This window comes from Rahnella sp. NRRL B-41462 (assembly GCF_003263525.1).
In the GTDB taxonomy this organism is placed as follows: domain Bacteria; phylum Pseudomonadota; class Gammaproteobacteria; order Enterobacterales; family Enterobacteriaceae; genus Rahnella; species Rahnella aceris.
The window spans coordinates 1-51,421 of the sequence record NZ_JYDF01000109.1; the positions used below are offsets into that span (position 1 = coordinate 1).

General features: G+C 51.7%; 46 protein-coding genes and 1 pseudogene. 14 read left to right on the top strand and 33 right to left on the bottom strand.

The window, feature by feature from the left end; genetic code table 11:
* Nucleotides 1-187: 187 nt before the first annotated feature.
* The 3 genes from phoP (at nucleotide 188) to UC14_RS22085 (ending at nucleotide 3,628) form a co-directional block, all read left to right on the top strand.
* Complete coding sequence (phoP, locus tag UC14_RS22075; RefSeq protein ID WP_013576218.1) at nucleotides 188-862, top strand: two-component system response regulator PhoP; 675 nt, start codon at nucleotides 188-190, stop codon at nucleotides 860-862.
* A gap of 26 nt (nucleotides 863-888) precedes the next feature.
* Complete coding sequence (gene phoQ / locus UC14_RS22080) at nucleotides 889-2,346, top strand: two-component system sensor histidine kinase PhoQ (RefSeq protein WP_013576219.1); 1,458 nt, start codon at nucleotides 889-891, stop codon at nucleotides 2,344-2,346.
* Between the two features lie 160 nt (nucleotides 2,347-2,506).
* Nucleotides 2,507-3,628, top strand: a complete 1,122-nt coding sequence (locus UC14_RS22085; protein WP_112198435.1) for a cupin domain-containing protein — start codon at nucleotides 2,507-2,509, stop codon at nucleotides 3,626-3,628.
* A 73-nt stretch (nucleotides 3,629-3,701) separates the two neighbouring features.
* On the opposite strand, the gene pepT is transcribed toward UC14_RS22085, so the two are convergent.
* The 5 genes from pepT to lolC all read right to left on the bottom strand — a co-directional run bounded on the left by pepT (nucleotide 3,702) and on the right by lolC (nucleotide 9,111).
* Nucleotides 3,702-4,937, bottom strand: coding sequence for a peptidase T (gene pepT / locus UC14_RS22090; protein WP_037037369.1), 1,236 nt, complete (start codon nucleotides 4,935-4,937; stop codon nucleotides 3,702-3,704).
* 146 nt (nucleotides 4,938-5,083) lie between these two features.
* Nucleotides 5,084-5,911 carry a Sir2 family NAD+-dependent deacetylase gene (gene cobB / locus UC14_RS22095; RefSeq protein WP_112198436.1) on the bottom strand — a complete coding sequence of 276 codons (828 nt, stop codon included), beginning with the start codon at nucleotides 5,909-5,911 and terminating at the stop codon, nucleotides 5,084-5,086.
* Between the two features lie 50 nt (nucleotides 5,912-5,961).
* Entirely contained in the window at nucleotides 5,962-7,212 is a 1,251-nt protein-coding gene (gene lolE, locus UC14_RS22100) for a lipoprotein-releasing ABC transporter permease subunit LolE (protein ID WP_037037364.1), read from the bottom strand.
* The gene (lolD, locus tag UC14_RS22105) at nucleotides 7,212-7,916 is read right to left on the bottom strand and encodes a lipoprotein-releasing ABC transporter ATP-binding protein LolD (RefSeq protein ID WP_013576226.1); all 705 of its coding nucleotides are present in this window, start codon (nucleotides 7,914-7,916) and stop codon (nucleotides 7,212-7,214) included. Before lolD ends, lolE begins: the two co-directional genes overlap by 1 nt.
* Entirely contained in the window at nucleotides 7,909-9,111 is a 1,203-nt protein-coding gene (gene lolC, locus UC14_RS22110; protein WP_013576227.1) for a lipoprotein-releasing ABC transporter permease subunit LolC, read from the bottom strand. Before lolC ends, lolD begins: the two co-directional genes overlap by 8 nt.
* 238 nt (nucleotides 9,112-9,349) lie before the next feature.
* On the opposite strand from lolC, the gene mfd reads away from it, so the two are divergent.
* Nucleotides 9,350-12,793 (top strand): transcription-repair coupling factor, encoded by a 3,444-nt coding sequence (gene mfd / locus UC14_RS22115; protein ID WP_112198437.1) that lies wholly within the window; start codon nucleotides 9,350-9,352, stop codon nucleotides 12,791-12,793.
* A 74-nt stretch (nucleotides 12,794-12,867) separates the two neighbouring features.
* On the opposite strand, the gene UC14_RS22120 is transcribed toward mfd, so the two are convergent.
* From UC14_RS22120 to yceD, 22 genes are all read right to left on the bottom strand, one after another.
* Nucleotides 12,868-13,404 (bottom strand): glycine zipper 2TM domain-containing protein, encoded by a 537-nt coding sequence (locus tag UC14_RS22120; RefSeq protein WP_013576229.1) that lies wholly within the window; start codon nucleotides 13,402-13,404, stop codon nucleotides 12,868-12,870.
* Nucleotides 13,405-13,760: 356 nt separating this feature from the next.
* Nucleotides 13,761-15,065, bottom strand: coding sequence for an NAD(P)/FAD-dependent oxidoreductase (locus UC14_RS22125; RefSeq protein WP_112198438.1), 1,305 nt, complete (start codon nucleotides 15,063-15,065; stop codon nucleotides 13,761-13,763).
* A gap of 322 nt (nucleotides 15,066-15,387) precedes the next feature.
* Entirely contained in the window at nucleotides 15,388-15,930 is a 543-nt protein-coding gene (gene ycfP / locus UC14_RS22130; protein WP_013576231.1) for an alpha/beta hydrolase YcfP, read from the bottom strand.
* Between the two features lie 52 nt (nucleotides 15,931-15,982).
* Nucleotides 15,983-17,011: a beta-N-acetylhexosaminidase gene (nagZ, locus tag UC14_RS22135; RefSeq protein WP_013576232.1), complete on the bottom strand. Its 1,029-nt coding sequence runs from the start codon at nucleotides 17,009-17,011 to the stop codon at nucleotides 15,983-15,985.
* 48 nt (nucleotides 17,012-17,059) lie between these two features.
* Complete coding sequence (locus tag UC14_RS22140; RefSeq protein WP_112198439.1) at nucleotides 17,060-17,917, bottom strand: phosphotransferase; 858 nt, start codon at nucleotides 17,915-17,917, stop codon at nucleotides 17,060-17,062.
* A complete protein-coding gene (lpoB, locus tag UC14_RS22145; protein ID WP_013576234.1) occupies nucleotides 17,901-18,503 on the bottom strand; it encodes a penicillin-binding protein activator LpoB in 603 nt (200 codons plus the stop codon). The genes UC14_RS22140 and lpoB overlap by 17 nt, the downstream gene beginning before the upstream one ends.
* 21 nt (nucleotides 18,504-18,524) lie before the next feature.
* Nucleotides 18,525-18,893: a YcfL family protein gene (locus UC14_RS22150; protein WP_013576235.1), complete on the bottom strand. Its 369-nt coding sequence runs from the start codon at nucleotides 18,891-18,893 to the stop codon at nucleotides 18,525-18,527.
* Nucleotides 18,894-18,901: 8 nt separating this feature from the next.
* Nucleotides 18,902-19,255, bottom strand: a complete 354-nt coding sequence (gene hinT, locus UC14_RS22155; protein WP_013576236.1) for a purine nucleoside phosphoramidase — start codon at nucleotides 19,253-19,255, stop codon at nucleotides 18,902-18,904.
* 187 nt (nucleotides 19,256-19,442) lie between these two features.
* Entirely contained in the window at nucleotides 19,443-20,876 is a 1,434-nt protein-coding gene (gene ptsG / locus UC14_RS22160; RefSeq protein WP_013576238.1) for a PTS glucose transporter subunit IIBC, read from the bottom strand.
* 332 nt (nucleotides 20,877-21,208) lie between these two features.
* Nucleotides 21,209-22,009: a metal-dependent hydrolase gene (locus tag UC14_RS22165; RefSeq protein ID WP_015690189.1), complete on the bottom strand. Its 801-nt coding sequence runs from the start codon at nucleotides 22,007-22,009 to the stop codon at nucleotides 21,209-21,211.
* Between the two features lie 41 nt (nucleotides 22,010-22,050).
* Nucleotides 22,051-23,070 (bottom strand): DNA polymerase III subunit delta', encoded by a 1,020-nt coding sequence (gene holB / locus UC14_RS22170; RefSeq protein ID WP_112198440.1) that lies wholly within the window; start codon nucleotides 23,068-23,070, stop codon nucleotides 22,051-22,053.
* Complete coding sequence (gene tmk / locus UC14_RS22175; RefSeq protein ID WP_013576241.1) at nucleotides 23,067-23,717, bottom strand: dTMP kinase; 651 nt, start codon at nucleotides 23,715-23,717, stop codon at nucleotides 23,067-23,069. Before tmk ends, holB begins: the two co-directional genes overlap by 4 nt.
* A complete protein-coding gene (gene mltG, locus UC14_RS22180) occupies nucleotides 23,707-24,732 on the bottom strand; it encodes an endolytic transglycosylase MltG (RefSeq protein ID WP_013576242.1) in 1,026 nt (341 codons plus the stop codon). Before mltG ends, tmk begins: the two co-directional genes overlap by 11 nt.
* A 17-nt stretch (nucleotides 24,733-24,749) precedes the next feature.
* On the bottom strand, nucleotides 24,750-25,547 hold the full coding sequence (pabC, locus tag UC14_RS22185; RefSeq protein WP_112151609.1) for an aminodeoxychorismate lyase: 798 nt from the start codon (nucleotides 25,545-25,547) through the stop codon (nucleotides 24,750-24,752).
* A 226-nt stretch (nucleotides 25,548-25,773) separates the two neighbouring features.
* Nucleotides 25,774-27,015, bottom strand: coding sequence for a beta-ketoacyl-ACP synthase II (gene fabF, locus UC14_RS22190; RefSeq protein ID WP_013576244.1), 1,242 nt, complete (start codon nucleotides 27,013-27,015; stop codon nucleotides 25,774-25,776).
* A 101-nt stretch (nucleotides 27,016-27,116) separates the two neighbouring features.
* Nucleotides 27,117-27,353 (bottom strand): acyl carrier protein, encoded by a 237-nt coding sequence (gene acpP / locus UC14_RS22195; RefSeq protein ID WP_015690190.1) that lies wholly within the window; start codon nucleotides 27,351-27,353, stop codon nucleotides 27,117-27,119.
* Nucleotides 27,354-27,506: 153 nt separating this feature from the next.
* The gene (gene fabG, locus UC14_RS22200) at nucleotides 27,507-28,241 is read right to left on the bottom strand and encodes a 3-oxoacyl-ACP reductase FabG (RefSeq protein ID WP_013576245.1); all 735 of its coding nucleotides are present in this window, start codon (nucleotides 28,239-28,241) and stop codon (nucleotides 27,507-27,509) included.
* A 13-nt stretch (nucleotides 28,242-28,254) separates the two neighbouring features.
* On the bottom strand, nucleotides 28,255-29,184 hold the full coding sequence (gene fabD, locus UC14_RS22205; RefSeq protein WP_013576246.1) for an ACP S-malonyltransferase: 930 nt from the start codon (nucleotides 29,182-29,184) through the stop codon (nucleotides 28,255-28,257).
* An 18-nt stretch (nucleotides 29,185-29,202) separates the two neighbouring features.
* A complete protein-coding gene (locus UC14_RS22210) occupies nucleotides 29,203-30,156 on the bottom strand; it encodes a beta-ketoacyl-ACP synthase III (protein ID WP_013576247.1) in 954 nt (317 codons plus the stop codon).
* A 6-nt stretch (nucleotides 30,157-30,162) separates the two neighbouring features.
* Entirely contained in the window at nucleotides 30,163-31,197 is a 1,035-nt protein-coding gene (plsX, locus tag UC14_RS22215; protein ID WP_013576248.1) for a phosphate acyltransferase PlsX, read from the bottom strand.
* Between the two features lie 48 nt (nucleotides 31,198-31,245).
* Entirely contained in the window at nucleotides 31,246-31,413 is a 168-nt protein-coding gene (gene rpmF / locus UC14_RS22220; RefSeq protein ID WP_013576249.1) for a 50S ribosomal protein L32, read from the bottom strand.
* Between the two features lie 12 nt (nucleotides 31,414-31,425).
* On the bottom strand, nucleotides 31,426-31,950 hold the full coding sequence (gene yceD, locus UC14_RS22225) for a 23S rRNA accumulation protein YceD (protein WP_013576250.1): 525 nt from the start codon (nucleotides 31,948-31,950) through the stop codon (nucleotides 31,426-31,428).
* Nucleotides 31,951-32,092: 142 nt separating this feature from the next.
* Here yceD and UC14_RS22230 point away from each other — a divergent pair, with 142 nt between their 5' ends.
* Entirely contained in the window at nucleotides 32,093-32,686 is a 594-nt protein-coding gene (locus tag UC14_RS22230; RefSeq protein ID WP_013576251.1) for a nucleoside triphosphate pyrophosphatase, read from the top strand.
* 49 nt (nucleotides 32,687-32,735) lie between these two features.
* Here UC14_RS22230 and rluC read toward each other — a convergent pair whose 3' ends face one another.
* Nucleotides 32,736-33,698, bottom strand: a complete 963-nt coding sequence (gene rluC / locus UC14_RS22235) for a 23S rRNA pseudouridine(955/2504/2580) synthase RluC (RefSeq protein WP_112198441.1) — start codon at nucleotides 33,696-33,698, stop codon at nucleotides 32,736-32,738.
* Between the two features lie 600 nt (nucleotides 33,699-34,298).
* Between rluC and rne the strand changes: the two genes are divergently transcribed.
* On the top strand, nucleotides 34,299-37,583 hold the full coding sequence (rne, locus tag UC14_RS22245; protein WP_112198442.1) for a ribonuclease E: 3,285 nt from the start codon (nucleotides 34,299-34,301) through the stop codon (nucleotides 37,581-37,583).
* Between the two features lie 73 nt (nucleotides 37,584-37,656).
* Here the strand turns inward: rne and UC14_RS22250 are convergent, their stop codons facing one another.
* Complete coding sequence (locus UC14_RS22250; protein WP_013576254.1) at nucleotides 37,657-37,944, bottom strand: putative quinol monooxygenase; 288 nt, start codon at nucleotides 37,942-37,944, stop codon at nucleotides 37,657-37,659.
* A 223-nt stretch (nucleotides 37,945-38,167) separates the two neighbouring features.
* On the opposite strand from UC14_RS22250, the gene pyrC reads away from it, so the two are divergent.
* The 5 genes from pyrC to UC14_RS22275 all read left to right on the top strand — a co-directional run bounded on the left by pyrC (nucleotide 38,168) and on the right by UC14_RS22275 (nucleotide 42,283).
* Entirely contained in the window at nucleotides 38,168-39,217 is a 1,050-nt protein-coding gene (gene pyrC / locus UC14_RS22255; RefSeq protein ID WP_112198443.1) for a dihydroorotase, read from the top strand.
* Nucleotides 39,218-39,298: 81 nt separating this feature from the next.
* Nucleotides 39,299-39,553, top strand: a complete 255-nt coding sequence (dinI, locus tag UC14_RS22260) for a DNA damage-inducible protein I (RefSeq protein WP_013576257.1) — start codon at nucleotides 39,299-39,301, stop codon at nucleotides 39,551-39,553.
* 346 nt (nucleotides 39,554-39,899) lie between these two features.
* Nucleotides 39,900-40,154: a biofilm formation regulator BssS gene (gene bssS, locus UC14_RS22265; RefSeq protein ID WP_013576258.1), complete on the top strand. Its 255-nt coding sequence runs from the start codon at nucleotides 39,900-39,902 to the stop codon at nucleotides 40,152-40,154.
* 144 nt (nucleotides 40,155-40,298) lie between these two features.
* Nucleotides 40,299-41,414 carry an N-methyl-L-tryptophan oxidase gene (gene solA, locus UC14_RS22270; RefSeq protein ID WP_112198444.1) on the top strand — a complete coding sequence of 372 codons (1,116 nt, stop codon included), beginning with the start codon at nucleotides 40,299-40,301 and terminating at the stop codon, nucleotides 41,412-41,414.
* 200 nt (nucleotides 41,415-41,614) lie between these two features.
* Nucleotides 41,615-42,283: a LuxR C-terminal-related transcriptional regulator gene (locus UC14_RS22275; RefSeq protein ID WP_013576260.1), complete on the top strand. Its 669-nt coding sequence runs from the start codon at nucleotides 41,615-41,617 to the stop codon at nucleotides 42,281-42,283.
* A gap of 294 nt (nucleotides 42,284-42,577) precedes the next feature.
* Here UC14_RS22275 and UC14_RS22280 read toward each other — a convergent pair whose 3' ends face one another.
* Genes UC14_RS22280 through UC14_RS22290 form a run of 3 tightly spaced genes read right to left on the bottom strand, consistent with a single transcriptional unit; the run spans nucleotide 42,578 to nucleotide 47,898 of the window.
* Nucleotides 42,578-43,621, bottom strand: coding sequence for an AI-2E family transporter (locus UC14_RS22280; protein ID WP_112198445.1), 1,044 nt, complete (start codon nucleotides 43,619-43,621; stop codon nucleotides 42,578-42,580).
* Between the two features lie 29 nt (nucleotides 43,622-43,650).
* Nucleotides 43,651-46,746, bottom strand: a complete 3,096-nt coding sequence (locus UC14_RS22285) for an efflux RND transporter permease subunit (RefSeq protein ID WP_112198446.1) — start codon at nucleotides 46,744-46,746, stop codon at nucleotides 43,651-43,653.
* Between the two features lie 9 nt (nucleotides 46,747-46,755).
* Nucleotides 46,756-47,898 (bottom strand): efflux RND transporter periplasmic adaptor subunit, encoded by a 1,143-nt coding sequence (locus tag UC14_RS22290; protein WP_112198447.1) that lies wholly within the window; start codon nucleotides 47,896-47,898, stop codon nucleotides 46,756-46,758.
* A gap of 555 nt (nucleotides 47,899-48,453) precedes the next feature.
* On the opposite strand from UC14_RS22290, the gene UC14_RS22295 reads away from it, so the two are divergent.
* Complete coding sequence (locus UC14_RS22295; RefSeq protein WP_037037309.1) at nucleotides 48,454-48,999, top strand: cytochrome b; 546 nt, start codon at nucleotides 48,454-48,456, stop codon at nucleotides 48,997-48,999.
* Nucleotides 49,000-49,063: 64 nt separating this feature from the next.
* On the top strand, nucleotides 49,064-49,639 hold the full coding sequence (locus UC14_RS22300) for a YceI family protein (protein WP_015690191.1): 576 nt from the start codon (nucleotides 49,064-49,066) through the stop codon (nucleotides 49,637-49,639).
* 67 nt (nucleotides 49,640-49,706) lie between these two features.
* Here UC14_RS22300 and UC14_RS22305 read toward each other — a convergent pair whose 3' ends face one another.
* The gene (locus UC14_RS22305) at nucleotides 49,707-50,762 is read right to left on the bottom strand and encodes a rhodanese-related sulfurtransferase (protein WP_013576267.1); all 1,056 of its coding nucleotides are present in this window, start codon (nucleotides 50,760-50,762) and stop codon (nucleotides 49,707-49,709) included.
* Nucleotides 50,763-50,990: 228 nt separating this feature from the next.
* On the opposite strand from UC14_RS22305, the pseudogene UC14_RS22310 reads away from it, so the two are divergent.
* Nucleotides 50,991-51,421 (top strand): annotated as a pseudogene (locus tag UC14_RS22310) (oxidoreductase); the annotation flags it as partial.

Sequence of the window (51,421 nt, forward strand, 5' to 3'; positions counted from 1 at the left end):
CGGCATTAACCTTCGGGTCGCCTTTTTTATGCCACGCCTGGCGGAAGCCGCTTATAATTCGTTTAGGTTCTGTTGATGTTCGGCACACCTGCGTTGACCTGAGGTTGATTAAAATGTTTCTGAATCATTTACAATCGCACTCAGAATGTTTAATCCATTTTTCGCGCTGTCAGGATAAGGAATCACCATGCGAATTTTAGTCATTGAAGATAACGCACTGTTACGTCATCACCTCTCAGTACAGTTGCGGGAAATGGGCCATCAGGTCGATGCGGCAGAAGACGCCAAAGAAGCAGACTATTTTCTGCATGAGCATGCGCCTGATATCGCCATTGTTGACCTCGGCTTGCCTGGTGAAGATGGCCTGAGCCTGATCCGCCGCTGGCGAAGTCATCAGAACAATCTGCCGATTCTGGTGCTGACCGCCCGCGAAAGCTGGCAGGATAAAGTCGCAGTGCTGGAAGCCGGTGCGGATGATTACGTCACTAAGCCATTCCATCTGGAAGAAGTGCTGGCGCGCATGCAGGCGCTGATGCGCCGTAACAGCGGTCTCGCCTCACAGGTGATCACGCTGCAACCTTTCCAGATTGATCTGTCACGTCGTGAACTGACCGTCAATGAGCAGCCGATTAAACTGACCGCTTTCGAATACACGATTATCGAGACACTGATCCGCAATGCGGGAAAGGTGGTCAGCAAGGACTCTCTGATGCTTCAGCTCTATCCGGATGCCGAGCTGCGTGAAAGTCACACCGTCGATGTTCTGATGGGCCGTCTGCGCAAAAAACTGCAGGCAGAACACCCGGTTGATGTGATAACGACCGTACGTGGTCAGGGTTACCGTTTCGACATCAGGCCATAATCATCGTCATGTTCAAAGGACGCTTCATGAAAGGACGTCGTACCCGGAACCCCTTCTCCCTTCGCGTCCGCTTTATGATGGCGACCGCTGCGGTGGTACTTACCCTGTCGCTGGCCTACGGGCTGGTGGCCGTGGTGGGTTACATGGTGAGTTTCGACAAAACCGCCTACCGGCTCCTGCGCGGCGAAAGTAACCTCTTCTTCAGCCTTGCACAATGGCGCGACGGCAAGCTGACTATCAACGTTCCACCTGATCTCGACCTCAACACGCCGACGCTGGTGTTCATTTACGACGCAGACGGAAAACTGTTATGGGCCGAGCGCCGCATCCCTGAGCTCGAAGCGCATATCGATAAAGCGTGGATGAACAAACCCGGCTTCTATGAGCTGGATACCGACACGCAAATCAGCAGCGAAGTACTGGGCAACAACCCGCAAGCGCAGGATAAGTTGAAGGATTACGACGATACCGACGCCAACGCGATGACCCATTCCATTGCGGTCAATACCTATAATGCAACCTCGCGCCTGCCGGCGCTGAACATTGTGGTGGTCGATACCATTCCGCAGGAATTACAGCGCTCTGACCTTGTCTGGGAGTGGTTCAGCTATGTCTTACTGGCGAACCTGCTGCTGGTGGTGCCTTTGTTATGGCTGGCAGCTTACTGGAGCCTGAGGCCAATCAAAGAACTGATCCATCAGGTCGCCGAACTGGAAACCCACGAGCGGGAATCACTGGATGAAAACCCGCCACGTGAACTGCGCGGTCTGGTGCGTAACCTGAATATTTTGCTGCACGGGGAGCGTGGCCGTTATGATCGTTACCGCACCACGCTGGCTGACCTGACGCACAGCCTGAAAACGCCGCTGGCTGTCTTGCAGTCCACCCTGCGTGCACTGCGCAATGGTAAACAGATGACCATTGAAGATGCCGAGCCGGTGATGCTTGAGCAAATCAGCCGCATCTCACAGCAGATTGGCTATTACCTGCATCGCGCGACATTGCGCTCCGAACAAAACCTGCTGATCCGTGAAGTTCACTCCGTCCCGGCGATCCTCGACGGATTATGTTCGGCGTTGAATAAGGTTTATCAGCGTAAAGGCGTGGTGATCACGGTGGATATTTCACCGGAAATCACCTTTGTGGGCGAAAAAAATGACTTCATGGAAGTGATGGGTAACGTGATAGACAACGCCTGCAAATACTGTCTGGAGTTTGTCGAAATCAGTGCTGTCCATACTGAGAATCAGTTGGTGATCCTGATTGAAGACGATGGCCCGGGTATTCCGGTAAGTAAGCGCGAGGTGATTTTCCAGCGCGGGCAGCGGGCAGATACCTTGCGTCCGGGACAAGGGCTGGGGTTATCGCTCGCCAACGACATCATTGAACAGTACGACGGCAAAATTATCATTGGTGACAGCCCGCTTGGCGGCGCCAGCATGCGCGTTTGTTTTGGTCTGCAACAAGGCATTGAACTGGAATAACGTTCTCCCCCGATTATTTTGCCAGCAAATTTCGGCGCAATCTTAAGCATAGTGCGAAATTTGCTGGCAATTGCCCAACTCAGCCGCAACACCTTCCGTTATAATCATTTACAGACTCTCCTCTTCCTTATCACCCTCCATTTAATGCAAGGGAAATACTATGGATTACCAACTCGACCTAGACTGGAATGATTTCCTGCAGCGTTACTGGCAAAAGCGTCCTGTGGTGTTAAAACGCGGCTTTAAAAATTTCGTCGATCCGATTTCTCCGGACGAACTGGCTGGTCTGGCGATGGAAAATGAGGTGGACAGCCGTCTGGTGAGCAATGAGGACGGCAAGTGGAATGTCAGCCACGGGCCGTTTGAAAGTTACGATCATCTGGGTGAAACGGGCTGGTCAGTTCTGGTTCAGGCGGTCGACCACTGGCATGAACCCTCTTCCCATCTGATGACGCCATTTCGCCACATTCCTGACTGGCGCATGGACGATTTGATGATTTCCTTCTCGGTGCCCGGCGGTGGTGTTGGCCCGCATCTGGATCAGTACGACGTATTTATTATTCAGGGCACTGGCCGCCGCCGCTGGCGTGTGGGCGAGAAAGTCGCCATGAAACAACATTGCCCGCATCCTGATTTGCTGCAGGTCGAGCCGTTCGAGGCGATTATTGATGAAGAACTGGAACCGGGCGACATCGTCTACATTCCGCCGGGCTTCCCGCACGACGGCTATTCGCTGGAAAACTCCCTCAACTATTCCGTCGGTTTCCGTGCGCCAAACGCCCGTGAGATGGTCAGTGGTTTTGCAGATTTCGTGCTTTCCCGCGAGCTGGGCAGCCACCGTTACAGCGATCCGGAACTGGTTGAACGTGAACATCCGGCCGAAGTGCAACCGGCTGAGCTGGATAAACTGCGCGGCATGATGCTGGATCTGATTGGTAATCCGGCGCATTTCAACAGCTGGTTTGGCGAGTTTATTTCCCAGTCGCGTCATGAGCTGGATCTGGCACCGCCGGAACCGCCTTATCAGCCGGGTGAAATTTATGAACTGCTGGAGTCGGGTGAAACGCTGGAACGTCTGGGCGGTCTTCGCGTGCTGCGCGTGGGTGATACCTGTTATGTCAATGGCGAAGCCATGACCACGGAACATATCGGCGCAGTAGATGCGATTGCCCGCCATAAAACCGTAACCAAAGACATGCTTGGCGATGCGCTGGACGATCCTTCATTCCTTGCGTTGCTGTCTGCGCTGGTAAACAGCGGTTACTGGTACTTTAACGACTGACCGGTGTTGCGCTAATAAAATAAAAGGGACGATGTTTTCAGACATCGCCCCTTTTTTGTCGCCACCCGCACCGTCAGTGCTTCACGGCTTCTTTTGCTGTCAGCTCAGCAATACGCATAATCACTGCAACCGCTTTTTCCATTCCTTCGAGCGTCACGAATTCGTGTTTTCCATGGAAGTTATAACCGCCGGTGAAGATATTCGGGCATGGCAAACCGCGAAACGAAAGCTGCGCGCCATCAGTGCCGCCACGAATGGGCTTCATGATTGGCTCGATATCGCAATCTTTCATCGCCTGCTGCGCCAGCGCAATAATGTGCGGATGCTGAGCCACTTTGTCGCGCATGTTGTAATAGTGATCGTCGAGCGTCACTTCGATATAACAATCACGGTGCAGGCCTTTGCCGACCACGTGTGCGACATCAATAATTTTTTGCTTACGGGCTTCGAACTGCGTTTTGTCGAAATCACGGATGATGTAATGCATTTCCGCACGCTCAACGTTGCCCTTGATGGTCGTCAGATGGTAGAAACCTTCGTAACCTTCTGTATGCTCGGGCGTTTCATCTGCAGGCAGCTCGTTGTGAAAACGCGTCGCCAGTGACAGCGCATTCACCATCACCCCTTTGGCACTGCCCGGATGCACATTATTACCGACAATTTTAATCGTGGCCGACGCAGCGTTGAAGTTCTCAAACTCCAGCTCCCCCACTCCGCCACCGTCGACGGTGTAGGCCCACTGCGCGCCGAATGCAGGAATATCAAAACTCTGCGCGCCTTTGCCGATTTCCTCGTCTGGCGTGAAGGCGATACGCACCGGTCCGTGCGGAATATTGCTGTTTTTCAGTCGCACCATCGCGGTAATAATTTCTGCGATACCAGATTTATCATCAGACCCGAGCAAGGTTTTGCCGTCGGTGGTGATAATCGTGTGCCCGAGAAGCTGATGTAATACCGGGAACATCACCGGAGATAATATTTCATCGCCATTACCCAGTGCGATATCGCCGCCGCGGTAATTTTCCACAATTTGTGGATTAACGTGTTTAGCCGTGAAATCAGGCGCGGTATCCAGATGGGAAATAAAACCAATCACCGGCACTTTCCAGGCCACATTGCCTGGCAAGGTGGCCATCACGCAGCCTTTATCACTGAGCGTAACCTGAGAAAAACCTAGCTCGGTCAGTTCATTACGCAGGGCCTGCGCCAGCCTGAGTTGTCCATCGGTGCTGGGCGTGTGTTTAACATTGGGCTTAGATTGAGTATCGAAAGAAACATAATGAAGAAAACGATCAAGCAACTTATTCATTTGGGTATCCTCTGGCGGCTGGGTTTTATTATGCGCAGCATGAAAACCCTGAATATTGCGTCAGGTCATTTTTCACCAAGTTTAACGAGATATGTCTATGGGGCAGGCGCAATTTTTGGCGAGAACAATAAAAAAAAGCCTGGTGATCACCAGCCCTGGTCTTTCTTGGTCAGGAACTTATGGACAAATTCCGGTACGACCTGGCTCGCCAGCCCGTAGTGCTTCATATCGAATTCGCTTTCAACCTGACTCGGTTCAAGATTCAGTTCAACAGCACAGGCGCCGCCGATGCGCGCTTCATGGACAAATCCCGCGGCCGGATAAACGTGGCCAGACGTACCGATAGCGACAAAAAAATCGGCTTTAGCCAGCGCATCGTAAATCTCGTCCATGCCAAAAGGCATTTCACCGAACCAGACTATGTGCGGGCGCAACGGTGCCGGAAACTGACAGCAATGACAGCGGTCATCCACAGTCAGATCGCCCGGCCAGTCCAATACCTGCCCCGATTGCGTACACCGCACTTTTAGCAATTCGCCGTGCATATGAATGACGCGTAAGCTGCCCGCGCGCTCGTGCAGGTTATCGATATTTTGCGTAACCAGCAGGAAGTTCTCACCGAGCGCTTCTTCCAGCGTGGCCAGCGCGTAATGTGCGGCATTCGGTTTGAGATCTTCTGCCTGCAACTGACGGCGGCGCTCATTATAAAAACGCTGTACCAGTTCAGGATCACGGCGATAGCCTTCGGGTGTCGCCACATCCTCAACATGATGTTCTTCCCACAAACCGTCAGCGGCGCGGAAAGTACGAATGCCAGACTCGGCGGAAATCCCTGCGCCGGTCAGCACCACGACAAACGGCTTCTTCAACGACGCAGCCGCCATCGAGTCACGGTGGAAAATATTCGACCGGAACCGCTGATGGCGAATGCGCTTATTTTTGCGAAACCGACACAGACGATGACGTGTGCGCATGAAGTGCTCCTTACTCTCTGTGTCTGATTAAGACTTCATTTAAAAATGGATTACTGACCGCCACTGAGTACGCGGGCAGGATCGATACGGCTCGCACGCCGCGCCGGATACCAGCTTGCCAGCAAACTCAGCACCAGGGCGGTTACCAGCACCCCTGCGACATCCAGCCAGTGAACTTCAGAAGGCAGGAAGTCGATGAAATAAATATCGCCCGACAGGAACTGGTGACCGGTCAGTTTTTGCAATGCATTGACGATGTTAGTCAGCTGGAAGGCCGCAATCACGCCGATCACTACACCTGCAACGCTGCCGACCAGCCCCGCCAGTAAACCGTACCAGATGAAGACTGCGCGGATAAGTCCGTCTTTCGCACCCAGTGTGCGCAAAATCGCAATATCGCTGCTTTTATCTTTCACCGCCATCACCAGCGTTGAAACGATATTGAAGCAGGCCACACCAATCACCAGCACCATCGCCATATACATGATAGCGCGCACCATCTGGATATCACGGTACATGTAGCCATAAGTTCCGATCCAGCTGCTGATATAAACGTAAGCCTGAGTCACTTCACCGGCGTCGTGCACCAGTTTCTGTGCGGCAAAGACATCGTTCACTTTGATATCAATACCGGTCACGCTGCTGCCCATATCCTGATATTGCTGGGCATCGGCCAGAGGCACCATGCCAAGGCTGTGATCAAGTTGTCCGCTGAGCTGCAAAATACCGGCAACCTGCAGGCGAATACGTTTTGGCTGCAACAGCTTCATTTCCGGGTCGCTGTTCGGGATCATCACGGTCACCCAGTCGCCCTGCTTCACGCCCACCGCATCCGCGACGCCTTTGCCGAGGATCAACTGTTGCTGACCGGCTTTAAAATTTTGCCAGGCATTATTCTGCACGAATTTCGGCGCGGCACTGACACGTGGTTCACTCTGTGGATCAACACCTTTCAGTTGGATGGCGCGCAGTTTGGCGCCGTGCTCAATCAGGCCGTTGAACTGGATATAGGGTGCAGCCGCCACAATACCCGGCACTTTTTCCACCCGATCCAGCACGCCCTGCCAGTTGTTGAACGGCTGATTGACCGGCCGGATTTCGCCGTGCGGTACGACCGCCAGTACGCGTTCTTTCAGCTCACGTTCAAAACCATTCATGGCGCTGAGGCCAACGATCAGCACCGCCACCCCCAGTGCAATGCCTAACGTTGAAATCACCGAAATCAGCGACACCATGCCGCTGCGACGGCGTCCACGACTGAACCGCAGGCCAATCAATAATGAAAAAGGAATGCCAGACATTACTTCGCTCCCAGCAACATCGATTCCTGCTGCAACTTGCCGTCACGCATTTCCAGCTGACGCGTCAGACGGTTCGCCAGTTGCAGATCATGCGTCACCACCAGAAACGCCGTGCCCTGGCGCACATTCAGTTCGCCGAGCAATTCGAAAATGCTGTCGGCATTGCGCTGATCGAGATTACCGGTCGGTTCATCGGCCAGCACCAGCGAAGGATTATTCACCAGCGCACGGGCAATTGCCACCCGCTGACGTTCACCACCGGAAAGCTCGGAAGGACGGTGATTGCTGCGATGTTGCAGTCCCACCGCTTCAAGCATCGCCAGCGCGCGTTCCTGCACTTCGGCAGATTTCTTTTTGCCAATCAGCAGCGGCATCGCGACGTTTTCCAGCGCGGTGAAATCCGGCAGCAAATGGTGGAACTGATAGATGAAGCCCAGCTCGCGGTTACGCAATTCAGATTTCGCCGATGAAGACATCGCGTTCAGAGACTGACCTTTGAAAATCACTTCGCCGGACGTCGGGGAATCGAGTCCGCCCAGCAAATGCAGCAAAGTACTTTTGCCGGAACCGGAGGTGCCGACAATCGCCATCATCTCACCCGGCTGCATAGCGAAACTGACGTCACGCAGCACGTCGGTGTGCATTTTACCTTCCTGATAAGTCTTACAGAGGTTTTCACACTGCAATAATAAAGAATTACTCATAACGTAAAGCCTCTGCGGGATGGGTGGCAGCAGCGCGCCAGGAAGGATAAAGCGTAGATAATAAAGCAATAGCCATAGCAACCAGCGCGATGACCACGACCTGAACCGGTTCGATATCGACCGGCAGCGACGCGCCATCGAGCATCAGCCCGATAGCTGGCATAATTGTATTCAGTTGGGTGGCCAGCACCACGCCGAGCACGGCCCCGAGCAACGCGCCGATCACACCGGCACTGGCGCCCTGCACCATGAACAGCGCCATAATCTGGCGACGGCTTAAGCCCTGTGTTTGCAAAATGGCCACTTCGGCTTGCTTCTCCATCACCAGTAAACCCAGTGACGTAATAATGTTAAACGCGGCGACGGCGACGATCAGGCTCAGCAACAGCCCCATCATATTTTTCTCCATGCGCACCGCCTGGAACAATTCGCCGCGGCGTTCACGCCAGTCTTTCCAGCTTGCACCGTCAGGCAGTTTTTGCGTACTCAGACTGTCGACGTCCAGCGGTTTGTCGAGGAACAAACGCCAGCCGGTGACATTGCCTTTCGGATACAGCATCAGACGTGAGGCGTCCTGAATGTTCACCAGCATCTGGTAACCATCCACTTCGCTGTTGGCGGAGAAAGTGCCGATAACGTTGAACAAACGCTGGCTCGGGACGCGGCCGACCGGCGTGAACTGGCTGACGCTGGTGACCATCAGACGCAGTTGATCGCCACGGCGCACTTTTAACTGCTGCGCCAGCTGATCGCCAAGAATAACGTTGTATTTACCGGGTTGAAGTTCCTGCTGGGCAACCCCAATTAAGTATTTCGCCAGCGGGTCTTTCTGGTCAGGATCGACACCGAGCATCACGCCCACCGCGACGCTGCCTGGGCTTTGCAGCACGACATCGCCGGTGGTCAGCGGTACAGCGCGGTTAACACTTTTCAGCGCCGACACCTGTTGATGGGTGATTTTCTGAGGGTCGAGGGATCCGCCCGGCGTGGTGATTAACGCCTGAGGCATCAGACCCAGGATGTTACCTTCCAGATCTTTCTCAAAACCGTTCATCACTGACAGCACGGTCACCAGCGCCATCACGCCGAGAGTGATACCAATGGTGGATAACCAGGAGACAAACCGCCCGAAGCGGTCCGAAGCACGCCCGCGCATGTAGCGCAGACCTATAAATAACGCGACAGGTTGATACATAACATCCGTTTTAAGTGCTTGGCCGCAAATAAGTGCGTGGCGCAGACTAAAGTGATCAAGGATAATAAAGGCTAGCACCGCTTTATGGAACCATTAACCCAAAGTAATCGGTTTAACTTTGTGACGCCGTTGACCCTTTTATACAGACAACGGGTTGACCCCGATTACCCCTGCAAAGCAAGATACGGTCTGCTAATTGGCCTCCGACAGCCGCCAAAACGAGAACTCAACACAGCCTATGTCTCAAGATTATCGTTATTCGTTGCCTGAACGCCCGGGCGACAACCGCCTGTTAGGCCAGCTTAAAGGCTCCGCCTGCGCGCTGGAATGCGCCCAAATCAGTGAACGCCATACAGGCCCGATCCTGCTGATTGCGCCTGATATGCAAAATGCCCTGCGCCTGCGCGATGAAATTCAACAGTTTACTGACAACAAAGTCCTGAGTATTGCGGACTGGGAAACGCTACCTTACGACAGTTTTTCTCCACATCAGGAAATTATTTCTTCACGCCTTTCCAGTTTGTATCAGCTTCCTACTATGGAACGCGGCATCATTATTCTGCCGGTGAATACACTGATGCAACGCGTCTGCCCGCACGAATTCCTGCACGGTCACGCGCTGGTGATGAAGAAAGGTCAGCAGCTTTCGCGCGATAAATTGCGTGCACAGCTGGAACAGGCCGGTTATCGCAGCGTAGATCAGGTGATGGAGCACGGCGAGTTTGCCACCCGTGGCGCTCTGCTGGATTTGTATCCGATGGGCAGCGAAGAACCTTATCGCATTGATTTCTTTGATGATGAAATCGACAGCCTGCGCATTTTCGATGTGGATACCCAGCGCACGCTGAGTGAAGTGGAACATATCAATCTGCTACCCGCGCACGAATTTCCAACCGATAAAAATGCCATTGAACTGTTCCGCAGCCAATGGCGCGAGAAGTTCGAAGTACGTCGCGATGCCGAACACGTTTATCAGCAGGTCAGTAAAGGGACCTTCCCCGCCGGTATCGAATACTGGCAGCCGTTGTTTTTCAGTCAGCCGCTGACCACGCTGTTCAGCTATCTGCCGGAAAACACGCTGGTGCTGAATACCGGCGATCTCGAAGCCGCCGCTGAGCGCTTCTGGCAGGACGCCTGCCAGCGTTACGAAAGCCGCCGGGTCGATCCGATGCGTCCGCTGCTCGAGCCGGAAAATCTCTGGCTGCGTTTGGAGTCGCTGTTTACCGAGCTGAAAGCCTGGCCACGTGTTCAGCTGCGTACTGATTCGCTGCCGAAGAAAGCCGCCAATACCAATCTGAGTTACGAAAAGCTGCCAGATTTATCCGTTCAGCCGCAGAATAAAGCGCCGATGGATAACCTGCGTCGCTTTAATGAATCCTTTGCCGGCAGCCTGGTATTCTCTGTAGAAAGTGAAGGCCGCCGCGAAACGCTTCAGGATTTGCTGGCACGCATCAAGCTGATGCCGACGCTTATCACCCGGATTGAAGAAGCCGATATCGCCGGTCGTTACATCATGATCGGCGCGTGCGAACGTGGTTTTCTGGATGCGGATAAACAGCTGGCGCTGATTTGTGAAAGCGATCTGCTTGGTGAACGCGTGGCGCGTCGCCGTCAGGACAGCCGACGGTCGATCAACACCGATACACTGATCCGTAATCTCGCCGAACTGCGTCCCGGCCAGCCGGTAGTGCATGTCGAACACGGTGTGGGCCGTTATCTCGGGCTGACAACGCTTGAAACCGGCGGCATCACTGCCGAATACCTGATACTGACCTACGCCGGTGAAGACAAACTGTATGTGCCGGTATCATCGCTGCATCTCATCAGCCGCTATGCCGGTGGCGCGGATGAGAGCGCGCCGCTGCATAAACTCGGCGGTGAAGCCTGGTCAAAAGCGCGGCAGAAAGCGGCCGAGAAAGTGCGCGATGTCGCTGCGGAACTGCTGGATATCTACGCCCAGCGCGAAGCCAAAAGTGGTTTCGCGTTTAAGCACGACAAAGCACAGTATCAGCTGTTCTGTCAGGCTTTCCCGTTTGAAACCACGCCGGATCAGGCACAGGCCATTAACGCGGTACTGACTGACATGACCCAACCGCTGGCGATGGACCGGCTGGTATGTGGCGACGTCGGTTTTGGTAAAACCGAAGTGGCGATGCGCGCAGCCTTCCTCGCCGTTTCCAACAATAAGCAGGTGGCCGTTCTGGTACCGACCACCCTGCTGGCACAACAGCACTTCGATAACTTCCGCGACCGCTTCGCCAGCTGGCCAGTGCGCATCGAAATGATGTCGCGTTTCCGCAGCGCCAAAGAACAAAACGTCGTGCTGGAAGATGCGGTTGAAGGCAAAGTCGATATTATTATCGGCACACACAAACTGCTGCAAACCGATCTACGCTGGAAAGATCTGGGACTGCTGATTGTCGATGAAGAGCACCGTTTCGGCGTACGTCATAAAGAGCGCATCAAGGCGATGCGTGCAGACGTAGATATTCTTACCCTGACCGCAACGCCTATCCCGCGTACGCTGAACATGGCCATGAGCGGCATGCGCGACCTGTCGATTATTGCCACACCGCCTGCACGTCGTATGGCGGTGAAAACCTTTGTGCGCGAGTACGACAGTCTGGTCGTGCGTGAGGCAATCCTGCGTGAAATTCTGCGCGGCGGGCAGGTTTATTATCTCTACAACGATGTCGAGAATATCGAGAAAGCCTCGCAGCGGCTGGCCGAACTCGTGCCGGAAGCGCGCATTGCCATCGGCCACGGTCAGATGCGTGAACGCGACCTCGAGCGTGTGATGAATGATTTCCATCACCAGCGTTTCAACGTGCTGGTGTGTACCACCATTATCGAAACCGGTATCGATATCCCGACGGCGAACACAATCATTATTGAGCGCGCCGACCACTTTGGTCTGGCGCAGTTGCATCAGTTGCGTGGCCGCGTAGGGCGGTCACACCATCAGGCCTATGCGTATCTGCTGACGCCGCCACCGAAAGCCATGTCGGCCGATGCACATAAACGTCTGGAGGCCATTGCCTCGCTGGAAGACCTGGGTGCCGGTTTTGCGCTGGCGACGCACGACCTTGAAATCCGCGGTGCTGGCGAACTGCTCGGCGAAGGCCAGAGCGGCCAGATGACCAGTATCGGTTTCTCGCTGTATATGGAGTTGCTGGAAAACGCCGTCGAAGCGTTGAAAGAAGGCCGCGAGCCATCGCTGGAGGATTTAACCACCAGCCAGACCGAAGTTGAAATGCGCATGCCTGCGCTGCTGCCGGAGGATTTCATTCCTGATGTGAATACGCGCCTGTCGTTGTATAAACGTATCGCCAGTGCGAAAACCGAAGGCGAACTGGATGAACTCCGCGTTGAGCTGATCGACCGTTTTGGCACGCTGCCGGACGGTGCGCGCAATCTGTTGCTGATTGCCGTGCTGCGCCTGAAAGCCAAAGAACTCGGCATCCGGCGGATTGAAGGCAACGAGCGCGGCGGATTCATTGAGTTTGGCGATAAGAACCGTGTGGATCCGGGCTTCCTGATTGGTCTGTTACAGAAACAACCCCAGGTTTACCGGCTGGACGGCCCGACAAAACTGAAGTTTGTGTTAGATCTGACTGATCGCCCGAAACGCCTGAAGTTTGTCGGTGACATGCTGAATGAGTTTACTGAGCATCTGATCTGAATCTGATCTTCATGCGTTAAAAAAAGCCTGAGGTTTTCACCTCAGGCTTTTTATTTTCCACACTTCCCGCTTGGTTATGAACGGGTAAGTTGCAACTGACCGCTTTTATCCAGCGGAATTTGTGTGCCCGGATCGTGGTCCATACGAACTTTCCCTTGCTGATCGCCTATTTTATAGGTCACATCATAACCGAGCGTTTTATCTTCTTTGTCATACACGGTTTTACAGCGCTGCTGTTGCGTGGTGTAGGTGTCGTTTTCCTGCATGCTGCTCTGCACGCGGTTACCCGCATAGCCACCGCCCAACGCACCCGCTACCGTCGCAACATCACGTCCGCGGCCGCCACCAAACTGGTGACCGAGTACGCCACCGGCGACTGCACCGAGCACGGAGCCAGCAATCTGATGTTCATCCTGTACAGGACGTCGGTGAGTGACCGTCACATTCCGACATTCCTGACGCGGGATTTTCGTGGTTTCTTTGATTGGCGTCGCGCTGACAACCTGCGCGTACTCCGGGCCAGATGAAAAAACATTCATGCTTGCAACGCCAGCAATGCCCAACGCCGCAGCCACACCAATACCGACCCCAGCTAACATTGACTTGTTCACAGGACTTCCTCCGCAAATGTTACCACGCAATGACTCCGTTACCGGGGTCCCTCAGCGGACAGCTTCACATCTGAGGTTCGGCGTGCGTGAATCGCCGTCTGTGACCATCTGTTCTTGTAAACTTATTGTTAAGTCTGCACACCTAAACGTAAGCAAACAATAAGACGAAATCTGTAAGTGAGATAAACAACCGGTGCATCCCCCTGTTTCGGAGAATTCTTAGCAGACAACCTCATCGTGGCGGGATCTTATGCTGTTCACAGGGGTATTCATGCAGATAAGAAAAAGCCTGTCAGAAACAGGCTTTAGGCTATGAAACGATTCAGCTGACGTTGAAAAATATCAGCGAACAGGTATCAGTGCAGTTTAAGACGCGGGCGGATCACCCGGTTAATGCCGCCGACCAGCATCATCAGACCGGTTTTGATGTAACCGTGCAATGCAATCTGGTGCATACGGTACAGCGAGATATAAACCAGTCTCGCCAGACGGCCTTCGACCATCATAGAACCGCGCATCAGGTTACCCATCAGGCTGCCGACAGTACTGAAGCGTGAAAGGGAAACCAGTGAACCGTGGTCTTTATAGACGTAAGGTTTCAGGCTTTGCCCCTTACGCTGCGCCATGATGTTGGCAAAACAACGGGAGGCCATCTGATGCGCTGACTGCGCACGCGGTGGCACGAAACCGCCGGATGGCTGCGGACAGGAAGCGCAGTCGCCAATCGCATAGATGTTCGGGTCACGCGTGGTCTGCAGCGTCGGTTCCACCACAAGCTGATTGATACGGTTGGTTTCCAGACCCGCGATGTCTTTCATGAAATCAGGGGCTTTAATCCCCGCCGCCCAGACCATCAGATCGGCGTCAATGAATTCGCCGGACCTGGTGTTCAGACCGTTCTTATCCGCGCTGGTCACCATGGTTTGCGTCAGAACGCGTACGCCCAGTTTAGTCAGCTCGTTATGCGCCGCAGCAGAAATACGCGGTGGTAGCGCAGGCAGAATACGTTCACCGGCTTCCACCAGCGTGACGTTCAGCGCTTCGCTGTCCAGCCCTTCGAAACCGTAGCTGTGCAGTTGTTTTACCGCATTATGCAGCTCGGCAGACAGCTCGACACCCGTCGCCCCGCCGCCAACAATCGCAATGTTCACTTTCTTCTGCTTGTCTGCACTGGCAGAGAATTTGAGGAACAGGTTCAGCATTTCGTTATGGAAACGGTGCGCCTGATGCGGGTTATCCAGGAAGATGCAGTGGTCTTTGACGCCCGGTGTACCGAAATCGTTAGACGTGCTGCCCAGCGCCATCACCAGGGTGTCGTACGCAATATCCCGTACCGGCACCAGCATTTCGCCGTTCTCGTCACAGATTTCAGCCAGTTTGATGGTGTGATTTTCGCGGTCGATATCGGTCAGTGAGCCAATCTGGAAGGTGAAACCGTGGTTGCGGGCATGAGCCAGATAGCTCAGCGCATCCACGCCGTCATCCAGACTGCCGGTCGCCACTTCGTGCAACAGGGGTTTCCATAAATGGCTGTGGTTACGGTCGACCAGAATGATCTCCGCTTTTTTGTTGCGGCCAAGTTTATGGCCCAGGCTGGTCGCCAGTTCCAGACCGCCGGCGCCGCCGCCGATAATCACAATTTTCTTCATTGGTGATGTCAAAATAACCCCCTCAAATGTGAACCAATTGTTATATAAGAGTAAAAATATAATCCTTATATAACATAGGGTTGCTTAAGTTAAATCGGTATCTGAGACGGAGGATATCACGCGTGGTGATTTGGTCATACCAAAATTGATATAGGTCAATTTAAATTCATTTGGCTAATTTGACTTAGGAAAATGGCACGCATTTTGACATCTTTAAATCAGCAAGTTAGACGCGGATCTGCCATGAAAACGAATACTGAAGCGGGAATGACACAAATAAAAAACCACTGCGCAAAGGCGGTGGTTTTAGCGATTTCAGAAACGAAATGTTAAATCAGACGATATTTTTGAACGCTTTAATGCGTTGCAGATGCGTCGAGATATCTTTGAATTTATGGCTCTGATGCTCGTCCCATTCAACCGGATAATAGTGATGCAATTTCTCAGCCGTTTTGCTGCTGTCGAGCACGCCATCTTCACGGGATAAAATCACCAGACAGCGGTCGCGGTTTTTCTCGCGGAAATCGCTGATGCACTTGGTGGCGATATCTTCATACTCTTCCGGGCGGTCGATTTTCCCGGTCATATTATCCTGCGGTGACAAATTCGGATTGAACATCACCTGGCGGATCCCGCACAGGAAACCGATGCGTTCAGCCCAGAATCCGCCAAGTCCGACGCCGCAAATCAGCGCATTCTTGTCCGTCGTTTCCTGCAGCACTTTATCCACTTCTTTTAGCAGATGTTGCATGTCATGACGCGGGTGCAGCGTGCTGTAACTGATGAAGCGCACGTCCGGATCAATGAACTGTAACTGCAACACTTTCTCGTGATTACCGGGACTGGTTGAATCGAAGCCATGCAAATAGATAATCATCGTTTACCTCATCCTGAATGTGCGTTGAACCCTTCACGTGGTCGGAAAAACGTTACAGGGCAGCCTGTTTATGTTCCTGCCAGCGGGCGTCGAGTGTGGTCAGATCACGGTTTGCCTCTTTCCAGCGTCTCGAATTTTGCAGGTCCTGACGGGCCTGTTTTCCACTATACAGTCCGCGATGATACAACTGTGCAACGCGCTCAGCGTTGACCGGAGACAGGTTATCCAGCACGCTGACAGCGCCCTGCCGGTTGTTACAGGCCAGGATCATGTCGCAACCCGCATCCAGAGAGGCCTGCGCGCGTTCGGGATAAGACCCCATGATTGCCGCACCTTCCATTGAGATATCATCGGAGAAGATCACGCCGTTGAAATTCAGCTCTTTGCGCAAAATTTCCTGCAACCAGTATGGCGAACCGCTGGCCGGACGTGGATCGGCCTGAGTATAAATCACGTGCGCCGGCATCACGGCATCCAGTAATTTACGTTCGTTGAGCTGACGGAAGATAGCCATGTCGTGCTGGCGGATAACTTCCAGCGGGCGATCGTCGTGTGGTGTTTCTTTATGGGAATCCGCGCTGACGGCACCGTGCCCCGGAAAATGCTTACCGGTGGTTTTCATGCCAGCGGAATGCATACCGAGAATATACTGCTCAGCCATTTCAAGCGCTTTCCGGGGTTCTGCATGGAACGAACGTTCGCCGATAGCTGCGCTGATATGTCCGATATCCAGCACTGGCGCGAAGCTGATGTCGATATCCATCACAATCATTTCCGACGCCATCAGCCAGCCGCTTTCCTGGGCCAGACGCCCCGCTTCGTGCGGTTCATTGAGCGCCGCAAAAGATTGCGCGGCAGGCAGACGGGTAAAACTTTCGCGGAAGCGCTGTACGCGCCCGCCTTCCTGATCCACGGCCAGCACCAGCCTGTCGTGCGACGCGGCGCGGATCTGGCGGATCAGTTCATGCAACTGATCGACATCATGATAATTTCGGGTGAATAAAATCAGCCCGCCCACCAGCGGGTGCTGCAAAATTTCACGTTCTTCGGCATCCAGCGCATAGCCAGCGACATCCAGCATTACAGGTCCCAACAAAATGGACGCTCCTTTTCATTTTTTAGACAATTATCACGGGTGCAACGGGCGCACCCATTCAAGATATTTACTCTCGCCGGTCTGCTGCCAGCGCACTTCGAACCACATCAGCATCAGGTAATCAACCCAGGGGATCCAGCGGTTAACCCGCTGCTGCAAAAGAAATATTTCCTGATAGCCGCCAGCATCAACGTATTCGCCGATGAACGCATTTTGCTGCTGCGCGTTCCAGTCGTTGCCACGAATAATCGCCGCCAGCTCCAGCGCAATGTCCGCATTCGCCGCATATTCCCAGTCAATCAGCCGCAGCCCGTCTGGCGTACTAAGCACATTACCGGCGTGAATATCCATATGTACCAGCGCCAGTTTCAGCGGTGACGGCGGATCCTGCGACAACATTTTGCGGTGCAAACGCAGCCAGTGCGGCGTCAGCCTGCGCCGGTCGATATGTTGCCAGTAGCGGGCAAATTGCTGCTGTAAATCCAGCCGGTAGCCTGATAGTGGCAACTGGTGTAACTGCACCAGACGCTGGCACAAGGCTTTCTGGCCTGAAACGGCGGCGAGTGCCTGATCTTGCAACGGCGTTCCGCCTATCCAGTCGACTATCAGCCACGGCGGCGAATAAAGTCTGACACAAGGGCCTAATTTGTGCCGCGCGATATGCCGCAAAATCACAGATTCGCGTTGCCGGTCAGCGCCCAAAGCTTGCCGCTCTACAGACTGATGTCGTGCCAGAAACTCACCGGCAGACGAGCTGATTTTCCAGCTTTCGCCGGTCAGCCCGGCAACCGGTAATAAACGAAAACCGGCGGTTTTCACCGCCGGATAATGTTGTTCAATCAGTTGCCGGAGTTCGTGTTGCAGAAGCTCAGCGTTAATTCTGAACTGCACCGCGGCCTGACCAGATGATTTCACCACTCGGTGCGGTAATCAGACGCATCGACATGGTCGGCGCTTTCACATCACCACTCACGGTACTGTAAAGCACGTACTGCGCTTTTACGATGTTTGCCAGGCCGATGGCTTTACTGACCGAAGCCAGACTGTCATCCGGCGATAATCCCAGAGACTGTTTGGCCGAAGCCAGTTGCTCGGCGGGTACCACCTGGAAGGTCGTGTTGTTGGCCAGTGCATTGCGCAATGCATCGGTGGCTTTTGCCATTTGCAGGGAACCGTTGGTGCTGTTTTTCACGCCATCCACCAGCAGAACGCTGCCCGGCTGCACACCACCGGATTTCAGCATTTTCGCAAGCATTGGCTCAACAGTTGCGGTCCAGTCGATATTGGCAAATTTAGGCGGCTGCGGAACTGGCTGGACCTGCGGTTGCTCCGGAACCGGCGGGTTAACCGGTGGCAACGGTTGCTGTGGCTGCTGCGGTTGCTCAGGCTGCTGTGGCTGGTTTTGCTGCTGGTTTGGCAACGTACAACCGCCAAGGATCAATGCGGCAATTGCCACAATGAGGAAATACTTTTTCATCAACCTTCTCCGTGCAAAAAATTAGAGATAAAGGTAAATACGCACACTGTACGCATCAAGATTGCCGTTCAGGGAACTGACGTCCACGCTGCTGTTCGCCGGAACAGTAATGGTCCTGGCCTCGGCGACCGGGAATAAATCCAGCCCCTGTTTATCATACCAATAGTAACGATAATGCAGGGTGACTGAGTGTGGCTGGTTGTTATCCAACCTGGTTGTGGCTTTTTTCTGCCCGCCGGAATCAGATACGGATGGCGAACCTGGGATTATGCCTGCCGTCAGAACGGGGGATTCCATTACCACTCTTTGTTGATTATTCAGCGCAATAGTGGGCTTGCTGCTACAACCTATCAACAAAATCACTGGCAATAACGCCATCAAAAAACGCATGTTTACCCTTACTGACGTGACAGCAATGGACCCAGTGCACGGCCACCGACCAGATGCATATGGATGTGATAAACCTCCTGACCAGCATCACGGTTGCAGTTGACGATCAGGCGGTAACCGCTTTCGGCGATGCCTTCCTGTTCGGCAATTTTCGCGGCCACCGTCATCATTCTGCCCAGCGCTGCTTCATGCGTCGCATCGACGTCATTCATTGTCGGGATCAGAACATTCGGGATAATCAAAATATGGCTGGGTGCCTGAGGAGAAATGTCGCGAAACGCAGTGACAAGTTCGTCCTGATAAACCACGTCGGCAGGGATTTCACGACGAATGATTTTGCTGAAAATTGTCTCTTCGGCCATCTTAACTGTCCTTAACAAAGTAAAAAGCGTTGTACGCAGTATGGGTTAGAATTTCCATTCCTTTCAACCTGATTACGCTTTTTGATGCTTAATTGACGCAGAAAGCGTCAGCCAGTGCTCCGCTGAATCGCAGACATAAAAAAAGGAGGCCGAAGCCTCCTTTCTCAGAACCAGACATTGCTCACCATTAATGGCTACGCATGTACTCGTCCATATCGGTTTTCAGGTTGTCAGACTTGGTACCGAAAATCGCCTGAACACCAGAACCTGCAACCACAACACCTGCCGCACCCAGTTTTTTCAGGCCAGCCTGATCGACTTTGGAGACGTCCGCTACGCTGACGCGCAGACGGGTAATACAGGCATCAAGGTTAGTGATGTTGTCTTTGCCGCCGAAAGCCTGAACCAGAGAGGCGGACATTTCAGAACCGCCCTGCGCGGTGGTTTCGCTGGTAGAGTCTTCACGACCAGGTGTTTTCAGATCCAGCTTCGCAATCAGGAAACGGAAGATGCTGTAGTAAACAACCGCATACACCGCACCTACGATTGGGAACAGCCAGATTTTGCTGCTGTTACCACTCAGAACGATGAAGTCGATCAGACCGTGCGAGAAGCTGGTGCCGTCACGCATACCCAACAGGATACAGATTGGGAATGCCAGACCGGCCAGAATCGCGTGGATCACGTACAGGATCGGCGCAACGAACATGAAGGAGAATTCGATTGGCTCAGTGATACCGGTCAGGAACGCAGTCAGGGCAGCGGAAATCATGATGCCGCCGACTTTTGCACGATTTTCAGGTTTCGCTGAATGCCAGATAGCAACCGCAGCGGCTGGCAGACCGTACATTTTGAACAGGAAGCCACCTGACAGTTTACCTGCAGTTGGGTCACCGGCCATATAACGTGGGATATCGCCGTGGAACACCTGACCTGCAGAGTTCACGTACTCACCGATTTGCATCTGGAATGGAACGTTCCAGATATGGTGCAGACCAAACGGAACAAGTGCACGTTCTACCACACCGTAGATACCGAATGCCACGACCGGGTTCTGGTAAGCCGCCCATTGTGAGAAGGTCTGGATACCTGTACCGATTGGCGGCCAGATGAAGGACAGAACCACACCCAGGATAATCGCAGCCAGACCAGAGATAATCGGAACAAAACGTTTACCGGCGAAGAAGCCCAGATATTCTGGCAACTTGATACGATAGAAACGGTTGAACATGTAAGCCGCAATCGCACCGGAGATGATACCGCCCAGTACGCCGGTATCGGCCAGATGCTTGGCTGCAATTTCTTCAGCGGGCAAATGCAGAACCAGTGGAGCCACAACCGCCATGGTTTTCACCATGATGCCATATGCCACAACGGACGCCAGTGCAGAAACACCGTCGTTGTTAGTGAAGCCTAAGGCAACACCAATAGCAAAGATCAAAGGCATATTAGCGAAGACTGAACCACCGGCTTCGGCCATAACATGAGAAACGATCAGTGGCAGCCAGCTAAAGTTTGCAGAACCGACACCAAGCAGGATACCTGCGATTGGCAGTACGGATACTGGCAGCATTAGCGATTTACCGACCTTTTGAAGGTTTGCAAACGCGTTCTTAAACATAATTGATTGTGCTCCTGAGTAATGATTCTTTTTGATACTTATTGCGGTTTAGCCTGATAACTAACCGCTTTGCAAAAGTGTTGCGAACCTTTTGCTGTCGGGTGTCTGAGCACCCCTTTTAATTTTTACGCAGGGTAAAATAATTCCCTTTGTTAATGTTTGATGGCAGTCACGTTTTTCTGAAAAATGCAGTAAGAGCGTCTTAAAAGCCACCATTTATCAACATAAAATCCGAATAAAAGCCCCCTGACACCGCCTAAAACGGTGCCAAAATACCTCATTCAGAGGATTAATTACGAGGTGAAAAATAAATACAGAGAATATGACCTGGCCTAAAGTGACATCAGGGAAGAAGAATCGATGTGAAATAATCGTGAAAAGTTGGCTGTCGTGGCTTCGGCAAGTTGTTCCACGCTCACGCCTTTGAGCACTGCCATGTAGTCGGCAACGTCACGCACATAAGCAGGCTGGTTTTCCTTTCCGCGATGCGGAACCGGTGCCAGGTATGGCGAATCAGTTTCTACCAGCAGACGATCCAGCGGGACGTAACGTGCCACTTCACGCAGCGCATCGGCATTACGGAAAGTCACAATTCCGGAGAAAGAGATATAAAAACCCAGATCGAGCAGGAATTTTGCGGTCGGCAAATCCTCGGTAAAGCAATGGAGTACACCACCGCACTCCCCTGCTTTCTCTTCTTTGAGAATATCCAGTGTATCCTGGCGGGCATCACGGGTATGGACGATCACCGGTTTGTTCAGCTCGCGGCCAATACGGATGTGCTCGCGGAAAGAGTCCTGCTGCAGTTTCAGCTGATGCGCTTCTTTCTGATAAAAATAATCCAGACCGGTTTCCCCCATCGCCACCACTTTCGGGCTGGCGGCAAGCTCACGCAGCTCGTTGAAATCGTAACCATCGTCGATATTCAGCGGATGAACACCGCAGGAAAATGCCACGTCCGGGCGATCACCAATCAGCTGCGTCATTGCCCGATAGCCCGGCAGGGTTGTTGCGACGGCCAGCATAAATTTCACATCACGTTCGCGGGCTTTTTCCAGCACACTGTCCACGCCTGAATGCAGCTCGTTGTAATCCAGGCTGTCGAGGTGGCAGTGGGAATCGACTAAAAACATAATAATTAACTCGTTGCGGTATGTTGAAGATAAAGAGTATATCAGCGCGATAGCGCGGAACTGAAAACTGACGAGGAAACCGCCCCCTGAAGCATTTGTTCCCATTCCAGCAGCTGTTCTGTCAGCAGCAGTTCGCGGTTTACCCCCACGATGGAAATCAATTGCTGACGGCAGTGCATCCACGCCGTAACCGACTGTTGCAGAGATGCGTTAGACTGCGCGCCTGCCAGCAAAGCAATCAGCGGCTGCTGATCGTGATTAATGATGAACTGCCCGGCATGTTGCTGCCATTTGACAGCATCCAGCAGTAACGTCGCCAGCCAGTACAGGCGTTCAGCGGCATCCTCATGATTAAGCTGAGACAACAGAGAAAGCATATCCTGCTGCTGGCACTGAACGTAAAGCTGCTGGCAAAGCGCCACGCGTTGTTTCCAGCGCTCCGGCTGCAACAGTTCAATGGCCGATAATGGCCCGCCGTTGGCCAAACGCAGGGCGGTTTTAATCGCGAACGGATCCGCGCTGAGCTGGCGGTTTATCCAGTGCACCGCCAGCGTTTCTTCAGGCACCGGCAGATGCCAGTAGAAGCAGCGACTGCGGATCGTCGCCAGTAAAGCCGAAGGCTCCCGGCAACCGAGCAGGAAATAAGTGCCAGCAGGCGGCTCTTCCAGCGTTTTCAGCAAGGCATTGGCCGCCGCTTCGGTCAGCATTTCCGTCTGAGGGATCCATACAACTTTTGCGCCGCCCTGTTGCGAATAGTTGTACAGCGTTTCAATAAGCTGACGCACCGGGTCGATGCCCAGAGAGCTTTTGCCCTTTTCAGGCTGGAGAATATGCCAGTCAGGATGGTTTCCGGCAATCATCAGCTGGCAGCTGTGGCAGGTTCCGCAGCTTTTTTCCCCGTCCTTATGCCGGCACAGCAACCATCGACTCAGACCATACACCAGCGCCTCATCACCCATCCCCGCAGCCGCATGCATCAGCAAAGCGTGGTGGCCACGCCCCGTCAGATATTGCCCGACCAGTTGTCTGTACGGGCCACTGAGCCACGGATACCAGTTCATGATGCGTTGCCTTGTAAAACCTGCTCATCGAACCAGTTTTTCAACGTCAGCTCGATGGAAGCAGTGACCTGCTCAATGGATTGGGAGGCATCGATGGTTTTGATGCGGCTGTCTCCGGCAGCAAGTTCGAGATAACGCGTACGCGTACGCTCAAAGAAAGGCAACGCTTCCTGCTCAATACGATCCAGTTCCCCACGGGCACGGGCACGTTGCAATCCGATAGCCGGAGGCAGATCAAGATACAGCGTCAAATCAGGACGGAAATCACCCAGGACGGTATCACGCAAGGAGGTCATCAGTTTGGCATCAATCCCGCGACCACCGCCCTGGTAGGCCTGTGAAGAAAGATCATGCCGGTCCCCGACAACCCACGCGCCACGCGCCAGTGCAGGCAAAATTACCGTTTCGACCAGCTGAACACGGGCGGCATAAAGCATCAGTACTTCTGCTTTCACGGTAGGTTTTTCGCCATCGACGCCGCGTTTGAATAAATCGCGTAATTTCTCAGCAAGCGGCGTTCCACCCGGTTCACGGGTGAAGACGATTTCGCCCACGCCGTGCTGACGCAGAGCATTGACGACCACGTCATGAGCAGTAGTTTTCCCTGCCCCTTCAAGGCCTTCAATCACAATGAAGTTACTTTTCATTCTTATTCTTAAGCGCCTCTATGTACACACGAACCGCCTTGTTATGGTTCTCAAGGTTGGTGCTGAAAGTATGCCCGCCTTTGCCGTCTGCGACAAAGTATAGATACGGGGTTTTCGCCGGATGCGCGGCGGCCTGCAGTGAGGCTTCGCTCGGCATCGCAATTGGCGACGGCGGCAGGCCGGTGATCACGTAGGTATTGTACGGAGTCGGCGTTTCCAGATCTTTCTTGGTGATGTTGCCAGTGTATTTATCACCCATCCCATAAATCACCGTCGGATCGGTTTGCAATCGCATACCAATACGCAGGCGGTTAATAAATACTGAAGCGACTTCAGGGCGCTCATCTTTAACTGCAGTTTCTTTTTCAATGATCGACGCCATGGTGACCATATCAGCAGGTGTTTTATACGGCAGAGAATCCATGCGGCCTTTCCAGATATCCGCCACCGTTTTTTCCATCCTTACGTGAGCACGTTTGAGCAGAGATAAATCGGTCATGCCCGCAGTGTAATGGTAAGTATCCGGATACAGCCAGCCTTCGAGATTTTTGGTGTCCGTTGCGCCCAGCGCGGCGGCAATGTCTTCGCCACTTTTACCACTGAGTTCATGCTTCAGATACTCTGATTTATCCAGAACTTTCATCCAGTCGCTGAGCTTAAAGCCCTCTACAAAACGAACGCTGAATTGGGCCTCTTTACCGCTTTTCAGCAGCTCAAGCATCTGACGTACTGTCATGCCTTTTTCAAAACGGTAAGTACCAGCTTTAAACTCGCTCAGTTCAGGTTCTAAACGTAATAACCACGGAAACCACGGATTGGGCTTCATCAGTTTTTTGTCAATTAGCAGTGTTTCCAGCACCACGCGTCCCGTGCCTGCGGGCAGGGTAAAGATAGTTTCGCTGCTGACATTGATCGGGCGATCCGCAAACTGTTTTACTTTTTGATAGGCAAACGTCGCCAGCCCTAACAGAATCAGGGCAATGAGGGCGAAGATTTTGGTCTTTTTGTTTGTCATTGTTTAATCACTTTTTCTTAACAGCTCTGGAGCAGGAAATCGCACAAACGCCGTGAAATGTAATATTTGTCATCGACCTGATTCACCGGCAGAACGGGCATCAGGGCGTTACAAATCAGGATTTCGTCAGCATCTGATAATGTTTCCGCAGATTCACTGACGATGTTCACAACCCAGGGGGATGTCGCTTCAAGTACGCGGATGACGTGCTGACGCATAAGACCATCAACGCCGGACTGCGATAAATCCGGAGTAAACACCTGATTTCCCTTACGCCAGAATAAATTTGCCGCACAGCATTCCACCAGGCAGCCCGAGGTGTCAACCACCAGCGCTTCATTGGCATCTGTCTGGTCAAGATGCATGCGGATCATTACCTGTTCCAGCCGGTTAAGATGTTTTATTCCGGCCAGCAACGGGTTCTTACTCAGTGTGACCGGGCTCAGCGCGAGTTTCACGCCCTGTTGCCGCCACGCGTGATAATGCACCGGATAATCAGACGCAGAAACAATACGCGTCGGCGCAGAGCAACCTGCGGCGCTGTAACCTCGGCCGCCCTGCCCGCGCGTCACGACGGCTTTAACCACTGCCTCTTTCTGCTGTCCGGCAGCCAGAACCATTTCCTGTTCCAGAGCCGTCCAGTCCACACCTTCAATCCGCAGTACCGACGCAGCACGTTGCAGACGCTGAATATGCCCGGCCAGAAACACAATCACACCGTCTGACACCCTGGCTGTGGTAAAGCAACCGTCGCCAAACTGCACTGAACGGTCACTTGCCGACAACATCGCGGCCGCCACACCATTAATCCACATGGTTACTTCCTCCGGTTCTGGAGCTTATGGTCACGATTCTCTGACAGCAGAGCCTGCGTGAGCCGGTCTGTCGCATCAAGGAGAGCATTCTTACTTTATCGTATTGACACGCGCTGCCAGCAGGAACACGCATCCCGTTTACGCATTGTTGTATTCAGTCTTCGCTTTAATTCAGACAACAAAAAGGCCCGATTAACGGGCCTTCACAAACACAGCTTGTGCGGGATCAGATCTTACGGAATACCAGCGAACCATTGGTACCGCCGAAACCGAACGAGTTGCACAAGGAATACTGCATATCTTTAACCTGGCGCGCTTCGTGAGGGACGAAATCCAGATCACAACCTTCATCCGGATTATCCAGATTGATGGTCGGCGGAACCGCCTGGTCGCGTAATGCCAGCAAGGTGAAAATGGACTCCACCGCACCCGCTGCGCCTAAGAGATGGCCGGTCATCGACTTTGTCGAGCTGACCATAACTTTATGCGCATCGGCACCAAAGACGGATTTAACCGCCTGGGCTTCGGCTTTATCACCCGCCGCAGTCGAGGTGCCGTGTGCGTTGATGTAACCAATCTGAGCCGCAGAAACACCCGCGTCACGCAGTGCGTTCTCCATCGCCAATGCCGCACCCGCGCCATCTTCCGGCGGTGATGTCATATGGTAAGCATCGCTGCTCATGCCAAAACCGACAATTTCAGCATAAATTTTTGCACCGCGTTTACGGGCATGTTCGTACTCTTCCAGCACCATAATACCTGCGCCGTCACCCAGTACGAAACCATCACGATCTTTATCCCACGGACGACTCGCCGCCTGAGGATTGTCATTGCGCGTAGAAAGCGCGCGTGCTGCACCGAATCCACCGACGCCCAACGGGGTACTGGCTTTTTCCGCGCCGCCTGCCAGCATCACGTCGGCATCGTTATAAGCGATGATACGCGCTGCATGACCAATATTATGCACCCCAGAAGTACAGGCTGTTGCAATAGAAATACTCGGCCCACGCAACCCGAACATGATACTCAAATGACCTGCAATCATGTTGACGATAGTGGATGGAACGAAGAAAGGACTAATTTTGCGGGGTCCGCCGTTAACCAATGAGGAATGGTTTTCTTCAATCAGACCAAGCCCACCGATACCGGAACCGATCGCCGCACCAATGCGTGGCGCGTTCTCAGCAGTTACCTCAAGCCCGGAGTCTTGCATCGCCTGAATACCGGCAGTAATACCATACTGAATAAAGGCATCCATCTTGCGGGCATCTTTGCGCGGGATGAAGTCTTCACAGTTAAAATCTTTTACTAAGCCAGCAAAACGCGTTGCGTAGGCACTAGTATCAAAATGGTCGATCAGGCTGATGCCACTCTGACCGGCAAGGAGAGCGTTCCAAGTGGACTCTACAGTATTGCCGACAGGAGACAGCATGCCCAGTCCAGTCACTACAACTCGACGCTTAGACACGTATGTCCTCCAGGGAGGGAAAAAAGTAGTAATACCGTGGGATAAAAAAAACTTAGGCGGTCAAATGACCGCCTAACTATCTAAACTTAAAGCATGTACGCTTACTGTTGGCTAGCGTTGATAAAATCAATTGCTGCCTGAACAGTAGTGATTTTTTCAGCTTCTTCGTCAGGGATCTCGGTATCAAACTCTTCTTCCAGAGCCATAACCAGCTCAACGGTGTCGAGAGAATCAGCGCCAAGGTCGTCTACGAAAGATGCAGCATTCACTACTTCTTCCTGTTTAACACCCAGCTGTTCAACGATGATTTTCTTAACGCGTTCTTCGATAGTGCTCATACTCTTAAATTTCCTATCAAAACTCGCTTTCGCGATGGTTTTCGTAGTGTATAAAATGTTGAAAAAGATGCAACTAAATCCAGGCTGTTCAAACCACGAATTTGCTCTATTTTGCGGTTTTTACCGCAAAAAACGCAAATAATTTCGTAATTTTTAAATCATGTACATGCCGCCATTGACATGTAATGTTTCACCCGTGATGTAGCTGGCCTCGTCAGAGGCTAAAAAAGCAACGGCGCTGGCAATTTCTTTGGCATCGCCCAACCGGTTGGCTGGAACTGATGACAAAATGCCTGCGCGTTGATCATCTGTCAACGCCCTTGTCATATCCGTCTCAATAAAGCCAGGAGCGACGACGTTGACAGTAATGCCACGTGAAGCGACCTCACGTGCCAAAGACTTACTAAAACCAATCAAGCCAGCTTTAGCCGCCGCGTAATTCGCCTGCCCTGCGTTACCCATGGTGCCAACAACGGAACCAATTGTAATAATCCGTCCACACCGTTTCTTCATCATAGCCCGCATGACAGCTTTTGACAGCCGAAACACTGAAGTCAGGTTCGTATCCAGGATATCCTGCCACTCATCATCCTTCATACGCATGAGAAGGTTATCACGGGTAATGCCGGCATTATTAACTAAAATATCAATTTCGCCAAATTCAGCTCGAATCGTCGCCAATACTTGCTCAATAGATGCAGAATCAACCACATTGAGCATGATACCTTTGCCATTTTCGCCTAAATATTCGCCGATCGCTTCTGCGCCTTTCTCGCTGGTCGCAGTGCCGATCACTTTCGCGCCACCAGCAACCAGTTTTTCTGCGATTGCGCGGCCAATACCACGGCTGGCACCGGTAACCAGTGCAATTTTGCCTTCGAAGCTCATACTCATCCTCTTATTACTGTTCAAGCGCCGCTGCCAGACTTGCCGTGTCATTCACTGCGGCAGCCGTCAGGGTGTCAACAATACGTTTGGTCAGACCGGTCAGCACTTTACCTGGTCCCACTTCTAATAACTGTTCTACGCCTTGTGCAGCGATGTATTCGACAGACTCAGTCCAGCGAACCGGGCTGTACAACTGACGTACCAGCGCACTGCGGATCGCTTCAGGAGACGTTTCGACTTTCACGTCAACGTTATTCACGACAGAGTACTGTGGCGCATTGAAAGTGACATTTTCGAGCGCAATCGCCATCTTTTCAGCGGCTGGCTTCATGAGTGCACAATGTGAAGGCACGCTGACAGGCAGAGGCAGAGCACGTTTTGCACCGGCTTCTTTACATGCTGCACCAGCGCGTTCTACGGCTTCTTTGTTACCCGCGATCACAACCTGACCAGGTGAGTTAAAGTTCACCGGAGAAACAACCTGACCCTGTGCAGATTCTTCACAAGCTTTGGCAATGGCATCATTATCCAGACCAATGATCGCATACATCGCGCCAGTTCCGGCCGGAACGGCTTCCTGCATCAGCTTACCGCGCAGTTCAACCAGAGAAATCGCCTGTTTAAAATCCAGTACACCAGCACAAACCAAAGCGGAATACTCACCCAGACTGTGGCCAGCCATCAGAACAGGCTGAGTGCCATTCTGTTGCTGCCATACGCGCCATATGGCGACAGAAGCGGCCAGCAATGCCGGTTGCGTCTGCCAGGTTTTATTCAGTTCTTCAGCCGGCCCCTGCTGCACCAACTGCCATAAATCGTACCCCAGTGCCGAAGAAGCCTCGGCAAATGTTTCTTCAACCACCGGATGCGCAGCGGCTAAATCAGCCAGCATACCGAGTGTCTGAGAACCCTGACCAGGGAAAACCACCGCTATTTTTGTCATTTTTATCATCCTGTTAAATCAAAAACGTACCAGCGCCGAGCCCCAGGTAAAGCCACCGCCAAATGCTTCGAGCAACACTAATTGCCCGCGCTGAATTCTGCCGTCACGGACCGCTTCGTCAAGTGCTGCAGGCACCGAAGCCGCCGACGTATTGCCATGACGATCGAGCGTAACAACGACTTTATCCATGCCCATGCCCAGCTTTTTCGCTGTTGCGCTGATGATACGCAGGTTCGCCTGATGTGGCACCAGCCAGTCAAGAGCGGAGCGGTCGAGATTATTTGCCGTCAGGGTTTCATCAACAATGTGCGCCAACTCAGTCACCGCGACTTTGAAGACTTCATTACCCGCCATAGTGACATAAGCAGGTTTTTCTGGTTCTGACTGGCTAGGGTACGCCAATGTCAACAGATTACCGTAATGACCATCGGCATGCATGTGAGTGGAGATGATGCCTTGCTCTTCGGAAGCTCCCAGCAAAACTGCACCAGCGCCATCTCCAAAGAGGATCACCGTGCCACGATCTTCAGGATCGAGTTTACGGGATAGCACATCAGATCCGATCACCAGCGCGTATTTTACAGCACCGTTTTTAATGTATTGATCGGCAACGCTCAGCGCATAGGTGAAACCTGCACATGCCGCCGCCAGATCGAACGCTGCGCAATCCCTGATGCCGAGCATATTCTGCACCTGGCAGGCTGAACTCGGGAATGCATGTGAAGATGAGGTTGTTGCAACAATGATCAAACCTACGTCGCTTGCGCTGACGCTGGCCATTTCAAGTGCTTTTTCAGCAGCGTGCAGGCCCATTGTGGCCACAGTCTCATCCGGTGCAGCGATACGACGTTCACGAATACCCGTACGTGTGACGATCCACTCGTCGGAGGTATCCACCATTTTTTCTAAGTCGGCATTAGTCCGAACTTGCACGGGCAAATAGCTCCCCGTACCGAGAATCTTTGTATACATGTACGATCAGTCACTCTTGGGTAATACAGCTTCAAGGCGCGCGGCAATCCGCTGAGGGACTTGCCGCTGCACCGCCTGCACAGCCTGTTCGATAGCAACAGCAAACGCACGCTGGTTTGCTCCGCCGTGGCTTTTAATAACGATGCCCCGTAATCCTAACAAACATGCGCCATTATACTGGTCGGGATTGAGATGGCTAAAACGCTTTAGCAATTTTTTCTGCAGAATCCGACCTAACCATTTCAACCACCAGGCCTTCTTGCCACCCTCTCCCGAGGATTTTAACAGTGACAAAAACATCCTTATTACACCTTCCATGGTCTTGAGCGTAACGTTACCCACAAAGCCGTCACACACCATCACATCTGTTTTACCGGTCAGAAGGTCGTTACCTTCAAGATAACCGATATAGTTGATTAGTGCGGTATTTTTTAAAATCGCGGCGGCTTCACGGATATTATCCAGCCCTTTGCTTTCCTCTTCGCCGATATTGAGCAACGCAACGCGGGGATTCGTGATCCCCACCACCTGTTCGGCCATCACAGCCCCCATCACGGCAAACTGGACCAACATCGTGCTGTCGCACTCAACGTTGGCGCCCAGATCCAGCACAACAGTTTTACTACGTTGCTGGTTAGGTAGCACGCTCATCAACGCCGGGCGCTCAATGCCATCCAGCGGCTTGACAACCAGCTTGGCTAATCCCATCAGTGCGCCGGTATTCCCGGCACTGACACACGCCAGTGCATCACCACTCTTGATCAGTTCCAACGCCACACGCATCGAGCTTCCTTTACTGGCCCGTATAGCTTGCGACGCACGTAAATCGCTGGCTATAACTGATTCAGCAGGAATTATCCGAATTCGTTCTGTTAAAGAAGGATCGGCTTTGGCTAAGAAAGGTGTGATTGCGTCGGGATCGCCGACCAGAAGGAGGTCTAATTCAGAATTAGAGATCAGTGCCTGCAATGAAGCAGGCACTGTGACGGAAGGACCGAAATCTCCGCCCATTACATCTAACGCGATGGTTAGACGAGTCAAGGTATCGCCTTGCCAGCACTTATCACGTGAATAAGTTGCAGACAAATATCAGCCGATTACCTTGCGACCGCGGTAGAAACCGTCGGCAGTGATGTGGTGACGCAGGTGAGTTTCACCAGAAGTCTTGTCCACAGACAGAGTGGAAGTGGTCAGAGCATCATGTGAACGACGCATGCCACGTTTAGAACGGGTTGGTTTATTCTGTTGTACGGCCATGGACCTTACTCCTTAAGTACTTTTCTTTAAACTCGCTAATACGGCAAATGGATTTGGTTTCTCCGCCTCTTCAGGCAGTTTACCGAATACCATGTCCGCTTCGGACACTTCACAGTGTTCAGATTCATGTACCGGCACGACAGGCAGTGAAAGAATAATTTCGTCTTCAATCATTGCCAGCAAATCAACTTCGCCAAAATCATCGACTTCGATCGGCTCGTACGCTTCCGGTAATGCCTCAGCCTGTTCATCATTCTGGACAGGACTAAAACAATATGTTGTGTGAACCTGATGTTCAAACGTCTTACCGCATCTCTGGCATTCCAGAGTGACAGCAACATCGGAGTGGCCGGTAATCACAGCCAGACGCTGGTTGTCGATATTAAACGACAAAGAGGTTTGTATATCAGAATCCACACTGACCACTGATTGGGCAACACGCGTAACCTGATCAGCAGTATAGACACCTGTATAGTCTAAACGCTTCTGGGCAGTGCGAACCGCATCAAGGGTCAGGGGTAATTTTACTTTTTGCATAGGGCGCGCATATTAACTTTGTAACGACAGAGAGTCAAAGAAAAAGGCCTTAAAACCGCACCTTTCACCAATATTCGCTTCCGCAGCGGCCGACAGTTTAAAATGTGCGATTCAATAACGCTATGCTTTGTGAAAAAAAATTATGTCAGCACATCAAAAAAAATTACTTCTGGCTTCAACATCGGTTTACCGCAAGGCCCTTCTCGATAAAGCCGGCCTGGTATTTTCCTGCGCCTCACCCGCCATTGATGAGACGCCGGGTCGGGACGAAAAACCCGCCGAACTGGTGCAGCGTCTGGCTTACAGCAAAGCCAGCGTGCTTGCAGCTTTGTATCCTGAACACCTGATAATCGGTTCTGATCAGGTCTGCGTGATTGACAGAAAAATAACCGGCAAACCGCACACGTTTGATAACGCATTCCACCAGTTGCGTGCTGCCAGTGGCAAGACAGTGACGTTTTACACCGGCCTGAGCCTGTATAACGGAGAAACACAAACGGCGCAGACTTTATGTGAAACATTTGACGTGACCTTCCGGTCATTAACTGATGAAGAAATTACCGGTTATTTGCATCGCGAACAACCTTATGACTGTGCCGGGAGCTTTAAATGCGAAGGACTGGGGATCACACTTTTCGACAGTCTGGCAGGACGCGACCCGAACACGCTGATTGGGTTGCCTCTTATTGCCCTGCTCGCCTTGTTGCGTCAGGAAGGCATCAATCCGTTGCTATAAAAGGAATAAAAAAGGCGCACTCTGTGCGCCTCTGTTTACTATTCGCACTTTAACGTGCTGTCGTTTTACCCCGTAAAACTTTCAGGCAGTTACGCAGTTTGGCATCCATCGGTGCTTCAATACGCATCGTCTCCCCCGTGTTCGGATGCTCAAAACGCAACGCCGCCGCATGCAGGAATAAACGATTGAGGCCAGTTCCGGACAGTTTTGCATCGAAATCTCGCTCACCATAACGGTCATCAAATGCAATCGGGTGTCCGGCATGCAATGCGTGTACGCGGATCTGATGGGTTCTGCCGGTCACCGGGCTGGCTTTAACCAGAGTTGCAAACTCATAACGTTCTTCAATTTTGAAGCGCGTTTCTGAAGGCTTGCCTTCGGCATTAACCCTGACAATACGTTCGCCGCTTTGCAGAATATTTTTCAGTAAAGGGGCCAGCACGACTTTGCAGTGTGACGGCCATTCACCCCGGACCAACGCCAGATAATCCTTTTGCATGCTTTTCACACGCAGTTGCTCATGTAAGGAACGCAGTGCAGAGCGTTTCTTGGCGACCAGCAAAACACCGGAAGTATCACGGTCCAGACGGTGAACCAGTTCCAGAAAACGAGCATCCGGACGCAGCGCGCGCAGGCCTTCAATCACGCCGAAACTTAAACCACTGCCGCCGTGTACGGCAGTGCCGGAAGGTTTATTAAGGATCAGCAAATGATCGTCTTCATATAAGATGCAATCCGCCAGCGCGGCGACTTTATCCAGCTTTGCAGAAACAGGCGCTTCATCACGTTCAGCAACACGAACGGGCGGGACACGCACTTCATCACCGGCAATTAATTTATATTCCGGCTTAATTCTTTTCTTATTTACCCGCACTTCACCCTTACGCACGATGCGATAGATCATGCTCTTCGGCACGCCCTTAAGGATTTTAAGTAAGAAGTTGTCGATACGCTGACCAGCTTCGTCGTCAGAAATGGGGATTAATTGTACAGTTGGATTCTCAGTTTTCATGGCTCGCGATTCTAAATATCCGGCACGGTTCGCGCCACTGATTTTTATGTGCTTAACTTTTACTTTACCAGTAACAGCACAGGAAAACCTTCTCACTCCCCCTGTTTTTTAAGAAAGCTCAGGTTCTGACAATGCGGCGCATCTCTCATTGAGGTAAATATCTTACCTGCTTGGGAAAAGTCACCTTGCTATCACAGTGCCTGCAATGGAATAATGAAGTCACTTTCGGCGTTGTTTCTCTTAAGTTAGGGAAAACGCAGGAATTATAGATTTGCCTGATCGCACAAAAACGCAGCAATGGCGTAAGACGTAATGTGAAATCAAGCAATTAGCGGGCTGCGGGTTGCAGCTTGGCCGGCGAATGGAATGAGATCTGTTAACGCAAATTCAGAAGCTATTCCCCTAATAAAAGTGCTGCTTTCACAACGCTGGTGTCTTTAATACAGCAAAAGCAGACTTACCGAAATAATGCGCCCCTATGCAAGCGACAGCCGTGAGGTTGACGATTTGCGAGAAGACTCGGGGCCAACGGTTTATCCGGTCATGAGGTCATTTTGCCCGCAGCTCTGTCAATAATGGAATAATAATGAGTAAGTTAAGATGAAAAGAATGTTGATTAACGCAACTCAGCAAGAAGAGTTGCGCGTTGCCCTCGTAGATGGACAGCGGCTGTATGATTTGGATATTGAAAGTCCGGGCCATGAGCAGAAAAAAGCGAATATTTACAAAGGTAAAATCACCCGCATTGAGCCAAGTCTGGAAGCAGCATTCGTAGATTACGGCGCGGAACGACATGGTTTCCTCCCTCTGAAAGAAATTTCCCGCGAATATTTCCCAAGCAATTATTCTTCCCATGGCCGCCCGAACATCAAAGATGTGTTGCGCGAAGGCCAGGAAGTCATTGTTCAGGTAGATAAAGAAGAGCGTGGAAATAAAGGCGCAGCACTGACGACGTTTATCAGTCTGGCCGGTAGTTATCTGGTTCTGATGCCAAACAATCCACGCGCAGGGGGTATTTCCCGCCGTATTGAAGGCGATGACCGTACTGAACTGAAAGAAGCCTTGTCTTCCCTGCAACTGCCTGATGGCATGGGACTGATTGTGCGTACTGCCGGTGTCGGTAAATCCGCAGAAGCTCTGCAGTGGGACCTGACTTTCCGTCTTAAGCATTGGGATGCGATCAAGAAAGCCGCTGAAGGCCGCCCTGCGCCATTCCTGATCCATCAGGAAAGCAACGTTATCGTTCGTGCGTTTCGTGATTACCTGCGCCCGGACATCGGTGAGATCCTCATCGATAACCCGAAAGTCCTCGAGCTGGCAAAAGAACATATTGCTGCTCTGGGTCGTCCTGATTTCAGCAGCAAAATTAAGCCGTATGTTGGCGAAATTCCGCTGTTCAGTCATTACCAAATCGAATCGCAGATTGAATCCGCTTTCCAGCGCGAAGTCCGTCTGCCTTCCGGTGGCTCTATTGTTATCGACAGCACCGAAGCGCTGACCGCTATCGACATCAACTCCGCGCGTGCAACCCGCGGCGGCGATATCGAAGAAACCGCATTCAACACCAACCTTGAAGCTGCAGATGAAATTGCCCGTCAGTTACGCCTGCGTGACCTCGGTGGTCTGATTGTTATCGACTTCATCGACATGACACCTGTTCGCCACCAGCGCGAAGTAGAAAACCGTCTGCGTGATGCCGTTCGTCAGGACCGCGCCCGTATTCAAATCGGTCGCATTTCCCGTTTCGGTTTGCTGGAAATGTCCCGTCAGCGCCTCAGCCCGTCATTGGGTGAATCAACGCACCATATCTGCCCGCGTTGTGCAGGTACTGGTACCGTCCGTGACAACGAATCCCTGTCACTGTCGATTCTGCGCTTGATCGAAGAAGAAGCACTGAAAGAAAATACTAAAGAAGTGCATGCCATCGTTCCGGTGCCAATCGCTTCTTACTTGCTGAACGAAAAACGTGAATCGGTGAATGCCATCGAGAAACGTCAGGGTGGTGTGCGTGCAGTGATCGTGCCTAACGATCAGATGCAAACTCCGCACTACCATGTTCTTCGCGTTCGTAAAGGCGAAGAAATTTCTGCACTGAGCTATTTGCTGCCACAGATTCATGAAGCGGAAATGCTGCAACCTTCAGAAGAGTTGCCGACTGAACGTCGTCGTCCTGAGCAACCGGCACTGGCTGCGTTTGCGCTGCAAAGCGAAGCGCCTCCATCCAGCTTTGAGCAGGCAGCAGTGACCGAAGAACCGGTTAAAACCAGAACAGCAACAGTTAATGCGCCTGCGACACCTGTTGCTGAGAAATCAGGGTTTGTCAGCCGCCTTCTGAGTGGTTTGAAAAGCTTGTTCGCACCGGAGCCACAGCAGGAAGTTAAACCTGTTGAAGCACCGCAAGAGACGCCGGAAGCTACTGAAACGGAAAACCGTCGTAACAACGAACGCCGTAATCAACGCCGCCAGGGCGGACGTCGTGATCGCAACGGAGAACGCGGTGAGCGCAATGACCGCGGTAATCGTGGTGAACGTGGCGAAGGTCGTGACAACAATCGTGATAATCGTGGTGAAAGTCGTGATACCCGCGAAAATAATCGCGAACAGCGTGATGATCAGCAGCGCCGTGGCCGCCGTAATCAGGAACAGGTTGTTACCGAAACCCGTAGCGAAGAAGTTGAAACTGTTGCTCGTGAAGAACAGCAGCAACAGCCTCGCCGTGAACGTTCGCGTCGCCGTTCTGAAGACAAGCGTAAACCACAAACTGAAGAGAAAGTTCAGGATGTCGCAGTTGTCGAACAAGTTGCTGCTCCGGTGGTTGCCGATGACACTGAGCAGGAAGATCGTCAGCCAACTCAGCGCCGTCAGCGTCGTCAGTTGTCGCATAAAATCCGTTTCGAATCTGAAGCAGAAGTAGATCATGAAGAAGAAGCTGCAGCTCAGTTATTGATCACCGGCACTCGCCCTGCGGCGCCAGCGATTGCTGAGCAGGAACCTTCTGATGCTGAAACCGCAAACGTTGCTGATAGCGAAGATAATCAGAATGACAACGCCCGTGAAAATGGCATGCCACGTCGTTCACGTCGTTCTCCACGCCATCTGCGTGTAAGCGGCCAACGTCGTCGTCGTTATCGTGATGAGCGTTATCCGACCCAGTCACCAATGCCACTTGCAGGTGCGTTCGTTTCTCCGGAAATGGCTTCGGGTAAAGTCTGGGTCACTTATCCGGTTGCTCAGTCCTCTGAACAACAGGTTACTGAAACAGAAACTCCTGAAGTGCTGACTGAGCAGGTCGAGATTGCACAGGCGAATACGCCGGTCATATCTGACATCACTGAAGTTACGCAACAGCCAGTCGCAGAGCCTGTCAATGATGTTGTTGACGCTGCACCACAAGAGGTGCCGGCCGAAATCGCAGCAGCAGACGTTGCACAGCCTGTAGCCGACGAGCCAGTGCTGGTCGAACCGGCAACAGCTGAACCTGTTGCAGAAACACCTGTGGTTGATGTTGCGCCAGAAGCGCTCGAGCCTGCGATCGTTGAACCCACAGATGTTCTCGCTGCATCTGAAGTTCAGGCACCTGCGCCAGTCGCCGAACCCGAAGTGAAAGCTGAACCTGTTGCTGAAGTTAAACCTGCTGTGGAAACTGCGCCAGTCGCAGCCGCTCCGACAGGTACTGAAGCTGCGGTTGTTGCACCTCGCTTCAAGCACCTCGCAACCGCGCCAATGACGAAGGCGCCAGCACCTGCCTATGTGCCAGAGCCACCTCGTCACAGTGACTGGGTTCGTCCTGAGTTCAACTTTGAGGGTAAAGGCTCTGCAGGCGGCCATGCGGCAGCCACCACTGCAACAGCCCCGGCCACCAAACCTGAGATGCCAGCCGAGTAATCGCTGACCACTCAGTCTAAAAAAACCCGCCTCGGCGGGTTTTTTTATAGAAACTGTTGAAGATTCAATCTCATCAGGCCAGACTTTTCAACCGGCGAATCGTGAGTTCCTCCAGTTTACCTTCCAGGCTTTTTGCAAAATGCTGGAAATGTTCAGTTTTGTTGTGCTGATTCAGCGCTTCTTCAGAGGCCCATCGCTCGTAGAAAACAAAAGTCCCTTCTGTATCGAGATCCTGATGCAACTCATATTGCAGGCACCCTACTTCCTGTCGGCTTGGTTCAATTACGTCAAGCAACGCTTCTGTCACTTTTGCCGTAAACTCTTTTTTAGCGACAATAGTGGCAACAACTCTGATTTCCATAATGGTTCTCCTGTTTTTTTGGTCATGCTTAGCGGCGAACCGGTAAGCACTCTGACTAAAATCTGTCCCCACTATGAACCTTTCGACACATTGATTTCAATACGAACTTTATTTAACAGATGCAACACATCGCTTTTACGCTTATTCTTGTTCCCCGCCGTTAATGCTCCCATTACCGCACCTGATCCCAATATCTTGTCTCTCAATGCCGGAGTTTTGCCTGATGACCGCAACACCGCAAGTTTTGAAAATCCGCCGTCCAGATGACTGGCATATTCACCTTCGTGACGACCAAATGCTCAGCACGGTGTTACCTTTCACCAGTGAAGTATTTGGTCGTGCGATTGTCATGCCAAACCTGAGCCCTCCCGTAACCACCGTGGCGGCTGCGATAGCATATCGTGAACGTATTATGGCCGCGTTGCCTGTCGGACATAATTTTACCCCTCTGATGACCTGCTATCTGACCGATTCTCTGGATCCGGAAGAAATTGCCCGCGGTTTCGAGCAAGGCGTGTTCACAGCAGCAAAACTGTATCCGGCCAACGCGACAACAAATTCCCAGAATGGCGTTTCTGATACCAAAATGATTTACCCTGTTTTGGAACGTATGCAGAAAATCGGTATGCCTTTGCTGATCCACGGTGAAGTCACTCACAACCATGTTGATATTTTTGATCGTGAAGCCCGCTTCATTGATGAAGTGATGGATCCGGTGCGTCGTCAGTTCCCTGAATTGAAAATTGTCTTCGAGCACATCACCACCAAAGAAGCCGCGCAGTATGTTCTTTCCGGCAATCAGTATCTGGGCGCAACCATTACGCCGCAACATCTGATGTTCAACCGCAATCACATGCTGGTTGGCGGCGTGCGCCCTCACCTGTTCTGTCTCCCCATTCTCAAACGCAACGTTCATCAGGAAGCATTGCGTGAGGTCATCGCCAGCGGCGCGGATCGCTTCTTCCTCGGTACCGACTCTGCGCCGCACACCAAAGACCGTAAAGAATCGAGCTGCGGATGTGCAGGTTGCTTCAATGCCCCACTGGCGTTATCGGCTTATGCGACCGTCTTTGAAGAAATGAATGCACTGCAACACTTTGAGGCGTTTTGCTCCCTTAACGGCCCGCGTTTCTATGGCCTGCCGCTCAATGAAGACTTCATCGAAATGTCTCGTATACCGGTGACGCAGCCGGAAGAAATTGCGTTGGGCGATGAATCTGTTGTGCCATTCCTCGCAGGTCAGACACTGAACTGGAAAGTGACGTCGAACTAAATACAAATTCTCACAAGCGTGTATTGCACTGATCATGATTTGACTGTATAAATATACAGTCAAATCTATTCAGGAGGTCCTATGCGTGTTGAAGTCACAATCGATAAAACCAAGCCTCTGCCTGCTGGCGCGCTGGACGCGTTATCAGGTGAATTGAGTAAAAGAATTAACAAACAGTTTTCTGACCGCGAAAATAAAATTCAGGTCCGCTATGCGGGGGCAAATAGCCTGTCCGTTTTGGGTGGCGCAAAAACTGACCGTGACCTTATCGAGGAAATTCTTCAGGAAACCTGGGAAAGCGCTGATGACTGGTTCTCAAATCAGAACGATGAGTAACCCGATGAAATCCCTGAAAAGCCATTCACTTTTTACTCCCTATCTATAATAATCAGGTTTATTAAAACCACGCCGCAAGGCTATTGGTGTATTTCACCGGGCGTCGCAGTCCGGTTTTTTATTCTTTTTTACTGCATAAAACAGACTCTTCTGAAAAATAAAATTTAAGTTAATCTCAGATTATTCCGCTGAATAAATAATCAACACAAATTATTTACAATTTAATACGCTTAAATCACTCCATAAATCGGTTTATCTGTTTATACTGAAATTGCTCACATGATAATGAGCCGCCTTGATCCTCAGATAGTCACTCACGTCAGTCACTACAATATAAGGGGTCTATATGGACAGAAATGATGAAGTTATTCAGACACACCCGCTTGTTGGTTGGGATATCAGTACCGTCGACTCTTATGATGCCATGATGATACGCCTTCATTACCTGTCTTCAAAAGACCAGACACCCGAGGATGCTCAGGTAGACAGAACCTTGTGGTTAACTACCGACGTTGCACGGCAACTCATTAACATTCTTGAAGCCGGCATCGAAAAGATAGAATCTAACGAGTACGAATACAGTGATCACCGAAAACACTAATCTTTACCTGCCAGTCTGAGGCACCAGCGATTTATCCTGGTGCCTTTTTCTTTGCCTCCGCGCTGCTTGCCTTCTTCGCCTTAAACTCTCTATCATGCCAGTAGCCAGTTTGTTAAAAATTCTCACCACAGGAACGTTTGAATTATGGATTACGATCTCATTATCGTAGGCAGCGGTTCGGTCGGTTCAGCCGCAGGCTACTACGCCACCCGTTCCGGCTTGAAAGTGCTGATGATAGATAGCGCAATGCCACCCCATCAGGCGGGCAGTCACCATGGCGAAACACGCCTTATCCGCCACGCTTACGGCGAAGGTTCCCGTTATGTGCCAATGCTGCTGAGAGCTCAAACACTTTGGGATGAGCTGGCAGAACTGAGCAGCGATAAGATTTTCCATCGTAGCGGCGTCCTGAATATTGGTCCTGAAAACTCTGAATTTATCAGTAACGTTAAGAACAGCGCAGAAACCTACAATCTCGTCATACAATCCCTTAGTGTGGCTGAAATTCGCGAAAAGTGGCCTCTGTTCACGTTGCAGGACGGCTATTGCGGTGTATACGAACCCAACTCGGGTTTTCTGCAAAGTGAAATGGCGGTTGCGGCATACATTCGTCTCGCACGGGAAGCAGGCTGTGCGCAATTATTCAACTGTCCCGTTGAAAGTATTAACTGGCTGGATGATGGCATTGAAGTATCAACGATTGACGGAGTCTACCGCGGGGCCAAACTGGTGGTAACGGCGGGAACCTGGGTCACGAAAATCCTCCCGGAATTACCCGTGAAACCTCTGCGTAAGGTGTTTGCCTGGTTCCATGCAGATGGCCGCTACAGTGAAGAAAACCATTTTCCAGCCTTTACGCTCGAAACTCTGCAAGGCGATCAGTACTACGGATTCCCCTCTGTGAAGGATGAACTTAAGTTAGGTAAACATAACGGTGGTCAATGGATAACGGAACCCGAGCAGCGTAAACCTTACGGCAGCGTCAGTCAGGATGGCACAGAGTCCTTCAATTTCTTCCGCCATTTCCTGCCGGGTGTAGGTGTCAGTTTGCGTGGTGCGTCATGCACTTATGACATGACGACTGATGAAGATTTCATTATTGATACCCTGCCGGGCAGAGAAAATACCTTAGTGATTTCGGGATTAAGTGGTCACGGTTTTAAATTCGCCAGCGTATTAGGGGAAATAGTTACTCACTTCGGTAACAATCATCCTATTCCTTTTGATCTCACCCCCTTTTCTCTTACGCGGTTCAATTAACGTAAAATAATTTCAACCCTCGTGAATATTTATCGAGGGTTATCATTTTATTAACGATACGATTTTTTCAATTTCAGTTTGAACAAGATCAATAGACTGGAATTTACGAATTGACAGCATTATAGAAAAGAATCTATGCTGGATACAGAAATCACAGGAGTGGTTTCGGCGCGTAATGTTACGCATGACAAGGACGTGGTATGAAAATTTGTATAATTGAACCCTGTGGTTTTACGCGTTTAGGAATTTTCTCTTATCTTATTGAAAATAACAGCCTCGATATTATCGACACTGTGAATATTTCTCACTCCCTCAATCTAATTCCTGAATTTCAACCTGATATTATTCTTGTGAATATGACAAACCATTGCCATAACGCAGAAGTATCTGAGGAATTAAAAGCTTTTTTTGAATTTCGTCAAAGCGCCCGAATATACTGCTACGTTGACGCCAGTTACCCGGATTCCGAAACACCGATTGCCGTTACCCGCGAAGTCTCTATTCTCAACAAGCAGGCACTCACCTCCCTCTTGCAGCAGATTGCAGCAGATCCCGAAGCATTTATGCCGATAAATAACTTCGGTTTGCCAAAAATGTTACTTAGCGATCAGGAAATTCTGGTAATGAGCTACTGGATGTCTGAGATGCCGAACTACCGTATTGCCAGAAAATTAAACATCAGCAGCCGTACGGTATATGTCCATAAACGACATCTGGCGCAGAAAATCAAAGTCCGTAACCGGCTGGAATTTTGTTTCATTTACAACCTGATTAAGTATTTATTCTGGCCCATTGATGATATTTCTGCGACGCCAATCAGCCGACAAATTAAAGACGACTTGCAGATGATTTACAAAACTTATAGCTAAACCTGCAAAAACCCTAAATGCCCTGATAATTCAGGGCATTTTATATCGTGATATTCTTCACCCATCTTTTTAAATATCTTGTTTGTATCCCTTCTCTCTCTCGCCAGGTTGCACTATGACGACAGAAGCCGACGATGGCCTTAATGTTAGCAGACTCATCTTGAGCAGACTCACCAATGACAAGCATAATTTCTCGTCACGCGACTCCCACAAAAATCACAAACATCCTGCTTTCAGTGATTCGCTTAATGCATAAAAAATTGAAATGTTTGCTCATCATTTTGAAAAGAAAAGCTAACTTTTATGTTCTGGCGGACCATCGCCCAGAAGCACGGCAATTTTGTGGCCTACCGCCGTGGGTTCAAGGGCTATCTTGAGCACAATCGTCAGCGGCACCGAAAGCAACATGCCGACCGGCCCCATCAGCCATCCCCAGAATATCAGCGACATAAAGACCACAAGCGTCGATAACCCCAATCCGCGCCCCAGAATTTTCGGATCAATAATGCTGCCGAAAATCAGATTGATGAGGATATAACCCCCTGCCAGGATCAACCCTTCGCTGAAACCGTTAAACAAAAATGCCTGAATGATCGGCGGAATAGCCGCGATAAAAGAACCAATATTGGGAATGTAATTCAGGGCGAAAGCCAGCATCCCCCACAGGAACGCAAAACGGATGCCGGTAACTGCCAGCAAAGCCCAAACTGCCAGCCCCGTCACCACACTTATCAGCGTTTTGATCACCAGATAGCGTGTCACGCTGTCCAGGGCACGCTGAATATTAGCCATTCCTTTGCCCGGGTCCTCAGACATCTGCTCCACTTTGTAGGGCAGTTGCGGGACTTCAAGCAGCATGAATGCCACGGTCATCAGCAGTAAGAACAGACCGGCCATGGCGTTGGACAAATAGCTGATTAACTTACTGACCATATTCAGCGTCGCCGCCGGATCGATGTAACTGGCCAGTTGCTCGGGAGATAACGTCAGTTCGCTTTGCGGAAACCAGGCCTCAATATCACTGAGTTTGTCGACAATAAGTCCGCGATATTGTGGCAATGTGCGGGCAAATTCATTGAGCGTCACCAGCAGTTTGGTGGTCAGAAAAACCATCATGCAAATCACCAGCGTTGCCACCAGCAAAACAGCGAGTGCCCGGGGCACCCGCCATTTTTCCAGTAAGACAATCAGCGGATTCAATACGAAAGCCAGAAACAGCGCCAGAATAAAGGGCACGATGATATCTGCAGCAGATTTAATCCCCGCGAAGATCACTACCAGCATCGCCATCATTACAACAATTTTCAGACCCTGAGTTGTCACGATCGTTTTACGCAAGCCTTTCTCTCCTGAAGCTGGCCGGATCCTTAGCGAGATTTCACCCACTCACGCAGACGCTGGATATGCAGATACAGCGCCGGAATAAACAGGATCCCCACCGTCGTGGATAGCAACATACCACTGAACACCGTAACGCCGATGATATGCCGACTCATGGCACCTGCACCGGATGCCATGACCAGCGGTAACACCCCGAGAATGAACGAGATTGCCGTCATCATTACCGCGCGGAAACGCTGTTTCGCGCCGTCCTGTGCCGCTTCGCTAACGGATGCCCCCTCTTCTCTTCTGGCTTTTGAGAATTCAACAATCAGAATGGCATTTTTCGCCGCGAGGCCGATTAACAAGACCATACCAATCTGAGCATATACGTCGTTGCTCAGCCCCGCCATGTGCAGGCCGCCGATTGCACCAAACACCGCGAAAATCACAGAAATCATCACAGCAAGAGGAATGCTCCAGCTCTCGTATTGCGCCACCAGAAACAGATACGCAAACAGCAGTGCCGCGGCATAGATAAGGATGGCCTGGCCACCAGCCTGAATTTCCTGCAATGACATGCCGGTCCATTCATAGCCGTAACCCGCAGGCAGCTTCTCGCTCAGGATATGTTCCATCTGCGCCATCGCCTCACCGGAACTGATGCCGGGTGCCGCCGAGCCGCTGATAGCCAGTGAAGGGAACTGATTATATTGCGTGATAAACGGTGCACCCAGCGACGGTGTCAGTTCAACCATCTTCGCCAGGCTAACCAGTGAGCCGTTGTTGCTGCGTACCGTGAGTGTGGATATCTGGTCTGCGCGCTGACGATCTTCCATTTCGTTTTGCATCTGCACATTGAACAGACGGTTATTGATGATGAAATCGCTGACGTTCACGCCACCAAGTGATGTCTGCAACGTACCGAAAATACGGCTGACCGGTACCTGTAACAGCGCCGCACGGTCACGATCCACACTCAGGGCGATTTCCGGCACGGAGGCACTGAAGGTAGTAAACACACGGCTCAGATTAGGATCCTGGTTAGCGGCCTGGATCAGCGCCTGTCCGGTGAGAGCCAGTTCCTGTGGCGATTGCCCCTGTAACGCCTGCAAACGTAAATCCAGCCCTGAGGCCGTACCTAATCCGGAAATCGCGGGCGGATTTATTGCCATAATCATTGCAGATGGAATACCCGCCATCGCCGGTTGCAGGCGACCAATCACCTGATCCACACTGTCGCGTTCACCCCACGGCTTGAGCAATACGATACCAAAGGCGGCGTTTGGCGAACTCCCGCCACTCAGCAGGCTGAAGCCACTGATGGCGATCACATCCTCGACCGCCGGGTCTTTTTGCATAATCTGCTGCATCTGCCCGAGCACGGCACCGGTGCGGTTTAATGACGCCCCGTCGGGTAACTGCACATTCACGAAGAAGTAGCCCTGATCTTCATCCGGCAGGAAGGATTTTGGCAAACTGCTGTAGCCCCATACACAGGCTCCGCCGATCACCAGAACCGTTACAACGCTGGTGAACACATTTTTACTGATGCCCCGTGCGGCTTTCACATAGACATCGCGAACAGCGTCCAGCCCCTGATTAAACCAGTGGAAAACACGGGCCGGCTTCGCAGGTCGCGGCTTGAGAAGGGTTGCGCACAGCGCTGGGGTCAGGGTCAGCGCGTTGATACTTGAAAGAACAACGGCCGCCGACAGAGTGACAGCAAACTGACGATACAGCGCACCGGTAATACCCGGCAGAACCGCAATGGGCACAAATACCGCCAGCAGAACCACAGTAGTGGCGATGACCGGCCCGGCAATTTGCTTCAGAGCTTTGCGGGTTGCGGCCACACGCCCGAGCGACGGATCCTCCATCATCAGGCGCTCAACGTTTTCCACCACCACGATGGCGTCATCGACCACTACCGTCAGCGCCAAAATAATGGCAAATAAGCTGAGGGTATTGGCGGAATAGCCAAAGGCATAAAGCACGGCAAACGTCCCCAGTAAAGACACCGGAATGGTCAGTGCGACGATGAATGTCGCCCGCATACTTTGCAGGAACAGATAAACAATCGACAGGACGACGGCGAAGGTCAGTACCAGTGAAACGGCAATCTCATCAAGCGTAGCACTGACAAAACGAGTCGAGTCGAATTTGATTTCATAGGTAAGATCATCCGGGAAATTGCGTGCCTGACGCGACATTTCTTCGCGCACAGCATTCGCCACATTCAGCGCATTTGCCCCCGGTGCGGGATAGACTGACAGGAAGGCAGACGGCGTCTGATTCAGTGTCGCATTCACCTGATAATCCTGCGCACCCAGTTCAATACGCGCGACATCGCGCAAACGCACCGTACCGCCATGAGCATTTTTACGCACAATAATATTGCCGAACGCTTCCGGCGAACTCAGACGCCCCGCGCCGCTGATGGTCAGGGTTTGCTGCTGCATTGACGGACTCGGTGACGCGCCAATCTGCCCGGCCGCCGCCTGCACATTCTGATTCTGAATAGCGGCGCTGATTTCCATACTGCTGACATCCAGCGCTTCCATTTTGCGCGGGTCCAGCCAGATACGCATGCTGTAGTCACGGGAACCGAAAACCCGGACATCACCTACACCATCCACACGCGCCAGCGCATCACGCAACTGAATGCTGGCAAAGTTGCTGATAAACAGCATGTCATGGGTATTTTCCGGTGAAAGGAGGCTGATGCCCATCAGAATATTAGAAGCCTGTTTGCGCACCGACACGCCCGTGTTCAGCACTTCCGGCGGAAGACGTGAGCTGACCTGTGAAATACGGTTTTGTACTTCAACAGCCGCCGTATCCGGATCCGTACCGCTGGCGAACGTAATAGTCAGCGTGTAGCTGCCGTTATTGCCGCTATTCGACGACATATACAGCATGTTACTGACACCGTTAACCTGCGCCTCAATCGGCGCGGCAACGGATTCCGCTACGTCCCGTGCACTCGCACCGGGATAAATAGCACTGACTGACACCACGGGTGGCGTGATATCCGGATATTGCTCAACCGGAATGACCTTCAGGGCGACGGCACCGATCAGCGCCGTCACCAGCGCGATGACAACCGCAAAGCGGGGTCTTTTAATAAATTGCTGGAGCATCGTTATTCCTTAACGTTTCTTCGCGGCCATATCCGGGGCATCCGTAGCAGCCCGTGCATTCACTTCCATACCTGGCCGGATCCATTGCAGGCCTTCTGTCACAACTTTTTCTCCGCCCTGCAAACCCTCAATGACGAAATAGCCGTGTCCCGTTTGTGCACCAAGACGCACCGGGCGTGCTTCCACGCGCTGTCCGTCATTCACCAGCAAGACAAAGTGCCCTGCCGCATTTTGCTGCAAAGCCTGCGCAGGCAGTACCGGCAGAGAATGTCCGGAACGCGGCTCTGCGGCCACATTCACGGTGCCCCCCGGCAGCAAACGATGGTCTGGATTTGCCACGGTCAGCCTGACCGGCAAGGTCCCTGTTTGCGCATCAATACGATTGCCGAGGGATTCCAGCACGGGCGCTTTCATATAAGGTGAACCGTCCGATAAGCGCAGAGAAAGCGTCATGTTATCGGCAGAGAAAGCGTCTTCCAGCGTGCCACTGCTGTGGCTGGCACTGAGAACATCACGTTCATTCACTGAAATCACCACACGTACCGGATCGAGTTGCACGATTTCCGTGAGTGCACCGCTGGCCGGATTCACCAGACTGCCGGTATGAAAATGGCTCACGCCGATGCGCCCTGCAATGGGCGCCGTAATGCGGGTATAGCTTAGTTGCAGTTCCTGCGTTTTTAACGCCGCCTGCGCCTGCGCGACAGCCGCACGGGCGGTATCACGGGCAGCCAGCGCGGTATCGACATCAGACTGGCTGACGGTACGCGCATCACCGAGACGCTGTATGCGGTTCAGATGGGTTTGTGCATGGCGTGCGGTAGCATTGGCGCTGTCGAGCTGGGCTTTGGCCTGAGCGACAGCCGCCTGATGCAAGGCGGGATCGATTTCATACAAGACGTCGCCGGCATTCACAAACTGCCCCTCCTCAAAGGCCCGGCGGGCGATAAATCCTTCAGTCCGGCTGGTCACATTGACGGCCTGAACAGCTTCAAGACGCCCGAGATAGGTCCGGCTGACGCCATCAGGTTGAGTGGTGATGGTCTCAGTGGTCACTGTCGGCAAAGGCTGCGCCGCCACGCGGGTCAGGGGGAATAATAATGTTGTCAGCAGCACTGGCACTGCCATAAAACGGCTCATTGCAGGAAACATATGTCACTCTCCATGTGATGTCGGATGGTGCTCTTTTAATTCAGCTAAAGCGCCCACACCGGCAAACATCAAATATTAATCTATAAAAAAATTCCTAATCAGGATTATTGAGAATTATAAATATTGTCTGATATCACAAACTGATCTCGATCACCTCGAGAATCAACCTTTAACATATTTACGTTTTATTTAAGAAACATTTAGATTGATAGCCTGAATAACAAAACTTCATGTTCACATCAAAATGACCGGCTAATGAAAAGCATCAACAAGGATTAATCACTCCTGAAATCATTATTTTTACTCAAATTTTTAGTATCAGGATTAACTTTACCTTCGATGACAAAACCTTACAGACCCCTGTCATCACTGAAACCGATATAATCAAAACCGCCGTAAGATAACAAAAGCAAAAGCACTGAAGGAAACCTTCCTGATACCATCAAAAATAATGAACAAGTTAAATTAATCGGTTAATTTGAAAATAATAGTTTGCCAATATGTTTCCAAATGTTTATTTTCCACAAACACCCTCTTCACTGAGAACATCATCTTATGCTGTGGAAAAATACACCTGCACGCTTTGGCCATATTTCAGTGTTAATTCACTGGCTCATCGCTTTGGCCGTTTATGGTTTATTTGCACTGGGATTATGGATGGTCGGATTGGGCTATTACGACACCTGGTATCACCGTGCACCGGAAATACATAAAAGTATCGGCATCCTGATTTTTGCTGCGATGGTATTCCGTCTTGCCTGGCGGTTTATTTCTCCGCCACCTAAGCCGCTGGCAAGCTACAGCGTGAAAACGCGTATTGGCGCCTGGCTGGCTCATGTTCTGCTGTTCATCGGCCTGTTCGGCATTCTGATCAGCGGTTATCTGATTTCGACGGCTGAAGGTCAGCCTGTCAGTGTCTTCGGCTGGTTTGAGATCCCTGCCACACTGTCTGGACTGGAACAACAGGCCGATATCGCGGGCACGCTGCATCTGTGGATGGCGTGGGGCATTGTGATCATCTCAGGTTTTCACGCCCTTGCCGCGCTTAAACATCATTTCATCGATCGTGACAGCACCCTGACCCGCATGCTGGGGCGCTGATCCGGCTCACGGTCAGCTCTTTACTTATGTTGTTCATATTATGGATAAACGGAGAATAACCATGTTGAAAAAGACCACTCTGGGTTTAACCCTGGCGTCGCTGTTACTGGCGGCGGGTTCGGCAACGGCAGCCAGCTACAAGATCGACAAAGAAGGTCAGCACGCTTTTATTGAATTCCGTATCAAGCATTTAGGGTACAGCTGGCTGTACGGCAGCTTTAATGATTTCGATGGCGGATTCACCTTTGATGAGAAAGATCCCGCTGCGGATAAAGTGAATGTCACGATTAACACCACCAGCGTATTCACCAATCACGCCGAACGTGACAAACATTTGCGCAGCGCTGAATTCCTGAATGTTGGCAAACATCCGCAGGCCACATTCAAATCAACATCAGTGAAGAAAGAAGGTGAAAATCTGGCAGTGACTGGCGATTTCACGCTGAACGGCGTCACCAAACCTTTAACGTTACAGGCTAAGTTGCTCGGTCAGGGCAAGGATCCATGGGGCGGTTATCGTGCAGGTTTTGAAGCGGCAGGGTCCATCGCGCTGAAGGATTATGGAATTACTACCGATCTCGGTCCGGCATCGCAGAATGTCGAGCTGATTATTTCGGTCGAGGGTGTGCAGGAGAAGTAATCCCCTTCCCTCAACGTATAAAGCCCTGAATCGCTGCCGCCATTCAGGGCTTTTTTATACACGCCGGTCAGTCGTTTTCAGGTGCCGGAATATGCATGGTGGTTTGCAATAAGCCTTTGGACTTATTGAATATTTTTATGCCATTCTCACGACCCGCGCGCAATGCACGTTGTTCTTCTACTGGCAGCTTCAGCTCTGTCATACAGATTTCGCTGCAACAGCCGTCAAATTTCGCCGCACACGTCGGGCACTGAATAAACAGCAGATGGCAGCCGTCGTTTTTGCAGTTGGTATGGTTATCGCAGGCCACACCGCACTGGTGACAGTGTGCAATCACGTCATCGGAAATACGCTCGCCCATACGCTCATCAAAGACAAAGTTTTTGCCTTTAAATTTTACCGGTAACCCCTGCTCTTTGGCACGGCGTGCATATTCGATAATACCGCCTTCCACGTGATAGACGTTTTTAAAACCGTTATGCAACATGTACGCGCTGGCTTTCTCACAGCGAATGCCGCCAGTGCAATACATCACGATTTTCTTGTCTTTATCTTCTTTAAGCATATCAACGGCCATAGGCAGTTGATCGCGGAAAGTGTCAGACGGGACTTCAATCGCATTATCAAAATGCCCCACTTCGTATTCGTAGTGGTTGCGCATATCGACAAACAATGTGTCCGGATCGTCAATCATGGCGTTGACCTGTTCGGCTTTCAGGTACTCACCCACATTTGACGGGTCGAAAGAATCATCATCAATCCCGTCCGCAACAATGCGGTCACGCACTTTGAGACGCAACACCCAGAAGGATTTACCATCATCTTCCAGCGCGACATTCAGGCGGATCTGATCCAGCGCCGGATGGCTGGAAAACAGCACGGTTTTGAACGCTTCAAACTGGCTTTGCGGCACGCTGATTTGTGCGTTAATCCCTTCTTTTGCCACGTAAATACGGCCAAATACGTTAAGGCGTGTCAGGCTGACGTACAGGGCGTCACGAAAGGCTTTTGGATCTTCGAGCTGGAAATACTTATAAAAAGAAACCGTAGTGCGGGGCTCAGTTTCAGCCAACATGCGCGCACGCAGTTCCTCATTAGAAATACGGTTATGTAACACTGGCATGGTGTACGTTCCTGTCTTTCAGGGGAATTTAACTATTGATACCGAATAGCTACTTTTGAAGCGGCAAGATTATACATTAAAGCAACAATGAGGACATCTCCCGTTGCAAATTCGTCAGGAGAAAAACACCTGCTGTACATTGCCCATTTTTGAAATGCGATAACCTATTCTTAGTTGTTATCTATTCTTGTAGTCCATCACCACGCTGAATTTTAAGGGGCATGAAACATGAGTAAGCTTTTTGAACCGATTTCCTTAGGGAAGCTGACACTCGCTAACCGCATCGTGATCGCGCCAATGTGCCAGTATTCATCCGACGAAGGGAAAGCCACGTCCTGGCATCACGCGCATCTCGGGCAGTTATCCTTTTCAGGTGCGGGTTTGCTGATCCTGGAAGCGACCGCTGTCGAGGCCGTGGGGCGTATCTCGGCTCAGGATCTGGGCTTGTGGGACGATGCAACCGAAGCGGCCATGAAGGATTTAGTGACCGGCTTACGTGAAAACAGCGATATGCCACTTGGCCTGCAACTCGGACATGCGGGACGTAAAGCGTCGTGTGCTGCGCCGTGGCAAGGCGGAGCACAAATCGCCCAGTCAGCGGGTGGCTGGCAGACGATTGCGCCTTCCGCCGTCGCCTTCACCGAAGGCACTGAGGCCCC

Coding starts and splice junctions, on each gene's coding strand:
- phoP (WP_013576218.1), top strand. CDS start 188: ATGCGAATTTTAGTCATTGAAGATAACGCACTGTTACGTCATCACCTC.
- phoQ (WP_013576219.1), top strand. CDS start 889: ATGAAAGGACGTCGTACCCGGAACCCCTTCTCCCTTCGCGTCCGCTTT.
- UC14_RS22085 (WP_112198435.1), top strand. CDS start 2,507: ATGGATTACCAACTCGACCTAGACTGGAATGATTTCCTGCAGCGTTAC.
- pepT (WP_037037369.1), bottom strand. CDS start 4,937: ATGAATAAGTTGCTTGATCGTTTTCTTCATTATGTTTCTTTCGATACT.
- cobB (WP_112198436.1), bottom strand. CDS start 5,911: ATGCGCACACGTCATCGTCTGTGTCGGTTTCGCAAAAATAAGCGCATT.
- lolE (WP_037037364.1), bottom strand. CDS start 7,212: ATGTCTGGCATTCCTTTTTCATTATTGATTGGCCTGCGGTTCAGTCGT.
- lolD (WP_013576226.1), bottom strand. CDS start 7,916: ATGAGTAATTCTTTATTATTGCAGTGTGAAAACCTCTGTAAGACTTAT.
- lolC (WP_013576227.1), bottom strand. CDS start 9,111: ATGTATCAACCTGTCGCGTTATTTATAGGTCTGCGCTACATGCGCGGG.
- mfd (WP_112198437.1), top strand. CDS start 9,350: ATGTCTCAAGATTATCGTTATTCGTTGCCTGAACGCCCGGGCGACAAC.
- ycfP (WP_013576231.1), bottom strand. CDS start 15,930: ATGATTATCTATTTGCATGGCTTCGATTCAACCAGTCCCGGTAATCAC.
- nagZ (WP_013576232.1), bottom strand. CDS start 17,011: ATGCTGGATGTCGCTGGCTATGCGCTGGATGCCGAAGAACGTGAAATT.
- lpoB (WP_013576234.1), bottom strand. CDS start 18,503: ATGAAAAAGTATTTCCTCATTGTGGCAATTGCCGCATTGATCCTTGGC.
- UC14_RS22150 (WP_013576235.1), bottom strand. CDS start 18,893: ATGCGTTTTTTGATGGCGTTATTGCCAGTGATTTTGTTGATAGGTTGT.
- hinT (WP_013576236.1), bottom strand. CDS start 19,255: ATGGCCGAAGAGACAATTTTCAGCAAAATCATTCGTCGTGAAATCCCT.
- ptsG (WP_013576238.1), bottom strand. CDS start 20,876: ATGTTTAAGAACGCGTTTGCAAACCTTCAAAAGGTCGGTAAATCGCTA.
- UC14_RS22165 (WP_015690189.1), bottom strand. CDS start 22,009: ATGTTTTTAGTCGATTCCCACTGCCACCTCGACAGCCTGGATTACAAC.
- holB (WP_112198440.1), bottom strand. CDS start 23,070: ATGAACTGGTATCCGTGGCTCAGTGGCCCGTACAGACAACTGGTCGGG.
- tmk (WP_013576241.1), bottom strand. CDS start 23,717: ATGAAAAGTAACTTCATTGTGATTGAAGGCCTTGAAGGGGCAGGGAAA.
- mltG (WP_013576242.1), bottom strand. CDS start 24,732: ATGACAAACAAAAAGACCAAAATCTTCGCCCTCATTGCCCTGATTCTG.
- pabC (WP_112151609.1), bottom strand. CDS start 25,547: ATGTGGATTAATGGTGTGGCGGCCGCGATGTTGTCGGCAAGTGACCGT.
- acpP (WP_015690190.1), bottom strand. CDS start 27,353: ATGAGCACTATCGAAGAACGCGTTAAGAAAATCATCGTTGAACAGCTG.
- fabG (WP_013576245.1), bottom strand. CDS start 28,241: ATGAGCTTCGAAGGCAAAATTGCACTGGTTACCGGTGCCAGCCGTGGT.
- fabD (WP_013576246.1), bottom strand. CDS start 29,184: ATGACAAAAATAGCGGTGGTTTTCCCTGGTCAGGGTTCTCAGACACTC.
- UC14_RS22210 (WP_013576247.1), bottom strand. CDS start 30,156: ATGTATACAAAGATTCTCGGTACGGGGAGCTATTTGCCCGTGCAAGTT.
- rpmF (WP_013576249.1), bottom strand. CDS start 31,413: ATGGCCGTACAACAGAATAAACCAACCCGTTCTAAACGTGGCATGCGT.
- yceD (WP_013576250.1), bottom strand. CDS start 31,950: ATGCAAAAAGTAAAATTACCCCTGACCCTTGATGCGGTTCGCACTGCC.
- UC14_RS22230 (WP_013576251.1), top strand. CDS start 32,093: ATGTCAGCACATCAAAAAAAATTACTTCTGGCTTCAACATCGGTTTAC.
- rluC (WP_112198441.1), bottom strand. CDS start 33,698: ATGAAAACTGAGAATCCAACTGTACAATTAATCCCCATTTCTGACGAC.
- rne (WP_112198442.1), top strand. CDS start 34,299: ATGAAAAGAATGTTGATTAACGCAACTCAGCAAGAAGAGTTGCGCGTT.
- UC14_RS22250 (WP_013576254.1), bottom strand. CDS start 37,944: ATGGAAATCAGAGTTGTTGCCACTATTGTCGCTAAAAAAGAGTTTACG.
- pyrC (WP_112198443.1), top strand. CDS start 38,168: ATGACCGCAACACCGCAAGTTTTGAAAATCCGCCGTCCAGATGACTGG.
- dinI (WP_013576257.1), top strand. CDS start 39,299: ATGCGTGTTGAAGTCACAATCGATAAAACCAAGCCTCTGCCTGCTGGC.
- bssS (WP_013576258.1), top strand. CDS start 39,900: ATGGACAGAAATGATGAAGTTATTCAGACACACCCGCTTGTTGGTTGG.
- solA (WP_112198444.1), top strand. CDS start 40,299: ATGGATTACGATCTCATTATCGTAGGCAGCGGTTCGGTCGGTTCAGCC.
- UC14_RS22275 (WP_013576260.1), top strand. CDS start 41,615: ATGAAAATTTGTATAATTGAACCCTGTGGTTTTACGCGTTTAGGAATT.
- UC14_RS22285 (WP_112198446.1), bottom strand. CDS start 46,746: ATGCTCCAGCAATTTATTAAAAGACCCCGCTTTGCGGTTGTCATCGCG.
- UC14_RS22290 (WP_112198447.1), bottom strand. CDS start 47,898: ATGTTTCCTGCAATGAGCCGTTTTATGGCAGTGCCAGTGCTGCTGACA.
- UC14_RS22295 (WP_037037309.1), top strand. CDS start 48,454: ATGCTGTGGAAAAATACACCTGCACGCTTTGGCCATATTTCAGTGTTA.
- UC14_RS22305 (WP_013576267.1), bottom strand. CDS start 50,762: ATGCCAGTGTTACATAACCGTATTTCTAATGAGGAACTGCGTGCGCGC.